General features: G+C 39.4%; 55 protein-coding genes (2 of these 55 running past the window's edge). 43 read left to right on the top strand and 12 right to left on the bottom strand.

Annotated features, from left to right (window positions below):
* The 3 genes from ACRD69_RS08225 to ACRD69_RS08215 all read right to left on the bottom strand — a co-directional run.
* Positions 1 to 329, bottom strand: partial view of an ammonium transporter gene (locus ACRD69_RS08225; RefSeq protein ID WP_430814588.1) — the 5' end (the start) only. The gene continues 862 nt to the left of window position 1, outside the view; the window shows 329 of its 1,191 coding nt (coding positions 1-329); it begins with the start codon at positions 327 to 329; its stop codon lies off the left edge, out of view.
* 36 nt (positions 330 to 365) lie between these two features.
* Positions 366 to 710, bottom strand: coding sequence for a P-II family nitrogen regulator (locus ACRD69_RS08220; RefSeq protein WP_430814587.1), 345 nt, complete (start codon positions 708 to 710; stop codon positions 366 to 368).
* A gap of 198 nt (positions 711 to 908) precedes the next feature.
* Entirely contained in the window at positions 909 to 1,601 is a 693-nt protein-coding gene (locus tag ACRD69_RS08215) for a TorF family putative porin (protein ID WP_430814586.1), read from the bottom strand.
* A 611-nt stretch (positions 1,602 to 2,212) separates the two neighbouring features.
* Between ACRD69_RS08215 and gltB the strand changes: the two genes are divergently transcribed.
* From gltB to ACRD69_RS08200, 3 genes are all read left to right on the top strand, one after another.
* Positions 2,213 to 6,730 (top strand): glutamate synthase large subunit, encoded by a 4,518-nt coding sequence (gene gltB / locus ACRD69_RS08210; RefSeq protein WP_430814585.1) that lies wholly within the window; start codon positions 2,213 to 2,215, stop codon positions 6,728 to 6,730.
* A 154-nt stretch (positions 6,731 to 6,884) separates the two neighbouring features.
* Entirely contained in the window at positions 6,885 to 8,309 is a 1,425-nt protein-coding gene (locus ACRD69_RS08205; protein ID WP_430814584.1) for a glutamate synthase subunit beta, read from the top strand.
* A 173-nt stretch (positions 8,310 to 8,482) separates the two neighbouring features.
* Positions 8,483 to 9,691, top strand: coding sequence for a hypothetical protein (locus ACRD69_RS08200; protein ID WP_430814583.1), 1,209 nt, complete (start codon positions 8,483 to 8,485; stop codon positions 9,689 to 9,691).
* Positions 9,692 to 9,766: 75 nt separating this feature from the next.
* Here the strand turns inward: ACRD69_RS08200 and ACRD69_RS08195 are convergent, their stop codons facing one another.
* Entirely contained in the window at positions 9,767 to 10,672 is a 906-nt protein-coding gene (locus ACRD69_RS08195) for an alpha/beta hydrolase (RefSeq protein WP_430814582.1), read from the bottom strand.
* A gap of 476 nt (positions 10,673 to 11,148) precedes the next feature.
* The gene (locus tag ACRD69_RS08190) at positions 11,149 to 11,448 is read right to left on the bottom strand and encodes a Dabb family protein (protein ID WP_430814581.1); all 300 of its coding nucleotides are present in this window, start codon (positions 11,446 to 11,448) and stop codon (positions 11,149 to 11,151) included.
* Between the two features lie 54 nt (positions 11,449 to 11,502).
* Here ACRD69_RS08190 and udk point away from each other — a divergent pair, with 54 nt between their 5' ends.
* On the top strand, positions 11,503 to 12,120 hold the full coding sequence (udk, locus tag ACRD69_RS08185; RefSeq protein ID WP_430814580.1) for a uridine kinase: 618 nt from the start codon (positions 11,503 to 11,505) through the stop codon (positions 12,118 to 12,120).
* A 7-nt stretch (positions 12,121 to 12,127) separates the two neighbouring features.
* Entirely contained in the window at positions 12,128 to 12,844 is a 717-nt protein-coding gene (locus ACRD69_RS08180; protein WP_430814579.1) for a 3'-5' exonuclease, read from the top strand.
* A gap of 116 nt (positions 12,845 to 12,960) precedes the next feature.
* Here ACRD69_RS08180 and ACRD69_RS08175 read toward each other — a convergent pair whose 3' ends face one another.
* Complete coding sequence (locus ACRD69_RS08175; protein ID WP_430814578.1) at positions 12,961 to 13,767, bottom strand: alpha/beta fold hydrolase; 807 nt, start codon at positions 13,765 to 13,767, stop codon at positions 12,961 to 12,963.
* Between the two features lie 6 nt (positions 13,768 to 13,773).
* Positions 13,774 to 14,490, bottom strand: a complete 717-nt coding sequence (locus tag ACRD69_RS08170; protein ID WP_430814577.1) for a pyridoxine 5'-phosphate synthase — start codon at positions 14,488 to 14,490, stop codon at positions 13,774 to 13,776.
* A gap of 169 nt (positions 14,491 to 14,659) precedes the next feature.
* Here ACRD69_RS08170 and ACRD69_RS08165 point away from each other — a divergent pair, with 169 nt between their 5' ends.
* From ACRD69_RS08165 to murI, 10 genes are all read left to right on the top strand, one after another.
* Positions 14,660 to 15,325, top strand: a complete 666-nt coding sequence (locus tag ACRD69_RS08165) for a CBS domain-containing protein (RefSeq protein ID WP_430814576.1) — start codon at positions 14,660 to 14,662, stop codon at positions 15,323 to 15,325.
* Between the two features lie 18 nt (positions 15,326 to 15,343).
* The gene (locus ACRD69_RS08160; RefSeq protein WP_430814575.1) at positions 15,344 to 16,777 is read left to right on the top strand and encodes a BamA/TamA family outer membrane protein; all 1,434 of its coding nucleotides are present in this window, start codon (positions 15,344 to 15,346) and stop codon (positions 16,775 to 16,777) included.
* Positions 16,778 to 16,800: 23 nt separating this feature from the next.
* On the top strand, positions 16,801 to 17,679 hold the full coding sequence (locus ACRD69_RS08155) for an NAD kinase (RefSeq protein WP_430814574.1): 879 nt from the start codon (positions 16,801 to 16,803) through the stop codon (positions 17,677 to 17,679).
* A 106-nt stretch (positions 17,680 to 17,785) separates the two neighbouring features.
* Complete coding sequence (gene porG, locus ACRD69_RS08150) at positions 17,786 to 18,550, top strand: type IX secretion system protein PorG (RefSeq protein WP_430814573.1); 765 nt, start codon at positions 17,786 to 17,788, stop codon at positions 18,548 to 18,550.
* Between the two features lie 15 nt (positions 18,551 to 18,565).
* Positions 18,566 to 19,309: an undecaprenyl pyrophosphate synthase gene (uppS, locus tag ACRD69_RS08145; RefSeq protein ID WP_430814572.1), complete on the top strand. Its 744-nt coding sequence runs from the start codon at positions 18,566 to 18,568 to the stop codon at positions 19,307 to 19,309.
* Positions 19,310 to 19,371: 62 nt separating this feature from the next.
* Positions 19,372 to 21,966 carry an outer membrane protein assembly factor BamA gene (gene bamA, locus ACRD69_RS08140; protein WP_430814571.1) on the top strand — a complete coding sequence of 865 codons (2,595 nt, stop codon included), beginning with the start codon at positions 19,372 to 19,374 and terminating at the stop codon, positions 21,964 to 21,966.
* A gap of 64 nt (positions 21,967 to 22,030) precedes the next feature.
* Positions 22,031 to 22,543, top strand: a complete 513-nt coding sequence (locus ACRD69_RS08135; RefSeq protein ID WP_430814570.1) for an OmpH/Skp family outer membrane protein — start codon at positions 22,031 to 22,033, stop codon at positions 22,541 to 22,543.
* A 14-nt stretch (positions 22,544 to 22,557) separates the two neighbouring features.
* The gene (locus ACRD69_RS08130; protein ID WP_430814569.1) at positions 22,558 to 23,070 is read left to right on the top strand and encodes an OmpH/Skp family outer membrane protein; all 513 of its coding nucleotides are present in this window, start codon (positions 22,558 to 22,560) and stop codon (positions 23,068 to 23,070) included.
* 23 nt (positions 23,071 to 23,093) lie between these two features.
* On the top strand, positions 23,094 to 23,606 hold the full coding sequence (locus ACRD69_RS08125) for an OmpH/Skp family outer membrane protein (RefSeq protein WP_430814568.1): 513 nt from the start codon (positions 23,094 to 23,096) through the stop codon (positions 23,604 to 23,606).
* A 79-nt stretch (positions 23,607 to 23,685) separates the two neighbouring features.
* The gene (gene murI / locus ACRD69_RS08120) at positions 23,686 to 24,510 is read left to right on the top strand and encodes a glutamate racemase (protein WP_430814567.1); all 825 of its coding nucleotides are present in this window, start codon (positions 23,686 to 23,688) and stop codon (positions 24,508 to 24,510) included.
* A 41-nt stretch (positions 24,511 to 24,551) separates the two neighbouring features.
* Here the strand turns inward: murI and ACRD69_RS08115 are convergent, their stop codons facing one another.
* A complete protein-coding gene (locus ACRD69_RS08115; protein ID WP_430814566.1) occupies positions 24,552 to 25,082 on the bottom strand; it encodes a gamma carbonic anhydrase family protein in 531 nt (176 codons plus the stop codon).
* A 375-nt stretch (positions 25,083 to 25,457) separates the two neighbouring features.
* Between ACRD69_RS08115 and ACRD69_RS08110 the strand changes: the two genes are divergently transcribed.
* Positions 25,458 to 27,305, top strand: coding sequence for a 2-oxoacid:acceptor oxidoreductase subunit alpha (locus ACRD69_RS08110; RefSeq protein WP_430814565.1), 1,848 nt, complete (start codon positions 25,458 to 25,460; stop codon positions 27,303 to 27,305).
* Positions 27,306 to 27,308: 3 nt separating this feature from the next.
* On the top strand, positions 27,309 to 28,325 hold the full coding sequence (locus ACRD69_RS08105; RefSeq protein ID WP_430814564.1) for a 2-oxoacid:ferredoxin oxidoreductase subunit beta: 1,017 nt from the start codon (positions 27,309 to 27,311) through the stop codon (positions 28,323 to 28,325).
* Positions 28,326 to 28,422: 97 nt separating this feature from the next.
* Here ACRD69_RS08105 and ACRD69_RS08100 read toward each other — a convergent pair whose 3' ends face one another.
* The gene (locus ACRD69_RS08100; RefSeq protein ID WP_430814563.1) at positions 28,423 to 29,103 is read right to left on the bottom strand and encodes a TetR/AcrR family transcriptional regulator; all 681 of its coding nucleotides are present in this window, start codon (positions 29,101 to 29,103) and stop codon (positions 28,423 to 28,425) included.
* A 207-nt stretch (positions 29,104 to 29,310) separates the two neighbouring features.
* Between ACRD69_RS08100 and ACRD69_RS08095 the strand changes: the two genes are divergently transcribed.
* The 16 genes from ACRD69_RS08095 to ACRD69_RS08020 all read left to right on the top strand — a co-directional run bounded on the left by ACRD69_RS08095 (position 29,311) and on the right by ACRD69_RS08020 (position 43,956).
* The gene (locus ACRD69_RS08095; RefSeq protein WP_430814562.1) at positions 29,311 to 30,906 is read left to right on the top strand and encodes a SulP family inorganic anion transporter; all 1,596 of its coding nucleotides are present in this window, start codon (positions 29,311 to 29,313) and stop codon (positions 30,904 to 30,906) included.
* A gap of 20 nt (positions 30,907 to 30,926) precedes the next feature.
* Positions 30,927 to 31,577 carry a carbonic anhydrase family protein gene (locus ACRD69_RS08090; RefSeq protein ID WP_430814561.1) on the top strand — a complete coding sequence of 217 codons (651 nt, stop codon included), beginning with the start codon at positions 30,927 to 30,929 and terminating at the stop codon, positions 31,575 to 31,577.
* An 819-nt stretch (positions 31,578 to 32,396) separates the two neighbouring features.
* Positions 32,397 to 33,812 carry an anthranilate synthase component I family protein gene (locus ACRD69_RS08085; protein WP_430814560.1) on the top strand — a complete coding sequence of 472 codons (1,416 nt, stop codon included), beginning with the start codon at positions 32,397 to 32,399 and terminating at the stop codon, positions 33,810 to 33,812.
* Between the two features lie 125 nt (positions 33,813 to 33,937).
* Positions 33,938 to 34,507, top strand: coding sequence for an anthranilate synthase component II (locus ACRD69_RS08080; protein WP_430814559.1), 570 nt, complete (start codon positions 33,938 to 33,940; stop codon positions 34,505 to 34,507).
* A gap of 104 nt (positions 34,508 to 34,611) precedes the next feature.
* Entirely contained in the window at positions 34,612 to 35,607 is a 996-nt protein-coding gene (gene trpD / locus ACRD69_RS08075) for an anthranilate phosphoribosyltransferase (RefSeq protein WP_430814558.1), read from the top strand.
* Between the two features lie 33 nt (positions 35,608 to 35,640).
* Complete coding sequence (gene trpC / locus ACRD69_RS08070) at positions 35,641 to 36,441, top strand: indole-3-glycerol phosphate synthase TrpC (protein ID WP_430814557.1); 801 nt, start codon at positions 35,641 to 35,643, stop codon at positions 36,439 to 36,441.
* A gap of 17 nt (positions 36,442 to 36,458) precedes the next feature.
* A complete protein-coding gene (locus ACRD69_RS08065; protein ID WP_430814556.1) occupies positions 36,459 to 37,091 on the top strand; it encodes a phosphoribosylanthranilate isomerase in 633 nt (210 codons plus the stop codon).
* Positions 37,091 to 38,284, top strand: a complete 1,194-nt coding sequence (trpB, locus tag ACRD69_RS08060; RefSeq protein ID WP_430814555.1) for a tryptophan synthase subunit beta — start codon at positions 37,091 to 37,093, stop codon at positions 38,282 to 38,284. Before ACRD69_RS08065 ends, trpB begins: the two co-directional genes overlap by 1 nt.
* 2 nt (positions 38,285 to 38,286) lie before the next feature.
* Positions 38,287 to 39,054: a tryptophan synthase subunit alpha gene (gene trpA, locus ACRD69_RS08055; protein ID WP_430814554.1), complete on the top strand. Its 768-nt coding sequence runs from the start codon at positions 38,287 to 38,289 to the stop codon at positions 39,052 to 39,054.
* 51 nt (positions 39,055 to 39,105) lie between these two features.
* Positions 39,106 to 39,963, top strand: coding sequence for a formyltetrahydrofolate deformylase (purU, locus tag ACRD69_RS08050; protein WP_430814553.1), 858 nt, complete (start codon positions 39,106 to 39,108; stop codon positions 39,961 to 39,963).
* Positions 39,964 to 39,992: 29 nt separating this feature from the next.
* Positions 39,993 to 40,514: a peroxiredoxin family protein gene (locus tag ACRD69_RS08045; RefSeq protein WP_430814552.1), complete on the top strand. Its 522-nt coding sequence runs from the start codon at positions 39,993 to 39,995 to the stop codon at positions 40,512 to 40,514.
* A gap of 180 nt (positions 40,515 to 40,694) precedes the next feature.
* Positions 40,695 to 41,294: an imidazole glycerol phosphate synthase subunit HisH gene (hisH, locus tag ACRD69_RS08040; protein WP_430814551.1), complete on the top strand. Its 600-nt coding sequence runs from the start codon at positions 40,695 to 40,697 to the stop codon at positions 41,292 to 41,294.
* A gap of 6 nt (positions 41,295 to 41,300) precedes the next feature.
* Entirely contained in the window at positions 41,301 to 42,026 is a 726-nt protein-coding gene (hisA, locus tag ACRD69_RS08035; protein WP_430814550.1) for a 1-(5-phosphoribosyl)-5-[(5-phosphoribosylamino)methylideneamino]imidazole-4-carboxamide isomerase, read from the top strand.
* 11 nt (positions 42,027 to 42,037) lie between these two features.
* Positions 42,038 to 42,796 carry an imidazole glycerol phosphate synthase subunit HisF gene (gene hisF / locus ACRD69_RS08030; protein WP_430814549.1) on the top strand — a complete coding sequence of 253 codons (759 nt, stop codon included), beginning with the start codon at positions 42,038 to 42,040 and terminating at the stop codon, positions 42,794 to 42,796.
* An 18-nt stretch (positions 42,797 to 42,814) separates the two neighbouring features.
* Complete coding sequence (hisIE, locus tag ACRD69_RS08025; RefSeq protein WP_430814548.1) at positions 42,815 to 43,414, top strand: bifunctional phosphoribosyl-AMP cyclohydrolase/phosphoribosyl-ATP diphosphatase HisIE; 600 nt, start codon at positions 42,815 to 42,817, stop codon at positions 43,412 to 43,414.
* A gap of 2 nt (positions 43,415 to 43,416) precedes the next feature.
* Complete coding sequence (locus tag ACRD69_RS08020; RefSeq protein ID WP_430814547.1) at positions 43,417 to 43,956, top strand: HD domain-containing protein; 540 nt, start codon at positions 43,417 to 43,419, stop codon at positions 43,954 to 43,956.
* 1 nt (position 43,957) lies between these two features.
* Here the strand turns inward: ACRD69_RS08020 and ACRD69_RS08015 are convergent, their stop codons facing one another.
* A complete protein-coding gene (locus ACRD69_RS08015; protein ID WP_430814546.1) occupies positions 43,958 to 44,290 on the bottom strand; it encodes a hypothetical protein in 333 nt (110 codons plus the stop codon).
* A 355-nt stretch (positions 44,291 to 44,645) separates the two neighbouring features.
* Between ACRD69_RS08015 and ACRD69_RS08010 the strand changes: the two genes are divergently transcribed.
* Both ACRD69_RS08010 and ACRD69_RS08005 read left to right on the top strand, forming a co-directional pair.
* Positions 44,646 to 46,082 (top strand): MATE family efflux transporter, encoded by a 1,437-nt coding sequence (locus ACRD69_RS08010; RefSeq protein ID WP_430814545.1) that lies wholly within the window; start codon positions 44,646 to 44,648, stop codon positions 46,080 to 46,082.
* Between the two features lie 864 nt (positions 46,083 to 46,946).
* Positions 46,947 to 49,001 (top strand): hypothetical protein, encoded by a 2,055-nt coding sequence (locus ACRD69_RS08005; protein WP_430814544.1) that lies wholly within the window; start codon positions 46,947 to 46,949, stop codon positions 48,999 to 49,001.
* A 69-nt stretch (positions 49,002 to 49,070) separates the two neighbouring features.
* Here the strand turns inward: ACRD69_RS08005 and ACRD69_RS08000 are convergent, their stop codons facing one another.
* On the bottom strand, positions 49,071 to 49,574 hold the full coding sequence (locus ACRD69_RS08000; RefSeq protein WP_430814543.1) for a sigma-70 family RNA polymerase sigma factor: 504 nt from the start codon (positions 49,572 to 49,574) through the stop codon (positions 49,071 to 49,073).
* Positions 49,575 to 50,040: 466 nt separating this feature from the next.
* Here ACRD69_RS08000 and ACRD69_RS07995 point away from each other — a divergent pair, with 466 nt between their 5' ends.
* Genes ACRD69_RS07995 through ACRD69_RS07980 form a run of 4 tightly spaced genes read left to right on the top strand, consistent with a single transcriptional unit; the run spans position 50,041 to position 53,142 of the window.
* Positions 50,041 to 50,253 (top strand): DUF4492 domain-containing protein, encoded by a 213-nt coding sequence (locus tag ACRD69_RS07995; RefSeq protein WP_430814542.1) that lies wholly within the window; start codon positions 50,041 to 50,043, stop codon positions 50,251 to 50,253.
* Between the two features lie 11 nt (positions 50,254 to 50,264).
* On the top strand, positions 50,265 to 51,860 hold the full coding sequence (locus tag ACRD69_RS07990; RefSeq protein ID WP_430814541.1) for a cytochrome ubiquinol oxidase subunit I: 1,596 nt from the start codon (positions 50,265 to 50,267) through the stop codon (positions 51,858 to 51,860).
* A gap of 20 nt (positions 51,861 to 51,880) precedes the next feature.
* Positions 51,881 to 52,996 carry a cytochrome d ubiquinol oxidase subunit II gene (locus tag ACRD69_RS07985; RefSeq protein ID WP_430814540.1) on the top strand — a complete coding sequence of 372 codons (1,116 nt, stop codon included), beginning with the start codon at positions 51,881 to 51,883 and terminating at the stop codon, positions 52,994 to 52,996.
* An 11-nt stretch (positions 52,997 to 53,007) separates the two neighbouring features.
* On the top strand, positions 53,008 to 53,142 hold the full coding sequence (locus ACRD69_RS07980) for a hypothetical protein (protein WP_430814539.1): 135 nt from the start codon (positions 53,008 to 53,010) through the stop codon (positions 53,140 to 53,142).
* 56 nt (positions 53,143 to 53,198) lie between these two features.
* Here the strand turns inward: ACRD69_RS07980 and ACRD69_RS07975 are convergent, their stop codons facing one another.
* Complete coding sequence (locus ACRD69_RS07975; RefSeq protein WP_430814538.1) at positions 53,199 to 53,927, bottom strand: CDP-alcohol phosphatidyltransferase family protein; 729 nt, start codon at positions 53,925 to 53,927, stop codon at positions 53,199 to 53,201.
* Positions 53,928 to 54,088: 161 nt separating this feature from the next.
* On the opposite strand from ACRD69_RS07975, the gene ACRD69_RS07970 reads away from it, so the two are divergent.
* The 4 genes from ACRD69_RS07970 to hisC all read left to right on the top strand — a co-directional run.
* Entirely contained in the window at positions 54,089 to 54,481 is a 393-nt protein-coding gene (locus ACRD69_RS07970) for a bacteriohemerythrin (protein ID WP_430814537.1), read from the top strand.
* Between the two features lie 386 nt (positions 54,482 to 54,867).
* Positions 54,868 to 55,728: an ATP phosphoribosyltransferase gene (gene hisG / locus ACRD69_RS07965; RefSeq protein ID WP_430814536.1), complete on the top strand. Its 861-nt coding sequence runs from the start codon at positions 54,868 to 54,870 to the stop codon at positions 55,726 to 55,728.
* A gap of 97 nt (positions 55,729 to 55,825) precedes the next feature.
* A complete protein-coding gene (gene hisD, locus ACRD69_RS07960; protein WP_430814535.1) occupies positions 55,826 to 57,112 on the top strand; it encodes a histidinol dehydrogenase in 1,287 nt (428 codons plus the stop codon).
* A 93-nt stretch (positions 57,113 to 57,205) separates the two neighbouring features.
* Positions 57,206 to 57,671, top strand: the beginning of a protein-coding gene (gene hisC / locus ACRD69_RS07955) for a histidinol-phosphate transaminase (protein ID WP_430814534.1). It continues 578 nt past the right edge of the window; only the first 466 of its 1,044 coding nucleotides appear in the window; the start codon lies at positions 57,206 to 57,208; its stop codon lies off the right edge, out of view.

Genomic DNA, 57,671 nt, shown 5'->3' with positions numbered 1-57,671 from the left:
CGTTCAGCCATGGCTCCCGAAACAATTGTTGCAGCTGTTGCTGCGAATACAGTCTGGAAAAATAAATTGTGCAGATCCGTACCATCGTTGTAAAAGAAGTCAAAGGCACCAAAGAAAGCTCCGTCACCTCCATACATGATACTATATCCGATAATCCAGAACATTAATGAACCAACGGAGAAGTCCATAAAGTTCTTCATGATAATGTTTCCAACATTTTTAGCCCTGGTAAAACCAGCTTCGACCATAGCAAAACCAGCTTGCATAAAGAAGACCAAAATCCCGGCCAGTAAGACCCATAATATATCTAATGCACTATTTGCGTCCATAATTCTAAATTTTTGTAAGGTTTTGTTTTAGTTCAATTATTTCTCATAGAGGGTTTCTGGCCCTGATTCACCGGTGCGTATGCGGAATGTATCTGCTACATCAGAAACAAAGATCCTTCCGTCGCCTATCTCGCCGGTTTTGGCCGCATTAATTATGGCCTCAACTGTCTTGTCCATATTCTCGTCGCGAACAATGATGGATAGAATTCGCCTTTCAATGATACTTGTGTCGTAAAGCGTACCTCTGTATAAATGGCCCTCACGTGCAACACCTGTTCCTCTAACATCCCAGTAGGAGAAAAATGTGATGTCTTGCTCTTCCAGTGCTTTTTTTACAGCTTCAAATCGAGATAATCGAATAATTGCTTCAATTTTCTTCATTTTGTTTGTTGTTAGTCGTTAATATTTTCTTTAAAAACCATGAGCAACCGAATTGTACAGGTTGTTCTGATGGTCTTGTATTTCAATTCTAAAAGAAAAATAAGAGCAGCTTTGGCGATAAAGGTTTAAATCAGTAGGACAATAATTGAAAAGTGTGACTGCTCTTATTTTCTATCATAGATTGGTTTGAGTTGTTTGTTAAAATGATATACCCACTACAATGTCGTATAGCTCACTATTGGGGTTGACGAACACCATACCGAACATTGGTATTGAGAATGTTTCTGTGATTTTTATCTCTTTTTCTGTGCCTATGCCGATGTTTACGATTTGGAAATCTCCTTTCTCGCCGCTGACAACGTGCCAGCCATCGCCACCTCCAACAAAAACATTGAAATCTTTAAAGACATATCCTGCCTCGAAATAAAGAACTCCATTTTCTTCACCTGCTCCGGCCCTTGAATCATTTAATGCAACATTTCCGGCCAGGCTAAAATTTCCAATGTCATATCCCAGGTTTAATTCAATGGCATGACTTGAAATCTCATCTTCAAGTTCAAACCAGCTGCTTCCCGGGTAATAATAGTCGGTTATACCAACGCTTAAGCCAAAGTCAAATCCATATGAAGCATATAAATCAGCTTCCTGGAAGGCATCTGCTCCTGCTGATGAACTTGCAAAGGCATAGCTACCCCATGCTCCAATTGAAAATCCACCTTTTGAGTATTCAATGGTTGGTTGAAATGCTGGTGAGTTTCCATAGTCTACACCCCTGAAAACATAACGAGACACCAAATCTGCTGAAACGCTAAATCCTCCTTTGTTGTCTTCCTGAGCCTTTAGTGTGGTTAATACAAGGCCTAGTCCCAAAATCAAAAAAATCTTTTTCATCGAATAACGGTTAATAGTTAATATTTGCTTTTACTACCTCGTTGATTGGGGGGGTGTCGGCCTAAAAAAATGCTTTTTCTCTGTTGGTACCCTCTGTTTTTTATAGGTTGACGATACAAACATATAAAAATATTTAATTCACCCCCTAAAAAATAGGGGTAAAAATTAAAATAATAGAAAAAATAACTAAATACCCCTTATTTGAAAGGGGGTGTTGTTGAAAAAATAGCAAATTGAAAGTTTAAGCCCCTTTTTTGTTTAAGCATCTTCTTGTTATTTATTGTATTCTATAATGATGGTCTTTTTACTAAAAGAAGATTTTAGGCGCTTGAGGAATGTTAAATGTCAAATAATCAATAAAGTGTGAATTAAATACTATGATTGTTTAAAATTTAACAATGCTAAAACATGTCAAATGTCATAAAAAAGACAAGCTTTTCTCATGATTAATTGGTAGATATCAATGAAAATTCTATTTTTGCTTTCGGATTATAATATAAAGTACATGAAAAGCTTTCTAATTGAAAGATAACTATAGTCCATCCGATCCGACAACGAGAACGAGAACCTTACGAGGGGTAACAGTAGATTTTTCTCTTAAAACAAACAGTATGACAAAACGATTTCCAAATCCTCAGGGGTTGTATGACCCTGCAAATGAACGAGATAATTGTGGGATTGGATTTGTTGCCAATATAAAAGGTACACAATCCAATGAAATAGTGGTGAGAGGCTTGGAGGTGCTTACAAATATGACACACCGAGGAGCCGAGAGTTCAGATAATAAGTCTGGTGATGGCGCAGGTATATTAATGCAAGTGCCTCATGAGTATTTCTCTACATTTGGATTTAATTTGCCAACTGCCGGACGTTATGGAACAGGATTGGTTTTTTTACCACAGGATGAAAAGGAGGCAGCTTTTTGTCAGGAGGTACTTGATAAGTACTTTATTGCCGAAGGTCTTGAGTTAATAGGTTACCGCGACGTGCCTGTCGACAGTGATGTGATTGGCGAAATCGCCAAAGGTACCGAGCCAACGATATACCAGGTGTTTGTAAAAGGTAATTATGAGCAGGATGCCCTTGAGCGTCGTTTATACCTGGCTCGTAAGCAGGCTGAAAATGCCATAAGAAAATCAGAACTAAAAGAGAAAGAGGCTTTTTATCTTCCTAGTTTATCTTCGAAGATATTTATATATAAAGGTATGTTAACGCCGGAGCAACTTGGCCTTTACTTTTTAGATCTGAAAGATCGAAGAGTTAAAAGTGCAATTTCTTTGGTTCACTCACGCTTCAGTACTAATACATTTCCTACCTGGGATTTGGCGCAGCCATTCCGCATCATGGCTCACAATGGTGAGATCAATACCATTAAAGGTAATCGCCTTTGGATGCAGGCGCGTGAAAGTTTGCTGGAGTCTGATCTGTTTGGTGACGACCTTAAAAAACTATTCCCGGTTATTACACCTGATATGAGTGATTCGGCCTCGCTCGACAATGTGTTGGAGTTTCTGTTCTTAACCGGTCGATCATTGCCGCATGCCCTAAGTATGCTGGTGCCTGAATCGTGGAATAGTAAAAATCCGATTCCTGACAGTTTAAAAGCCTATTATGAATACCATTCAACTATCATGGAGCCATGGGATGGACCTGCGTCCATTGTATTTTCAGATGGACGCTACGTTGGAGGTACTTTAGACAGGAATGGTTTACGCCCCTCGCGTTATGTCATTACTAAAGATGACATGATCGTAATGGGATCTGAAGTTGGTGTTCAGACTTTTGCAGCTGAGGATATAAAAGAAAAAGGACGATTGAAACCAGGGAAGTTACTACTTGTAGATACTCAACTGGGCGTTATTATCCCTGATGAAGAGATAAAGTCTCAATTGTCAAAACGTCACCCATATGGCAATTGGTTGAAAGAGAACAGAATTCGTATGCGTGAGATTGACGTGCAACAGCGTGTGCCTTCTGGTTTAGGTGAAAAATACGATTCATACTTAAAAGCATTTGGCTATAATCGTGAGGATTTTGAGCAAATCATTGCGCCAATGGCTAAAACCGCGGGTGAACCGATCGGTTCAATGGGTAATGATACGCCTATCGCCGTTTTGTCAGACAAGCCACAGCGCTTCTTCTCATATTTCCGTCAGCTGTTTGCGCAGGTTACTAACCCGCCTATCGATCCTATTCGTGAAGGCCTGGTAATGGCCCTGACTAATTATATTGGTTCGGTGTCAAAAAACCTGCTTCGTGAAGAGCCGTCGCAGTGCCGCTCAATTAAGTTTGAGAGCCCCTTGATGACCAATACTGACCTTGGTAAGATAAAGGATTATATGCGTGAGGAGTTTACCCATGCAAAAATACCAATGACTTTCCCGGTTGATAAAGGTGGTGACGGACTTGAAAAAGCACTTGAGGATATCTGCAAGGCTGCTGAAAAGGCTGTTGATGATGGTATGAATTACATCATCCTGAGTGACCGTGACATTGATGAGAAGCATGCTCCTGTACCTTCTTTACTGGCTGTTGCAGCTACGCATCACCATTTGATCAAAACCAAAAAGCGCATGCAGGTTGGTTTGGTCGTGGAAACCGGTGAAGCTCGTGAAGTAATGCATTTTGCCTTATTGCTTGGTTTTGGAGCCAGTGTAATTAACCCATATGTATGTTTTGCAACCATCAATGAGATGGTGAAAGAAGGCAAAATAGAAATGGATTACGCCACTGCACGTGAAAATTATATCAAAGCTGTTGATAAAGGCTTGTTGAAAGTACTTTCTAAAATGGGTATCAGTACGCTTCGTTCATACCATGGTGCGCAAATATTTGAAGCCATCGGTGTGTCTGAAAAGGTCATTAAAAAGTACTTTATAGGAACGCCAACGAAGATTGGAGGCGTTGGCCTGGAAGAGATTGCCAAAGAAAGTATTTTGGATCATCAAAAGGCATTTAAACCTGCTTTCCAAACCAATCCTTTTGATACAAAAGGTAGCTATGCCTACCGCAAGTATGGAGAAAAGCACGGATGGAACCCTGAAACCATTGGTTTATTACAATGGGCGACATCTGAAGGTGATTATAATAAGTATAAAGAATATAGTCGTCAGGTCGATCAGGATAACAAAACACCATTGTTTATCCGTGGACTGATGAAACTGAAAGAAAGGCAGTCAATTGATATCAGTGAGGTAGAGCCTGCTTCTGAAATCATGAAGCGTTTTGTTACAGGAGCCATGTCCTATGGTTCCATATCAAAAGAGGCCCATGAAGCCATGGCATTGGCCATGAATGAAATTGGCGGTCGCAGTAATACCGGTGAAGGGGGCGAGGATGCTCAGCGCTTTCAGAGTCCTGCACGCAGTTCAATCAAACAGATCGCCAGCGGTCGATTTGGTGTAACGAATAATTACCTGACCAACGCTGATGAGCTGCAGATTAAAATTGCTCAGGGAGCCAAGCCGGGTGAAGGGGGGCAGCTGCCAGGTTTTAAGGTTGATAAAATTATTGCCAGCCTGCGTAATTCGACGCCGGGTATTACCTTGATTTCACCTCCACCTCACCACGATATCTATTCAATTGAGGATTTGGCGCAGTTGATTTACGACTTAAAGAGTACCAATCCTTCTGCCCGCGTAAGTGTGAAGCTGGTGTCAGAAAATGGAGTGGGTACTGTTGCGGCCGGTGTAGCCAAGGCTCATGCCGATCTGATTGTGATCAGCGGAACAGAAGGCGGAACAGGTGCCAGCCCCACAAGTTCAATAAAACATGCCGGTCTTCCGGTGGAGATTGGCTTGTCCGAAACACAGCAGACATTGGTGATGAATAACCTGCGCGGACGTGTGAAAATACAGACGGATGGTCAGTTAAAAACAGGTCTTGATGTCATTAAAATGGCATTGCTGGGAGCTGAAGAATATGGTTTTGCAACTTCTGCATTGGTGACTTTAGGTTGTGTGATGATGCGTAAGTGTCACCTGAATACATGTCCGGCCGGTATTGCCACTCAGGATGAGGCGTTAAGAAAACGATTTATCGGCAAGTATAAATACGTTGTGAACTTCTTTAGTTTTATTGCGGAAGAGGTGCGTGAACATTTGGCTCAGCTTGGATTTAAATCTCTTGATGAGGTCATTGGTCGCACTGATTTGATGGAGCAAAACGCTGAAGTTGGTAACTGGAAGTCGCAGGGTGTTGACCTAAGTCGTTTATTGTATTTCCCTGAGGAAGGAAAACAATATCCGATAAGAAATACAAGCGAGCAGGATCATAAGCTTGATGAGGTGCTTGACCGTCGCTTGATAAAGCAGTCGCAATCGGCACTTATTAACAAGCAAAAAGTGTGGATGGCCAGCGATATTATCAATACCGATCGAACAGTTGGTGCGATGTTGTCGGGTGAGGTATCGAAGAAATATGGCGAAGAAGGACTTGCTAAAAACACCATAAACTGCACGTTCAATGGTTCGGCAGGACAAAGCTTTGGGGCATTCCTGGCTAAAGGTGTCAGCTTCCGTCTTGAAGGAGATGCCAATGATTACTTAGGAAAAGGATTATCCGGTGGTAAGGTGATCGTTGTGCCGCCGCAGGGTACCACTTTTAAGCCTGAGGATAATATCATTATTGGTAATACGGTTCTGTATGGTGCCACAAGTGGTAACTTGTATGTGAGGGGAGTAGCCGGTGAGCGTTTTGCTGTTCGTAACTCTGGTGCTTATGCGGTTGTTGAAGGTGTTGGTGATCACTGTTGTGAATACATGACCGGAGGTCGCGTTGTTGTAATCGGTCCTACAGGTAGAAATTTTGCAGCCGGTATGAGTGGTGGTATTGCTTATGTGCTGGATGAAGACGGTAACCTGGATTATTACTGTAACAAAGGCCTGGTTGATTTAACTCCTGTTGAAGACGCTGCAGATGTACAAGAGCTTCAGTTTATGCTTAACAAGCACTTGTTGCATACCAACAGTACCAAAGCCCAGGAGGTATTGGTCAACTGGACAACGTACTTGCCGAAGTTTGTAAAGGTTATTCCGTTTGAATATAAAAAGGTATTGCAAGAACAGAAGATCAAGGAATTGGAACGAAAGCTACGTGAAACGGAAGATGCTCCTTATATAAGAGAATAGTGAAGCTTCACTAATGCGGCAAGAGATACAGATTGATTTAAGAATTAAGTTATCGGTATTGCTGATAACAATAATATAAAAGAAAATCGGGGACATAGGAGAATGAGTGAAAAGGCTCAATGGAGCCGCCCCGATTTCTTTAAAACTTGAGATTATGGCAGATCCAAAAGGTTTTATAAAATATGCTCGTAAAGATGGTGGTTACAGACCCGTCAATGAGCGTGTCGATGATTACGGTGAGGTAGAGCAAACACTGAATGTTGCTGATCGCACCTTACAGGCATCGCGATGTATGGATTGTGGAATTCCTTTTTGTCACTGGGCTTGTCCTGTTGGCAGTAAAATTCCTGAATGGCAGGATGCAGTTTATAAAGGTGAGTGGAAGCTGGCTAGTGAAATATTGCATTCAACCAATAGTTTTCCTGAATTTACAGGACGTATTTGTCCAAACCCTTGCGAAAAATCGTGTGTGTTAGCTATTCATGAAGAGGCGGTGACTATTCGCGAAAACGAATGTTCTGTAGTGGAGCGTGCCTTTACTGAAGGTTATATCGAGCCTCGCGTCCCTGAAAAACGAACAGGTAAAAAAGTAGCAGTAGTAGGAGGAGGTCCTGCTGGTTTATCGGTTGCTGATCTGCTGAATCAGGCCGGACATACAGTTACGGTATTTGAAAAAGATGATGCCGTTGGTGGTCTTTTGCGTTACGGTATTCCTGATTTTAAACTGAACAAGAAAGTTATTGACAGGCGGATAGCAATTTTTGAGAAGGAAGGCATCATTTTTAAAACCAATACTTCGGTTGGTGAAGATGTTAAAGGAGAGCAGCTTATTAAGGATTATGATGCTGTTGTGCTTACCATTGGTGCAATGAAGCCTCGCGACCTGCCAATTGAGGGGCGCGACCTGGATGGTGTTCATTTCGCAATGGATTTTCTGAAGCAACAAAATAAAGTGAACCGGGGCGAAGTATTTACAAACGGGGATCGTATTCTGGCAACAGGTAAAAACGTGCTGGTTATCGGTGGTGGTGATACAGGAAGTGACTGTGTTGGAACATCTAATCGTCAGAAAGCAAAATCGGTGACTCAAATTGAGATTCTACCTAAGCCACCTGAAAAACGTGGGCCGGGTAATCCTTGGCCTTACTGGCCCAATACCCTTAAAACATCTACTTCGCATGCCGAGGGTTGTGAGCGTAAATGGAGCTTAAACACCAAGCGTTTTATAGGTGAAAATGGAAAGCTGAAGCAGGTGGAGCTGGTTGAAGTGGATTGGAACAAGGGTGAAAATGGACAGTGGCAAATGACCGAAAAGCCTGAAACGACTTTCACAATGGATGTGGAGCTGGTAACATTATCCATGGGATTTGTTAGTCCGGTGCATGAAGGTTTGGTTAATGAATTCAAGCTTGACCTTGACGCGCGTGGCAACATCAAAACAGATGAAACCTATCAAACCAGCAAAGCCAATGTTTTTGCTGCCGGCGATGCGGCTACAGGAGCAAGCCTTGTTGTAACAGCTATTGCCAAAGGTCGGGAAGCTGCAAAAAATGTACACGCTTATTTAATGAAGGCGTAACTAAATAAAAAGTTATTATCAATTAGGGTTGTTATTAAATGCGAGAAGGCTGCTTCATTTTATGAAGCAGCTTTTTTTTGTTTTTTTATAATACGTGTAACCTTATGTATCGTTGTCTCATATACATGAAAGAGTTATGGCGTAATGCCAACTAATTGTTAAGGAAAGCAGAAATGAGGCAATCAGTAGTAAAATGGATGATGTTGGTGGCAGTGGTCGTTAGTTCGTGTAGTAGCGATGAACTGATGAATGCTTATAGTGAGAGGGGAGCTGAAAATGATAAGGCTATTTTATTGGCCAGTTCTGATGGCCTGGATGATGAAATTGAGCAGCTTGGCAAAACTGATTTCGCCATGGTGAGTCATTCAATGCATACCCGGATAGAAGGTGCCGCACTTGAAGGAAACGGTCGTTTTGTTGAGGCTCTGATCGATCTTGGTCAGTTGATGTATGAAGCCGGGTCATCGGACTGTTACTTTGACGAGCTAATGGAGATGACCTTTGATAAGGAATATTACTGTAACGTGTTGTATGACGAAGGTTTTGGAGTTTGGGAATGGGATGATAGCCGGAAGAACTTCATAAAAATACAGGAACATGAATCAGAAGTGGTTTTTATGTTTCCTGCTACCGATGCTACCGATGGTGAAATCGCTGTTTTGACTGTTACCGAGTTGTCGGTTTATGATGGTATATTTCCCGGCAAAGGCGATGTTCTGGAAGACGGAACTGTTATGAGCAATGCGCTGGAAGCATTAAGGTTAAATGTAAAGGTGGGTGGAGAACTTATATTGGCAAGTAATGTGTTGAGTACTTTCAATGCCGAAGGGTATTACGACGATGTGGCCATGACATTCAATCCAAAGCCATATAACTTAACAGGAGAACTGGCCAGGGATGATAATAAAGGGTATTGGATGTTTTCATTCAGCAATGAGACCGAAATGATACTTAATCATGAGCTGGAACTAAGTATTGATGGCGAGAATGAAGAAATGCCCGTTAATCGAATTGAAAATTCGCTGCTCATCAAAGATGTGATTATTGAAACCAAAGCTCAGACAAGCTCTTTGTATAACGAGCTGGTAAAGATTGAGGACATTGAAGAAGGGAGCGAAACTTATGCTCAGTCATTGGCTTCGGCGTTCAATGAATACACACAAATGCATGTTACATATGTGCATGATAAGACAATCATAGCAAATGTAGCCGCTGTGGCAAAGAACAATACAGCTGAAAATACCTGGTGGGTTGATCTGGAGTTTGAATTAAGCGATGGAAGCTGGATAAGCGGGGAAGAATTCTTTGATGATTACCTGACTAATTTTAAGGTGGAGCTTGAGCAGATTGTGGATGAATTTGAATGCAAGTTTGGAGTTTGACTCTTGATGCCTGATTATATAAATCGATGAAGTAAGAAAGGTGCCGCTAATGAGCACCTTTTTTATGTATGTGGCTTACTCCTGTTGCTTCAGCATAAATTCCAAAGGAATGTTTACGCGCTTTCGCCAGGCGTTTTCTGAATGATCAGCTCCCTTGAATTTTCTTGAAATATAGTTCTGATCCAATTGGTATCCATTGGACAGAAACAATTTATCAACCTTTAATTGATAAGGTTGGTATAATGAATCTAATGCCGCTGTGCCATAATCGAAATAGAAGCGATGGCTTTTTGATTCAGGAATGTTGTCGCTTAGGTAATTGATGGTAATGCCATTAACAGCCGGCCAGTGTGTCGACATGCAAATGGCGCCTTCGAATATGCCGGGATATTCGCAAACAGCATAACAACTAATTAATCCTCCCATGCTCGAGCCCATTATAAAGGTGTTGGCTTTGTTACTTTTGGTACTGTAGGTTTTGTCAATAAAAGGTTTTAGTTCTCGAACAATAAACCTGAGATACCTGTCGGCTAACATGCCTTGTTCAAATGCATTGGGATTTATGTAAATATCCTCCATCTCTAAAAGCTCTGTTTGTTGTGCTTTTGTCAATTTTTTCCAGGCACGTTGAGGAAAATATTCGGCATGTCGCTTTTTGCCGTTATTCCAAATGCCTACAACTATGCAATCGCGGATGCGTCGGTTACTTATCAATGATGCCATTACTTCATCAATACCCCACTCCTGCTTGTTCAAGGTGTTTTGTGCGTCAAACAGCATTTGCCCATCGTGCATATAAACCACGGCATAACTTTTAGCTGAATTGTAACCATCGGGGAGCCAGACATCGATATGACGGTCATCAACAAATGAAGACTTAAATGATGGGTGTCTGACTATCTTTCCTGAGGATACTATTATCTCCTGGGCACATACCGAAAAGGTGAATATGCTAAGAAACGGCAGAAGAAAGAATTTCATGATAAAACCTTTTGCTATTCAATATGACTGTAATGGCACAATATCAAAAAGATCAATTCATACGTCAAGACTTATTGCTGTTAGAATGTTATTGATGACATGGAATCATCTAATTATAGAAGGGATTATTCATTAGGTTCGTTCAATGTTCGTTCAATGTTCGTTCAATGTTCGTTCGATGTTCGTTCGATGATCAGTGAATGAAGATTGACTCTAATATGATTAATTAATTCTTGAATTAAGAAGAAATATAGGACTAAGACGAATGAATACTTCCGCCCTTATCCTTGTATTTTTCATGTTACACAGACCAATTCTCTCCCGTATTCATCTTTAAGCGTTATCCAATGCATGTAAAGAGAGGAGCCTGCTATCTGCAATTCCATAATCGTTTTCGGGGGAATTAATATTCAAAAGGCTGTTCAAACACAGAGTTTCGAACAGCCTTGATCTTATTTTGTTATGGGTGTCGCAGGTTAGTACTCGAAATCAACACATGAACGGGCTTCAAGCACTTCGCGAATTATTTTTGCAACAGCTACATGGTCGGGATGTTTGGCATATATATCCAAATCTGCCATGTTGCTGAATGTTGTGGTTAGTGCAATGTCAAACTCTTCATTCTCATTGCAGTTTAAGCCCACCTCAATTGATTTTAACTCATCAATTCTACTGTCTAAAGCCAATAAACCATCTTTGATTTCATTGAGCTTCTGTGTCTTTAAAGCTTCGTTCTCAAAGCTTTTTAATTTAAATAGAACAATATGCTTAATCATAATCGAATTATTTACTTATTTTGTTTGAGATATAATTTAAGCAAAAATAAGAAAATGCTAATAATCGGAATAGCGGGAGGAACAGGATCAGGTAAAACGACAGTAGTGCGTAAAATTATGGAACAATTACCTGATGGAGAGGTGGCTGTTTTGCCACAAGACTCGTACTATAAAGACAGTAAGCACTTGCCTTTGGAAGAACGGCAAAAGATTAATTTTGATCATCCCAATTCAATTGAGTGGGACTTGTTAAGAAAGCACATAGAAGAGTTAAAGGCTGGTCGTTCGGTTGAGATGCCACAATATTCATACTTAACATGTACACGTTCTGATGAAACCGTAAAGGTAGAGCCTCGTGATGTTATTATCGTTGAAGGTATCCTGATTTTAGGAAGCAGGGAGTTGCGCGACTTAATGGATTTAAAAGTATTTGTGCATGCCGATGCCGATGACCGTTTGTCAAGGGTTATTCAGCGTGACATAATGGAGCGCGGGCGAACGGTTGAAAAAGTTTTGGAACGTTACGATGAAACAGTAAAGCCAAGCCACCTGCAGTTTATAGAACCAACCAAGCGCTATGCTGATCTGATCGTGCCACAGGGCGGGAAAAATCAGATAGCCATCAATATATTAACTCACTTTATTGAGAGAAATTTAAGTAGCCTAAACTAGTTGACCAATGCTGGATAATATCAAAGTTGAAGATATCATGTTTCTTGATATTGAAACGGTACCGCAAGAAGCCGGTTTTGAAAATGTAGCACCTGAAATGCAGGAGCTATGGGAAAAGAAATCGGCTTATTTCAGAAACGATGATGAATCACCTGCCGATGTATATGGGCGCGCAGGTATTTATGCCGAGTTTGGTAAGATCGTATGTATCTCGGTTGGTGTTATCTCTGCACGTGGTGGTAAACGCATCTTTCGTGTTAAATCATTTGCCGGTGACAATGAAAAGGTCTTGCTTACCGATTTTGCTCAAATGCTCAATCATTTTGCCCGCGATATTCATAAAAATATATGTGGACATAATGCGAAAGAGTTTGATTTCCCATTTATTGCCCGGCGCATGCTGATCAATGGTGTTCAACTGCCGGCGATGCTTGATGTCGCGGGCAAAAAACCATGGGAGGTCAAGTTTTTGGATACAATGGATATGTGGAAGTTTGGAGACTATAAGCATTATACTTCTCTTAATCTGCTTACCACGATCTTTGATATCCCGTCACCAAAGGATGATATAGATGGAAGCCAGGTTGCCGGTGTTTTTTACGAAGAAAATGATGTTGAGCGTATAGCCCGGTATTGTGAAAAAGACGTATTGGCAACGGCTCAATTGTTTTTACGTTTCAAAGGTGAGGACCTAATCGCCGAAGATGCTGTTGAGCACGCCTAGATGGTGTTATTGCTGATGTGTTTTTAAGAGGAGTTGATGTTCGTTTCTGTCAGGTTGTCGACAGTGTATGCAATCAGGTTAAGCAATGGTATCGAAGACGCATTTAAAATCAAAAATTAATCGAGCAGAAAGTAGGCCAGTGTTTTAATCAATAGGTCCGGTTGTTCGGCATGCAGCCAGTGGCCGGCTTTGGGGATGGTCACTAATTCGGCATCTTTGAAAAATTTGCGCATAATCAGGGTGTCTTCTTCCATGACATATCCTGATTGTTCGCCCCTGATAAATACAGATGGGATTTTTACACGCACTTCTTCAGGGTCCAGCATCGAAAAGCCATCCATAATTAATTCTAATGTTTCCTTAATGACCGGCAGATTCAATCGCCATTTAAAAGTCCCTTGTTTTGTTCTCTCAATATTTTTCAGCAGAAAATGTCTGAGTCCGGCATCAGGAAGTTTAGCTGCCAATTGTTCGTCAATGGCCTTTCGGCTTTTGACATTATCAAGCAAGGTTGAAGATAAGCTGTTGATGATCAGCTCGTGGTTATTGGTTATTTGAGCATAGTTGCTGAATGACGCATACGACTTTGGCGCAATATCAAGTATAACCAGTTTGTTTATCCGCCCGGGGTGAGCTAAAGCAAAGCGCATGGCTGTTTTACCACCCATTGAGTGGCCAATTACATGCGCTTTGTCTATTTCTTTGTCATCCAAAAATTCAAGCAGGTCACCTGCCATACTTTCATAATCGTGAATTGTACTGTGTGGAGATTGCCCGTGGTTACGCTGGTCAAGCAGGTACACATGGTAATCATTCTCCAGCTGGCGGGCAATTGAAACCCAGTTATCCGATGAGCCATATAAGCCATGCAGAATCACCAGCTTGGGACCCTTTAGTCCGTATTCACGATAAAAAAGTTTCATGAAAAACTATTTGATCAGTTGTTGCTTGTACAATTGAATGGTTTTCTCTAATCCAATATAAAGGGCATCACTAATCAAGGCATGGCCAATGGATACCTCTTTCAAATAAGGAATGCGCTCATTGAAATACTTCAGGTTATCCAGGTTTAAATCGTGGCCGGCATTGATTTTTAAACCAATCTTGTTGGCCAGTTCAGCTGCTTCAACAAATGGCGCAACGGCAGCCTCACGGTCCTTGGCAAAGTCAGTTGCATAAGGCTCGGTATATAACTCAATGCGGTCGGTGTTGGTTTTAACAGCGCCTTCAATATTTCTAAGGTCTGTATCGACGAAAATTGAGGTGCGGATACCTGCTTCGCTGAATTGTCCGATCACATCCTGAAGAAAGCTCATGTTGTTGACCGTATCCCATCCGGCATTCGATGTTAATGCTTCAGGCGGATCAGGAACCAATGTTACCTGGTGAGGTTTAACTGCCAGAACAAGGTCAATGAAATCCTTTGAAGGATAGCCTTCAATATTGAATTCTGTTTTAATGGCAGGACGAATGTCATATACGTCCTGATAGCGTATATGGCGCTCGTCAGGTCTTGGATGAACAGTTACTCCGTCTCCACCGAATTCTTGAACATCAACAGCTGCTTTTAATACATTAGGAGTATTTCCGCCCCGTGAATTTCTCAGGGTAGCAACCTTGTTTATGTTAACACTTAGTTTAGTCATTGCTGTTTAATTGATGAACGCCTTTTAATGAGTGATTAAATACAAAATAAACTATCACTTAATTTTGTTTGTTATAATGTTTGACAGTATTTTTAATACTCAAACAATTACACCCCAAAAGGGTTCTTTGTTGTCGCGCAAAATTATAAAGTATTTCCAAAAGTAATCTATGTTGGCAAGAGAATTAATATCAGAAGTGGTACCTTCTTTGAAAACTTCAGACACTGGGCTTGATGCTCTTAACTGGATGGAGGTATTCCGTGTATCCCATTTGCCAATTGTCAATAACAGGTCTTTTCTTGGTCTGATCAGTGATGTTGACATCTACGATCTGAACAAGGCCGAAGAGGCCTTAGGTAATCATTCTCTGTCATATACGCGACCATATGTTTTTGCACATCAACATATTTTCGATGTTATTGAGGTTGCTTCCCGGTTGAAGTTAACTGTGGTGCCAGTTCTGGATAAAGAAGAAGAATACCTTGGTTTGATTACTCAAAGTGATTTATTGCACACGTTTGCCGATTTAATTGCCGCACATGCTTCAGGTGGGATAATTGAGCTGGAATTGCTGCCCAATGATTATTCATTGTCGGAAATTTCGAGGATCGTTGAAGATGCAGATGCGAAAATTTTGAGTTTGTATGTGTCGCAGCCTAAAGATTCAGAGAAATTATGTATTGCCATCAAGTTGAACAGAGTGGATGTAAGACCGGTATTAAACGCATTTGACAGATACGATTATTCAGTTAAAACAACTTATGTTGGGGACGATTCCTATGACGATACTGTGAAAAAAAACTACGACGCACTAATGAGGTATCTTAATATGTAGGAGATAAAGGGATAATATATGGGTAAGGCTTGTTACAGTACCCTTAAAATAGTAGGCATAGTTATCGCAATGTTGCATTGTGCAGGTCAGCTTTATGCCATAAATCCCGATACTGACGAAGAAATGCAGGCCGGCGATGGATATGTTCAGGTTCAGCAAATCATTATCTCTGGAAATAAAATTACCAAGCCACGTGTTATCCTCAATGAACTTATTTTCAAGAAAGGTGATAAGATACTAGTCAATAAACTGGGACAAATCACTAAACGGTGTCGCCATAATCTGCTCAATACCTCATTATTTAATTTTGTAGCCATTCGGTACACGCTGCAGTCTGATGAAACCATTATTTTTCATGTCAGTGTTGATGAGAGATGGTATTGGTGGGTGTTTCCGATCTTTGAAGTGGCAGATCGTAATCTGAGTTCTTTTTTCAATAATGGTGACTGGTCAAGGGTCAACTATGGGGTGTATTTAAAACGAGATAACTTCAGGGGGCGCAATGAAAAAATACTGGCGCGCATCAGGCTTGGCTTTACCACGCAAATAATGTTTGGATACCTGTCTCCGGAATATAAAAAGAGAGGTGGTTGGGGTATTCAGTTTGATTTTCGAATGTATGATCAACTGCCCTATACCACTGAGGGCAATAAGCAGATATTTAAAGGTCTGGAGACAGAAATGGCCCAGATGACATACATGGGTACAGCATACTATTCTATCCGCTCAGGCTTGTATCAGCGACATAAAATGGAGTTAAAGTATAATAACTACAATGTTAGTGATTCAATCATTGATCTCAATGCTAATTATCTGACGCCAGGTGCCAATAAGTTACAATATCTGGAGCTGAGTTATGATTATGAATACGACAGGCGCGATTCAAAAATATACCCCTTAAAGGGAACGCGACTTAAGCTCAGGGCAACTCAAACGGGGTTTGGAATATGGCAGGATGAATTAAATAACCTTAAACTTAATGGTAGCTTAGACAAGCATATTTATCTGCATGAGAGATGGCACTGGGCAAGCTTGTTATACGGAGAATATAATACAAGTAATTTGTTGCCTTATGTTTTAAATGCCGGTAGTGGATATAAATCTTTTTTAAATGGCTATGAGCTATACGTAATCGATGGAACACGGCAGGCTACCATGAAAAATCAGATGGTATTTACCTTGCTTCATCCCCGTGTGCAGAATATTGGATTTATGCCAATTACTCAATTTGCTAAAATTAATTACGCCTTTTATTTAAAAGCTTTTTATGATTTCGGTTACGTATGGCAAGAGAATCCGCCAATATCTAATACATTTGTGAATGATTGGCAGTATGGCTATGGCTTCGGTCTTGATTTTGTAACATTTTACGATATGGTATGGAGCTTTAATTATTCGGTCAATAAATTTAAACAACATGGCTTCTTCGTTCATTTTAACCTGGCCATTTAAACGATTTCGTAAAACATTTAATAATGAGGATAGCTGTATTTGGAAAGCAATTTGGGGAGGTGTTTTTTAATGCCTGCAAAAGCTTATTTCAGATTCTGAAAGAGAATAACGTGGAGATAGTTATTCACAAGCCTTTTTATCAATTTTTGCTCACCAATGTAAAAATGAAACCCGAAGTAAGTGATTTTTTCATGGACCATGATGAAATTACTGATGTTGACCTTGTTTTTAGTATAGGTGGCGACGGTACCTTTCTTGAAGCGGTGACTTATGTGCGTGATAAGGGTATTCCTATTGTGGGGATCAATAGTGGTCGGCTGGGTTTTCTGGCAGATATCTCGCAGGGAGAAATGAAGGTAGCCATTGAGGAAGTTATTGAGGGGAATTATACCACCCGGCAGATTGACCTGCTCGAAATTGAGACGGGCGACAATCATTTTGGCGAATATAATTTCGCCTTGAATGAGCTGGCCATCTCCAAGCGTGACAGTTCTGCCATGATCATCGTTCATACCTATGTCAATGATGAGTTTCTCAATTCTTTTTGGTCCGATGGTTTAATCGTATCAACAACAACCGGATCTACGGCCTATTCATTAAGTGTTGGTGGGCCGATTCTGCACCCGAGCAGTAAAAGCTTTGTTATAACTCCTATCGCGCCTCATAATTTAAATGTACGTCCAATAGTGGTGCCCAATGATGTTGAGGTGACATTAAAAGTCGAAGGGCGTGACTCAAAATTTCTCGCATCCCTTGATTCACGCAGTAAAGTCCTTGAAAATACTGTTCATCTTAAGGTTAAAAAAGCTAAGTTCAGCATCAATGTGATCGAACTGAGGGGGCATTCATTTTTTACAACCTTGCGCAATAAATTAATGTGGGGCGTTGATAAGCGCAATTAATCTTTATTTTAGTGCAATAATTTTTAATAAAAGGTGTTTGAATGTTACTGCTCATTTAGCCGTGTGGTAATATGATCAGATACCAATGTTATGTATCGGAAACAAAATGCTCTATACGATTTTCGCAAATAATAGTTTTAAGCAGTTAAATAAATGGATGATGGCATCCGTGTTTTTATTGGTCTTTCTTGCTCCAAATAAAGAAGTGTTTGCACAAGACAGGCTGGAAATTGGTGGATTTGCCGGAGCTTCCTATTATTTTGGCGACTTAAGCACGGGTATGCCGTTTAATAATTCCCACCCGGCATTAGGAGGAATCGGACGTTATGTTTTCACTGATCGTATCGCATTAAAGGCAATGGCTTTATTTGGTACTATTAGTGGTGACTATAAGGGACAGGATCTGAAGTACCTCGAGACATCAGATGCGAATTATGCCTTTGACAGGAATATCGGGGATATATCGGCTCAGGTGGAGTTTAATTTCCGCTCATACGATCATAAATTTATCACGAATACTACATTCACACCATACATTTCTGTTGGTCTTGCCACAACTATTTATAACAGAATTAATACAGAGAGTGAAAATTCTGCGGGCAAACCAAGTTTTATATTATCTTTGCCGTTCGGTATAGGTGCAAAGTACAAGATTAACAAATATATTAGGGTAGGTGCCGAATGGACTTTCCGAAAAACATTTGTTGATGACTTGGACTATGTGGGGCCTGGAAGCATTGATCCTTCCGACCCTTATGGATTTGGAGAGAGCACTTTTACTCATAACAACGATTGGATATCGTTTGCAGGTGTTTACGTTACAATTAGTATGTTGAAGCGGAAAACCAAATGTAATGATGGTATAAAATAAAGACAGGTTGAAAATATGTCGTTAAAAGACGAACTGATTCAAGACAGACTGCCCAGTCATGTGGCGATAATAATGGATGGGAATGGACGCTGGGCTAAAAAACGAGGCAATGCCAGAGTGTTTGGCCATAAGCACGGTGTTACAGCCGTACGTGAGGCAACCGAAACAGCGGCAGAGCTTGGTATAAAGTATCTGACGCTTTACGCATTCAGTACCGAAAACTGGAATCGTCCGAAAACAGAAGTCGACGCATTGATGAGCCTTCTTGTTTCTACCATTAGTGCCGAAACATCAACATTAATGAAAAACAACGTGAAGCTGAATACTATTGGCTGTAAGGAAGAGCTGCCAAAGAGTGTTCAGGCGAAGTTGAATACCTGCATTGAAAAAACATCAGAAAATACCGGTCTGACACTTACATTGGCACTTAGCTACAGCTCCCGATGGGAAATTATTGAAGCTGTTAAAAGAGTAGCTGCCGATGTTAAAGCTGATAAGCTTAATGTTGAAGATATTAACGCTGATGTGATATCCGATAAAATGGCCACGGCTGGCATTCCTGATCCTGAATTAATGATCAGAACCAGTGGTGAACATCGAATAAGTAATTTTTTACTTTGGCAGTTAGCTTATTCTGAGCTATATTTCTGCGACATTTTATGGCCCGACTTTAGGAGAGATGATTTTTATCGGGCTCTGCTTGATTTTCAGGGACGCGAAAGGCGCTTTGGAAAAACAGGAGATCAAATAAAAAAATAAGGCTAAAGCATTGTGAAGTTGAATATTGTGGTGGGTTTTGCTGGCCGAAAACGAACAAACTAATGAATTGCATGGAAGGTAATATGCGTTATAAAGTATTATTTGTTTTTCTATTTATATTATCCTTTATAAATATAAACGGACAAACGTCTGATATTCCGAATATATCTTACTCAGGTACCCCGCGAAAATATACTATTGCTGATATTGAAGTAACAGGGGTGCAGAATTTGGATCCGAAAATATTGGTGAATATCAGTGGGCTGAAGGTGGGACAACAAATTACCGTTCCTGGTGATGAGGTTTCAGAAGCTATTAGAAGATATTGGCAGCACGGACTGTTTTCTGATGCTAAAATTAAAGCTAAGAAAATTGAAGGCAGAGAGATCTACCTTGAGATCTATTTGAAAGAGCGTCCTCGATTGTCTGAGATGTATTTCAATGGTCTTAAAAAGAACGAAATTGAAACTGTTGAGGAAAAAGTGGCAATGATGAGAGGCTCGCAGGTAACGCCATTTATGGTTGATCGTGCAGAGAAATATATTACACGCCACTTTGTTGATAAAGGGTTTTACAACACAGAAGTTAACATTGTTCAAAAGGATGACCCTTCGAAACCAAATCACGTTACACTTGAAATCAACGTTGATAAGAAAGATAAAGTAAAAGTTAACTCCTTAACGTTCGAGGGTAACACTGTATTAAGTGACGGTAAGCTTAATCGCACAATGAAGAAAACCAATGAAAAAGGTAAAGTTCTTAATTTCTTCAGAAGTAAAAAGTTTGTTGTTGAGAAGTACGAAGAGGATTTAGCTGCTGTTATTGGCAAATACAATGAGATGGGATATCGTGATGCCCGTATTGTTGTGGAAGAAGTTTCAAAAAACATAGAAGATAATACGGTCGATGTAAAACTGGTACTTGATGAAGGTACAAAGTATTATTTTGGAGACATCAGCTGGGTTGGTAACACTATTTATCCCTCTGAATTATTAGACTATAATTTAAGAATTAAGAAGGGCGATGTGTTTAATCAAACATATCTGGACGAACGTCTGATCAGTGATGAAGACGCGGTTCATAACCTATATATGGATCAAGGTTATCTTTTCTCTAATATTTCACCCGTTGAAACAGGTGTGCGTGGAGATACGATTGATATTGAAATGCGTATTTACGAAGGACAACAGGCTACCATTAATAAAGTAATTATACGTGGTAATACTAAAACACACGAACATGTAGTGCGTCGTGAGGTAAGAACAAAGCCTGGACAGTTATTCAGTAAATCAGAATTAATTCGTACTGTTCGTGAGTTGGCTCAGCTTGGACATTTCGATCCTGAGAATATTTCTCCTGATGTTCAGCCAAATCCTGATAACGGTACTGTTGATCTGGTGTATCAGCTTGAGGAAAAAGCCAATGACCAGATTGAGTTATCAGGTGGTTGGGGTGCCGGAATGTTTGTAGGTTCATTAGGTTTGAAGTTTACAAACTTCTCTATGCGTAACTTCTTCAATAAAGAAGCATGGAGACCTCTTCCAACAGGGGATGGACAAACCCTGTCTTTAAGAGCTCAGACAAACGGTAAATTTTACCAGTCTTATAGCTTATCATTTACCGAGCCCTGGTTAGGTGGTAAGAAACCAAACTCATTAAGTTTCTCTATTTACCATTCGATACAAACCGGAGTAAGCTCGAGTTACTACGATCCTCGCTACAGTCTGGGTGGTGGTTATGGCTACGGTGGCGGTTATGGTTATGGTGGTGGTTTCGGTTATCAGGATCCTGATCAGATTGACCAGCACATGAAAATCACAGGTATGTCGCTTGGATTTGGTAAGCGTCTTCGTTGGCCTGACGATTACTTCTCATTATATACTGAAGTAAGTTATCAAAGGTATGACCTGCTTGACTGGAACTACTTTATTATGCAGAACGGTATTTCCAATAACCTGAATTTTAAGGTGATGTTAAGCCGTCGCTCCATTGATAACCCGATATATACACGTGAAGGATCTGACTTTTCCGTTGGATTGGAATTTACTCCACCATGGTCAATGTTTGAAGAAGACCGCGACTGGAGTAATGCCACTGACGAAGAAAAATATCAGAAAATAGAATATCACAAGTGGACATTCAAAGGTGCGGTTTACAAACCAATTGATGCTGCCCGTAAATTGGTAGTTATGGGTAAAATGGAAATGGGATTCCTGGGTTACTATAACAAGGATCTTCAATCACCTTTTGAGAAGTTTGTTCTTGGGGGTGACGGAATGGCCGGATTTAGTATGTATGGTAGTGAAACAATTGGCTTGCGTGGTTATGAAAATTCATCATTGACACCATATAACACAAGAGGTTCATATGATGGTAACATATATAATAAGCTAACCATGGAACTTCGTTATCCATTAGCACTTCAACCATCAGCTACAGTTTTTGCCCTTGCTTTTCTTGAAGCCGGTAATGCCTGGAGTGAATATGAAGACTATAACCCATTTGAGTTGAAACGTTCGGCGGGTATAGGTTTACGTATCTTCCTTCCGATATTCGGACTGATGGGTATTGATTGGGGATATGGATTCGACGATAGTATCTACCGTAGTAACGCCGGAGGCAGTCAATTCCACTTTGTTATTGGTCAAAGCTTCTAATAATGAGTTAGATATTAGTTTGGTTTGATTTTTGTTTAGATTTGGCGTACAAATTTATTGAGCTATGAGAAATATCGTATTATTATCATTGTTATTTATTGGGCAATTGACGTTTGCTCAAAAGTATGCATTTGTCGATTCAGAGTATATTTTACGTAATGTACCGGCCTATGAAGCTGCCAATGAGCAATTAACACAATTATCAACCAAATGGCAGGCTGAAGTAGAACAACGTTTTGACGAAATAGCGCAGCTATACAAAAACTACCAGGCAGAAAATGTTTTTCTATCGAATGAGATGAAAACCAAACGTGAGAATGAAATCATCGAAAAAGAGAAGCTTGCCAAGCAACTACAGCAAAACTATTTTGGACAGGAGGGTGAATTGTTTAAGCGGCGAGAAGCTCTTATAAAGCCTATACAGGATGAAATTTACAATGCTATTCTTGATATTTCGCAAGAAAACAACATTGCAGCTGTATTTGATAAAGCCTCAGGAATGGGCATTATGTATGTTGATACTAAGTATGACATAAGTGATGATGTGCTTATTGAACTTGGATATAAAAGTGAATAACTAAAAATTAAGATATGAGAATTTACTACACACTGGTTGTATTGTTTTTAATGGCTGCAGGAGCTGTTAATGCACAGCAACCTATGAAGTTTGGACATATTAATAGTGCAGAGATATTACAGGCAATGCCTGAATTGAAAGCTGTTGAAACTCAAATGGAAGCTGAGTTTAAAGAAAAAGAATCGCAGCTATTAACCATGCAGGAGGATTTAACAGCAAAGCAACAGGCCTATCAAACTGACGCTCCAAACTTATCTTCAACAGACAGAGCCGCGAGAGAACAGGAGTTAATAGAATTAAATCAAAAGGTTCAGAATTACTATCTCTTATCGCAGCAGCAAATTCAGGCCAAACAAAATGAATTGCAGGCTCCGATAATTCAAAAACTACAGACTGCCATTCAGGAAGTTGGTGACGAAGAGGGTTTTTTATATATCTTTGAGATGACCAGTAGAGTTCCGGTATTCGCTTCAGATAAAAGCATTGACGTAGCACCTCTTGTTAAAGCTAAGCTAGGTATTCAGTAATCACGAAATTAAAGAAATAAAATATGAAGTTATTAAAAGTATTAGTAGTTATCGCTGCAGTTGCATTTGCAGGTAAAGTACAGGCTCAGGATTTAAAATTCGGTCACATTAATATTCAGCAGATGGTTTCTGAATTACCTGATAAAATTGCAGCTGATCAGGAATTGCAGTCTGAAGCAACTAAATTGCAAGAGCAATTACAAGTAATGCAGCAGGATTTACAAGGTAAATACAATGACTATATGGCTCAACGTGATTCTTTACCTGATTTGATTCGTGCTACAAAAGAGAAAGAGATCCAGGATTATGAGCAGCGTATGCAACAATATAGTCAAATGGCTCAGCAGACATTAGGTCAGAAAGAGCAGCAATTACTACAGCCAATTATTGTAAGAGTACAGAAAGCAATCGAAGAAGTGGGCCAGGAACAAGGCTTAGTTTATATCTTTGATATCAGTACTCAGGTTGTCGTTTATCATTCAGATAAAAGTGTTGACTGTGCACCTTTAGTAAAAGCTAAGTTAGGCGTTCAGTAAACGAACCTTATATTTTTTTAAAGCGGGTGACTATGTATAGTCACCCGCTTTTGTATCTTTAATACTTTATTAATTTGTTATGAAGCAAGCTGGTCCGATTGCAGTTTTTGACTCTGGTTATGGCGGGTTAACGGTATTAGATAAAATCCGGCATCATTTACCACAGTACGATTATATATATCTTGGCGACAATGCCCGTACCCCTTATGGTACCCGGTCGTTTGAAGTAGTTTATGAATACACCTTAGAGGCTGTAAAGAAGCTGTTTGATATGGGCGCGCATCTCGTTATTCTGGCCTGTAACACCGCCTCAGCGAAAGCATTGCGCAATATTCAGCAAAAGGACCTGCCTCTTATTGACCCTGAAAGACGTGTTCTGGGAGTTATCAGACCAAGCATAGAAATGGTTGATCAATTAAGCAAGTCTAAACATGTCGGGGTTTTGGGGACTGTTGGAACTGTTCAATCTGAGTCCTATCCTATTGAGATAAATAAATTGTTTCCTGAAGTAGTTGTTACACAGGAAGCCTGCCCCATGTGGGTGCCATTGGTTGAAAATAATGAATTTAAAAAGGAGGGGGCTGATTACTTCGTTGATCAGCATATTAAAAGGATACTTACCAAAGACAGCCTGATCGATACGCTTATTCTTGGCTGTACACACTATCCATTATTGATGGATAAAATCAGAAAGCATCTGCCTGATGCCATTAATGTAGTCGAACAGGGGGATATTGTAGGTGAGAGCCTCAAAGACTATTTAATGCGTCATCCTGAAATGGAAAAAAAATGTAGTAAGGGTGGAACGGTCCATTTTTATACTACAGAACAGACGAAGAAGTTTAAACAAACTGCCGGGATATTTTTTGAAGGAGAGCTAAATGTAGAGCATGTTGTTTTGTAGGCAAAGCTATCAGCCGATAGAAACCAGCTGATAGCATGTGATTACTTTTCTTCAGCATCTTCTTTAAACCAACCGGCATACATTAAATAGTTATTAGCTATTTTTTGCACCATCTCCCGTGATTGCTCCGGTTCGATATCTTTTACTTTTTTGGCAGGCACTCCGGCATAAACACTGTTTGGCTCTACTATTGTACCGGTCAGCACCAGCGAATTAGCTGCAATAATGGAGTTAGAACCAATAACAGCATGGTCAAGAACCGTTGCTCCAATCCCTATTAATACATTATCTTCAATCTTAGCGCCGTGAATGGTAACATTGTGCCCGATAGAAACATTGTCGCCAATTTCCACTACTGATTTTTGATAAAGCGTATGCAAAACTGAACCATCCTGAATATTTACCTTATTACCAATTCGTATTGAATTTACATCTCCACGCAAAACTGCATTGAACCATATACTGCAATCATCACCCATTTCAACATCGCCTATAATGGTTGCGTTTTCTGCCAGATAAGCGTTCTTGCCAATTTTTGGCGTAAAGCCCCTTACTGTTTTAATTAATGCCATATGTTATTTCTTTTACTATTATTACCCGGTAAACAAACATTGGAAAATTATTTTAGTTTGTTTATTGAAGAATAATTTGCGCAAAAATACAATGCAATTTTATAACATTTAATTAATCTTTCATATAAAGTTATAGATTGTTGAAATACGTCGAACTCTCGTGTTAGTTATTTAAAATGTGTTGTATAACACAAGGTATTGAGAGGTTAAACATGACAAATGTCAATATGTTGGCATACCCATATCTCTACCTTTACTCCCGTATTCAAGAGGAAATTAATGTTGATGAGAAATTGCTTTTTAACATTGATTTCCTTTTTATTGATTGCTTAACTTTGTTTTAATATATAGATACAAATCAGAACCTTGTCAATCATGGGTAAAAGGTCAAAAGTAATTGAAAGAGATGAAGTAGTAGTAAGGTTTTCTGGCGACTCCGGCGACGGTATGCAGCTAACAGGAACTTTGTTTTCTTACACCTCTGCAATTTTCGGAAATGATATATCAACATTTCCAGATTATCCATCTGAAATTCGCGCCCCTCAGGGAACCATTAGTGGTGTGTCGGGTTTTCAGGTGCATTTCGGACATACCGAAGTTTATACTCCGGGCGACTATTGTGACGTGCTGGTGGCGATGAATCCTGCAGCTTTAAAGGCTAATGCTAAATGGATGAAGCCGGGTGGTACGGTTGTGTTAGATGTGGACAGTTGCGATGAAAAGAACCTTCGTAAAGCGGGTTACGAAACCAACGATCCGATTACAGAAAGTAAACTGGGTGATTTCAATATTGTAAAGGCACCAATAACAACTCTGACGAAAGAGAGTTTGAAAGATATGGGTCTTGACAATAAGAGTATTCTTAGAAGTAAGAATATGTATGCGCTTGGTTTGGTTTACTGGTTGTTTGATCGTCCCTTAGACCATACGAAAGACTATATAAAGAAGAAGTTTGCTAAAAATCAATTGGTTGTTGATGCAAACATTAAAGTGCTTGAAGATGGATATAACTATGGTAATATCATCCAGGCATTAACTCCTTCTTATCATATTCACCCTGCAGACATTAAAAAAGGTAAATACAGAAACCTTAGTGGAAATGTCGCTGTTGCATGGGGATTTTTAGCAGCTGCAGAGAAAAGTGGTTTAGAGCTGTTCTTAGGTTCATACCCTATTACTCCGGCAACTGAGATCCTGCAGGAATTAAGCGCGAGAAAAGATCTTGGTGTTAAAGTATTTCAGGCCGAGGATGAAATCGCTGGTATCTGTACTTCAATTGGTGCCAGTTTTGCCGGTGATTTGGCGGTAACAACTACTTCTGGTCCTGGTTTAGCACTTAAAGGCGAAGCTATTGGTTTAGCCATTATTGCAGAATTACCACTGGTAATTGTTAATGTACAGCGTGGAGGTCCGTCTACCGGGCTGCCAACAAAAACCGAGCAATCGGATTTAATGCAGGCGCTTTACGGTCGTAACGGTGAGAGTCCTGCTGTAGTTATTGCAGCCAGCTCTCCAACTAACTGTTTCGATTACGCATTCTATGCTGCGAAAATAGCTGTTGAACATATGACCCCGGTTATTTTATTAACTGATGGTTTCCTTGCCAATGGTACACAGCCTTGGTTGCTTCCTAACCTGGAAGAATGGCCATCAATTAATGTACCTAAGGCAGATGTTAATGATAAAGACTGGCATCCATATAAGCGGGATATTGAAAAATTATCACGTTTCTGGGCAGTTCCTGGAACACCAGGTCTGGAGCACCGTATTGGTGGTTTGGAGAAAGATGAGCATTCAGGTGCTGTTTCACACGATGCGTTGAACCACCAGCGAATGGTTGAAATTCGTGAGGAAAAGGTACAGAAAATAGCCAATGTTGTTCCTGAACTGGAATTATTGGGAGATGTGGATGCTGATACTCTGGTTGTTGGCTGGGGTGGTACATTCGGTCATTTATTTACTGCTGTTGACGAACTTCAAAATGAGGGTCATAAGTTAGCTTTGGCACATTTCAACTATATCAAGCCTTTACCACGTAATACTCACGAAGTATTAAAACGCTACAAAAAGATCGTTGTATGTGAGTTAAACCTTGGTCAATTTGCTGACTACCTGACAATGAATTTTCCTGATATTCAAACTTTGCGTTATAATAAAGTACAGGGGCAGCCATTTACGGTTGTAGAATTAAAAGAACATTTTAAAACATTGCTGGAGGAGTAAAAAATGGCTGAAAATTGTCAAGTAAAATTCACAGAATTTAAAAGCGACCAAAGTGTAAAATGGTGCCCGGGATGTGGTGACCATGCCATTCTTAATTCTGTTCAGAAAGCAATGGCCTCTTTAGGATATAAAAAAGAAGAAGTAGCAGTAATATCAGGTATTGGTTGTTCATCTCGTTTCCCATATTACATGGAAACCTATGGATTCCATACAATTCACGGACGTGGATCTGCTATCGCATCAGGTGTTAAAGTGGCAAATCCTGAGTTGAAAGTGTGGCAAATCACCGGTGATGGTGATGCACTGGCGATCGGTGGTAACCATTTCATTCATACCATTCGTCGTAATATTGATATTAATGTTATCCTTTTCAATAACCAGATTTATGGTCTGACAAAAGGACAATATTCGCCGACTTCCAAGCGTGGTTTTATTTCTAAAACATCACCTTTTGGAACAGTTGAAGCACCTTTCCGACCAGGTGAGTTGTGTATTGGAGCACGTGGACAGTTCTTTGCCCGCTGTATCGACAAAGATCTTAAGCACTCCGTTGTGATGCTGGAAGAGGCTGCCAAGCATGAAGGGACTTCAATTGTAGAGGTATTACAAAATTGTGTGATCTATAATGATAAAACCCACAATGCCATTACTGATAAAGCCTTTTCAGCAGATCGTACCATCAAACTTGAGCATGGTAAACCAATGATTTTCGGTAAAGAAAATAATAAGGGCTTGATGCTTGAAGGGTTGAACCTTAAGGTAGTGACCATTGGTGAAGATGGAATTACAGAAGATGATATCCTGGTGCACGATGCTCATTGTGACGACATTACCCTTCATTTGAAATTAGCTGATATGGAGTACCCTGAATATCCTGTTGCTTTGGGTGTTATTCGCTCGGTTAAAGCACCTGTGTATGATCAGTGTGTGGAACAACAGCTGGAAGAAGTTCAGGAAAGGTCTAAAGTAAAATCATTCAATGACCTGATTCACTCTGGTGATGTATGGGATGTTGAATAATTATTTTTTATTGAGTTAGCAAAAAAGCCGCTCGGGTTAATCCCTGAGCGGCTTTTCTTTATTATTTATGTTGCTTTATCAGTATGGTAAAACAAATCTATTTGATTGATAGCAATGAATTGGCAAAATGCTCCAACATGTCTTTTACCTCTTCATAGTTCTCATCTTTTACTTTCACATCTGTTAAACGTGGCAAATGAATGGCAAAATAACTGTGGCTATTGGCCATTTCAAACATATTACTTGCCAAAGCTCGTGGGTATGGGAATTCAGGATTAACCTCAGATATTACACTGGCTACTTTCTCGCATAACATTTTATAGTTGGAGAAAAAGCCTACTGTGTTTTCTTTATCAACCTCCTTAGTATAATAGGCCTTTGTTCCTTCGGCAATAATTACCCGATGAAGAACACTTTCATTGACATAGTCGATAGCCGGGTTTTCTTTATAAGCAAAAACAAGTGTACTGATTATTATCCTCAATTTATCAACCGGCGAATTGATATTCATGGTATTAATATCGATAAGGTAGCTTACCCACTCCCAATACCACGATACTAAATAAAGCAGCAGCAAATGCTTATTTTCAAAGTATCGGTATACCGATGCTTCGGTTGAGTTCATTTTAATGGCCAGCTTTTTAAATGTAAAAGCCTCAAAACCTATTTCATCAATTAGTAAGATGCTGTGTTTAATAATGTTCTGACCTAGCGATGTTTCTTGAGGATCGCGCAGGTACAGCTTGTCGTTCAGGCTTATTTTAATTCCAATAGACATAATTGCAAAAAGATTTACAACAAAAGTAAACTTTTTTTTGAACAAGTTTAGGAGTTTTGTTGTTATAGTAAGATAAATTTAAAAGATAGTATTGCTATTATAACAAAAAGTAATAGCTTTGTGGTCGAATTTGTTGCTATGTTTAATTTTTAAAGGCACTGTTGACCGGGAAACAGTTAATTGGAATTAATTAAAAGAATTGAAAGAATGAGTGTCACACAAAAGAAAGGTTTACTGGGCAACTTAAAGCATGATATTCCTGCTTCAATAGTTGTGTTTTTAGTCGCGGTTCCACTTTGTCTTGGAATCGCTTTAGCATCTGGAGCACCGTTATTCTCAGGTGTAATAGCAGGTATAGTTGGAGGTATTGTTGTTGGAGCCTTGAGTGGTTCCCAACTTGGAGTAAGTGGTCCTGCAGCAGGATTAGCTGTAATTGTATTATCGGCCATTAGCGAACTGGGTTCGTTTGAGATTTTTTTAGCTGCTGTTGTAATTAGCGGTGTAATACAATTAATTCTTGGTTATGCCAAAGCGGGAATTATCGGGTACTACTTTCCCTCATCGGTAATTAAAGGAATGCTTTCAGGTATCGGTATTATTATTATCCTAAAGCAAATACCGCACAGTTTAGGCTATGATAAAGATTATCAAGGTAGTTTGGCTTTTACTCAGCCTGATGGACACAATACACTCTCAGAATTGTACTATATGTTTGAGGCGATCAGTCCGGGAGCTGCTATAATAACAATTTTATCCATGATCGTATTAATACTATGGGAGCGCCCATTTATGAAAAAGATAAAATTGTTTAATGTAATTCAGGGACCATTGGTTGTTGTTGCATTGGGAATTATCTTAAATATGGTATTTCAATCTATGCCATCTTTCGCCTTAAAAACCGATCAGGTTGTTGCTATACCTGTAGCAAGCAGTATATCTGGTTTCTTCGGCCAGTTTACCACTCCTGATTTTAGTCAGATATTCAATCCTTCTGTATGGTTAATTGCTGCAACCATTGCGATTGTTGCTAGTTTAGAAACACTACTCTGCCTGGAAGCTACAGATAAGTTAGATCCACAGAAGCGTGTTACTCCTACCAATCGTGAATTAAAAGCTCAGGGAATTGGAAACATTATTTCCGGACTAATAGGAGGTTTACCTATTACACAGGTGATTGTTCGCAGTTCAACTAATATTCAGTCAGGAGGAAAAACTAAGATGGCAGCTATTTTACATGGTGTGATAATGCTCTTGACTGCATTGGCTATACCAAAGCTTTTGAATCTGATTCCTTTGGCCAGTCTGGCGGCAATTTTATTTGTAGTTGGATATAAACTCGCCAAGCCAGTATTGTTTAAGCAGATGTATGCCCTGGGTAAAGAACACTTTATTCCGTTTATGGTAACCATTCTTGGGATCGTTTTTACAGATCTGCTGATAGGTATTGTAATGGGATTGGTTGTTGCTGTTATGTATATCTTGTATAATAACTACAAAAAGCCGTTCTTATTCGAAGAAGGTAAGCATTTGAAAGATCGTGTCTTGCACCTGGAGCTGGCAGAAGATGTTACCTTCATTAACAAAGCAAGTATCTTAAATACACTTGGTCAGGTGCCAAATGGGTCAAAAATCATTATTGATGCAAGTCGTTCTATTAATATTTGTCATGATGTGATTGAGATAATAGAGGAGTTTAAGACAAGTGCCAGATACCGTGATATTGAAGTTGAGATAAAGAGCAGGGAGAAGAAGGGCGTTCAGAATCAACGCAGAGCAGTCGAGTTTGCTTTAAATGAGACATAAGCATTGTATTTGTAAAGTTAGTGAAAACCAGAAAAATCAAGAATATGAGTACAATAACACAAACAGCACAATCGCAGGGATTGATAAGCCCGGAACAAGCCGTCGAATTATTAAAAGAGGGTAATGAGCGCTTTGTTCAGAAGAAGCAATTGAATCGGGATCTGCTTCAACAAGTAGAAGAAACAGCTGGTGGTCAATATCCTTTTGCTGCTGTAGTTAGCTGTATTGATTCACGTATTCCAACTGAGGTAGTTTTTGACCAGGGAATTGGAGATATATTCAATGCACGCGTAGCAGGAAATATCGTGAATGAGGATATTTTAGGTAGTCTTGAATTTGCCTGTAAACTGGCAGGAGCAAAAGCAATTATTGTAATGGGACATACCTCATGTGGTGCCGTGAAAGGAGCTTGTGATGACGCTAAGTTGGGTAACCTTACACAAATGCTTGGCAAAATCAAACCTGCTGTTGAACAAACAACAACTGCTGAGGGAGAAGATCGTAATTCGGGCAATATCGAATTTGTTAATAATGTAGCCAGCAAAAATGTTGAGCTTACAATAGAAAATATAACATCACAAAGTGCAGTCTTGAAAGAAATGGCCGATAATGGAGAGATCACCATTGTTGGTGCTATGTACGATGTGAAAACAGGCTTAATTACCTTTTAGTTAGTTATGTTCCCCGGGTTGAATGTTTCTGTTTCCTGAGTTAGATATACATTCAACCCTTTAATTTTACCTGAGTGATGGTGATTTGATTTCAAAAGTGATTTCAGATCACCATTTTTAATAATCCTTCAGAAATAAACTAACTATAGATTCGAATACTATTACACTACAAATCAAAAGTATTGTTCTCATCAAAAAAAGACCACTAAATGATTTTATAGCCGAGTGGTCTGGGTAGTGAGTGTTATACACTATTTGAACATCTTCAAAGTTGCTAATATATAGATCAGAAGCCTCGATGGTAAATTCTTTTTCATCTACCTGGTATCCATAAATGTAAGTTTGATAACTGCCGTAGCTGACGCCAGTGCCAACTGAAGTGGCACTATTGCTCTTATTACCAATGAATTCACCCTTTGAGGTCTGCCCGCCAAAGAGTAAATAAAATTGGGGTATTATAAATATTGCGAATAATAGTATTCGACCGGTTTTTATTACGTTTTTTTTAAAGCGGTAGGGAGTCATGCTATTAACTTGATATAGGTTAGTATGTTATATTGTAAAAATAACAGAAAAATTACGTGTATTCAGTAAAAATGTAATTTGATGTTTGGTTTTTAAAAATTTTATTCCAAATATTTGTGACATACAATTGCAAAAGCAAGACATGAATTTGATTTTAACACATAAAGGCTGGTGGCATTATACTTTTCTTTCAACCGAGAGTTAAGGGCAACCGTCGTATATGTAAAAGATATGAACAAAAGGCTTACCGAGACTCTCGGTAAGCCTTTTTTTATTACGTAAATTTAGCATACCATGGATTCAATACACATAAAAACCATAGCAACACCAATACCGGCCAATGTGGCTGATGTGACTACCCCTGTTAGTTTATACTTGAAGCTTCGTGATGACTACCCGAATACGATTCTTCTTGAGAGTAGTGATTATCATGGGAGTAGTAATTCTTTATCGTTCATATGTTTTAATCCGCTTTATGAGTTTGTAGCTGATAAAGGACAAGTTAAACAGGGAGAGGCACATAAGGATCTGGAGCCCGTTGAAGTGACAAGTGAGAATAATGTTCCTCAGCTTTTAAATTCGTTTATTCAGCGTTTTAAGGTTGAAAATGGCAAATGCCCCATAAAAGTCAATGGCCTGTTTGGCTACTCTACTTTTGATGCAGTTCAGTATTTTGATACGCTTAAGTTTAATGCAGAAAAGAAAGGAGAGCATTCAATTCCAGAACTAAGATATACGTTCTATAAGTACATAGTGGCTTTTAATCACTTCACTAATCAACTATACCTGATAGAAAATCTTCAGGATGGAGAGTCTTCAGCTGCATCCTCAATTATTGAGGAGTTCTACAATCGAACTATTCCTAGCTTTCAATTCAAACCATCAAATGATGAAAAGTCAAACCTGACAGATGATGAATTTATGCAGATGGTGACGAAAGGGAAAGAACATTGTTTCCGTGGAGATGTTTTTCAGATTGTGTTGTCGCGTCAGTTCAGGCAGCAATTTGCAGGTGATGAATTTAATGTATACAGAGCATTACGAAATATAAACCCGTCCCCATACTTGTTTTATTTTGATTACGGTGCATACAAAATATTTGGTTCTTCGCCTGAAGCGCAATTGATCATTGATAACAATGTGGCTACCATCAATCCAATTGCCGGAACATTTAAACGTACAGGTGACGATGCTAAAGATCAGGAGTTAGCCATTCAGCTGAGCCAGGATGCAAAAGAGAATGCAGAACATGTTATGCTGGTCGATCTGGCAAGGAATGATCTAAGTCGAAATTGTGAAAACGTAAAAGTCAATACCTATAAGGAGGTGCAATATTATTCGCATGTATTGCACCTGGTATCTGATGTAAGTGGTGAACTTCAAAAAGGTTCCATTGCATCAAGAGTCATGGCTGACACCTTTCCGGCAGGTACTTTATCAGGAGCTCCTAAATATAAAGCAATGCAATTGATTGATTCTATTGAAAACCAAAATCGTGGTTATTATGGAGGATGTATTGGCAACATAGGATTAGATGGCAGCTTTAATCAGGCCATTATGATACGCTCTTTCTTAAGTAAAAGCAATACACTTTTTTACCAGGCAGGTGCCGGTGTTGTCAGCGAATCTAAAGAAGAAAATGAATTACAGGAGGTTAATAACAAACTGGGGGCTCTTAAAAAAGCAATTCAGTTGGCTGAGGAGTTTTAAAACAGGTAAGGATAGAAGCTGAAGCTACAAGGTTTTCCTTGAATGTCAGTTTCTCAACTTAGGATAATAATTTTAAAGCTGCAGATCGCTATAAGTTAACAGCCGGCAGCCAGAAACTAAATATTATGAAAATACTAGTCTTAGATAATTACGATTCATTCACTTATAACCTGGTTCATTATATTGAAGAAATTATTGACCAGAAGGTGGATGTGTTTCGAAACGATGAAATAAGCGTTGCAGACGTTGACAAATATGATAAGATATTATTATCACCAGGTCCCGGTATACCCGATGAAGCCGGGATATTAAAGGAAGTGATAAAGACCTATGCCCCATCAAAAAGTATTTTAGGAGTATGCCTGGGATGTCAGGCAATAGCTGAGGTTTTTGGCGGCAGTATACGCAACCTGAATAAAGTTTACCATGGAGTAGCAACACCTGTAACGATCACTAACAATGCTGAATATATTTTTAAAGGATTACCGGAAACCTTTAGCGCTGGTCGCTATCATAGCTGGGTGGTGAATGAAGAAGATCTGCCTGCCGAACTGTTGATAACATCCAAAGAGGCCGAGGGGCAAATAATGGGCCTCATGCATAAAGACTACGATCTGCATGGTGTGCAGTTTCATCCTGAATCAGTGCTTACTGAGTATGGTAAAGAAATGATCCGAAACTGGATTGAAAGATAAGAGACGGTTGAATAAAAGGAGATCGTAGTGCACTGTCAATTCTGAATATAAGGGAATATTAACAATTTAACCGGCGCAACTGGCTGGTCACAAGTCCTTAAAATATGAATATCAAACAAACCATAAAACAACTTCTTAACCACAAGACGCTCACCAGAGATGAAGCGCGTCAGGTTTTGATAAACATAGCTAAAGAATCTTACAATAAATCTGAAGTAGTGGCATTTCTTACCGTGTTTATGATGAGGCCGGTAACTGTTGAAGAATTGTCAGGTTTTAGAGATGCCTTATTGGATTTGTGTCTGCGAATTGATTTATCTGATTTCAGAACCATAGATATGTGCGGAACCGGTGGTGACGGTCAAAATACTTTTAATGTGTCAACTCTGGCCTCACTCGTGGTAGCGGGTGCTGGTGCCAAAGTATCTAAACATGGCAACTATGGTGTGTCATCATCATGTGGATCGTCTAATGTAATGGAATACCTGGGGTATCGCTTTACCAATGATGAAGAAACCTTAAAGATGCAGTTGGATAAGGCCAATATCTGTTTTCTGCATGCACCCCTTTTTCACCCTGCAATGAAAGCAGTGGCACCAATTCGAAAAGAACTGGGCTTGAAAACCTTCTTCAACATGCTGGGTCCTATGGTCAATCCTTCATTCCCGGAACATCAGCTGGTAGGAGTCTTTAGCCTTGAACTGGCACGTGTGTATCAATACATTTATCAGCAAACAAGTAAACAATATGTTATTGTGCATGCATTAGATGGGTACGATGAAGTGTCCCTGACTGGCGACTTTAAGGCTATCACCAATGCAGGGGAGCAGATCTATTCTCCGGCTGATTTTAATATGAATCAAATTAAACCAGATGAAATATTTGGAGGAGACACCGTGCCTGACGCGGCTGAGATATTTATTAGGGTACTTGAAGGCAAAGGTACTGATGCACAAAATAATGTGGTAATTGCAAATGCCGGACTAGCATTGAATTGTTACAATCCTGAGAAAGGATTAGAAAGCAATATAGAAGAAGCACGAAAGTCTTTACTGGAAGGAAAGGCTGCTAATGTTATGTCGACATTGTTGAGCATGTAATAGATATGGTAATGTACTTTAAGAAATAAAGAAATGAATATTCTTGATAAGATAGTAGCTCAAAAAATAATTGAGGTTGAAAATGCCATAAAGTTAGTTTCGGTAGAAGAGTTGATGGACAAACCAATGTTTAATGAAGCTGTTCCTTCATTGAAAAACTCAATAACCAGCCCGGAAAAGTCAGGAGTTATAACCGAATTTAAGCGACAGTCGCCATCAAAAGGTGTTATTAATGATAAAGCCGGAATCGAAGATGTTGTTTCAGGGTATGAAAAGGCGGGATCATCAGCTTTGTCTGTCCTTACCGACCAACAGTTTTTTGGTGGATGTAATAATGACCTGACGGCTGCTCGCCAAATAACGAGCATTCCAATATTGCGAAAAGACTTTATAATTGATCCCTATCAGGTATATGAAGCCAAAGCTATTGGCGCAAGTGCGATCTTATTAATCGCTTCAATTCTGGATGTAAATAAGGCGAAAGAATTAGGTGCCCTGGCTAATTACTTGGGAATGGAGGTGTTGATGGAACTTCATGCCCCGGAAGAAACAGAATGCTTAAATCCGTTTGTTGATGTGGTTGGAATAAATAATCGCAATTTAAAGACCTTCAAAGTGGACCTGGAGCAATCTGTTCAATTGGCTGCTTCACTGCCCGATGATAAACTAAAAATATCGGAAAGTGGAATACATTCACCTGAAGATGTTTTCTTCCTGAGAAAGAAAGGGTTTGGAGGTTTCCTTATCGGAGAGAATTTTATGAAAACTGACGATCCTGCAAAGTCTTTTGAGGAATTTGCAAAAGCTATTCGAATTAAAGCTGAAACTGTATAAGCACAGATCACTAGACCATGAACCGAATTCCCGAAATAAAAGTATGTGGCATGCGCGATAGCTCAAATATCAATGAGCTTTTGGAGTTGAAACCTGATTATGTTGGTTTTATCTTCTATAAGAAGTCGCCACGCTATGTTGAACAGAAACCTGAAGTTGAATTTAGTGCTAACACTAAGAAAGTCGGAGTTTTTGTAAATGCCAGTGAGAGAGTCATCAATGAAAAACGCATTCATTTTGGACTGGATATTATTCAATTGCACGGGGATGAATCACCTGAGCTTTGTTTTTTACTTAAACAAAGCGGTGCAAGAGTGATGAAAGTATTTCGTGTTGATGAAGATTTTGACTTTCAACAGACACGTCGTTACCAGGATTATTGCGATTACTTTTTATTTGACACACAGACGAAAGCTTTTGGAGGGAGCGGGAAGAAATTCGACTGGAGCTTGCTTGAAAATTACAACAATGCTCGACCTGTGTTCTTAAGTGGTGGCATTGGACCTGAAGATGTTAATGATATTTTAGAGATAAAAAATTTGAACCTGAAGGCGATAGATGTCAATAGCAAATTTGAGATAAGACCAGCAGTGAAAGATATCAGCTTACTATCTGATTTTATCGATGAACTAAGAAAAACAGAAGCATAATGAGTGATAAAAATAAATATCAGGTAAATGATAAAGGCATGTATGGTCAGTTTGGAGGAGCCTTTATTCCTGAGATGCTGTATCCTAATATTGAGAATCTTAAGAATGTATATAAAGAGATAATTGCTTCGGAAGCCTTTCAAAAAGAGTACAGGACTTTGCTGAAAGATTATGTTGGGCGTCCTTCACCACTGTATTATGCAGCTCGCTTATCGGAAAAATACCAAACAAACATTTATCTGAAACGCGAAGATCTGAACCATACCGGTGCACATAAAATAAATAATACGGTGGGACAGATTTTGATAGCTAAGCACATGGGAAAGGACCGCATCATTGCAGAAACCGGGGCCGGACAGCATGGGGTAGCCACAGCTACCGCTTGTGCTCTTATGGGATTAAAGTGTGTTGTATACATGGGAGAAGTTGATATTAAGCGACAGGCACCTAATGTGGCACGAATGAAAATGTTAGGAGCTGAAGTTGTTGCGGCTACATCAGGAAGCAGAACATTAAAAGACGCAACTAATGAAGCTTTAAGAGATTGGATCTGTAATCCTGAAGATACTTTCTATCTTATTGGCTCCGTTGTTGGGCCGCACCCATACCCTGACATGGTGGCCCGTTTGCAGGCGGTTATCAGCGAGGAAATTAAACAACAAATTGCGGAAAAGACAGATAAGGATTATCCGGATTATGTGATTGCCTGTGTGGGTGGTGGCAGCAATGCAGCAGGTTCTTTTTATCACTTTTTAGATGATGAACGTGTGAAACTGGTGGCTGTTGAAGCTTCAGGAATGGGTGTTGATTCCGGAGAAACTGCTGCTACAATTGCATTGGGAGATAAAGGCATTATTCATGGAAGCAAGACATACTTAATGCAAAGTGACGATGGACAGATCACAGAACCCTATTCTATCTCGGCTGGATTGGATTATCCCGGTATTGGCCCTCAACATGCCCACTTGTTTGATACCGGACGAGCCAGTTTCTTGTCAGCTACCGATAAAGAATCATTGGATGCGGCCTTACAGTTAACAAAGCTCGAAGGCATTATTCCAGCATTAGAGTCGGCACATGCCCTGGCTGCTTTGGAGAAAATGCGCTTCAAGCCGGATGATTCGGTAGTGATAACCGTATCGGGACGAGGAGATAAGGATATGGCAACATATATGGAACGCTTTGACTTTTAACTATGAATAGATTACAAGAACTCTTTCAGAATAAAAAAGATATTTGCTCGGTGTATTATACTGCCGGGTATCCTGATCTGGATGATACTATGCCTGTGTTGCAGGCGCTTGAAAATGGCGGGGCTGACCTGGTTGAACTTGGGATGCCTTTTTCTGATCCATTGGCCGATGGGCCTACCATACAGGGTAGTAGTGAACAGGCCTTGCAAAATGGGATGAGTATTAATAAGCTGTTTGAGCAGATCAAAGACATGCGTCAGACAATTTCAATGCCGGTGGTGTTGATGGGTTATTTCAATCCTGTTTATAAATATGGCGTTAAGGAATTTATAGCCAAGTGTAAAGGAATAGGTGTTGATGGCCTGATATTACCTGACCTGCCATTTGATGAATACCACGAGAAATATCAGCAATTGTTTGAAGAAGCTGGCATCGCCAATATCTTTTTGATCACTCCCCAAACTTCAAATGAACGTATAAAGCTTATTGATGCCAACAGCAAAAGCTTTATTTATGTGGTTTCATCCGCATCTGTTACTGGCGTTAAAAAAGATGTTGAGCAGAAACAGATCGACTATTTCAACAGGGTGAATAATCTTGGATTGAAAGCTCCACGATTGATTGGCTTCGGAATCAGCGATCGCTCAACTTTTGAAACGGCTTGCCACCATGCCTCGGGCGCAATCATAGGTAGTGCCTTTGTTAAACTTCTGGGAGAACATGGCGCTGATGCCGGCAAGATAGGTGCGTTTATTAAAGATATTAAATAGACGCCTGAAGACAACCTGAATTATTAACCAACATCACACAAACATTAGCACATGCAAAACACCGCCATAATACGAATTCACTGTCCCGATCAGCCGGGTATAGTTTCCAGGGTTACTAATTTCATCAGCACACATAATGGAAATATTCTTTTCCTCGATCAACACACCGATAAGGCGGAGAAACGTTTCTTTATGCGGGTTGAATGGGACTTAAATGGCTTTGCCATAGATGCTGATTCCATTGAAGAAGTGTTTACACGTGCCATAGCCGAACCTATGCAAATGGTGTGGACGCTCAATTTTTCATCGCAGGTACCACGTATGGCCATCTTTGTATCGCGGGCATCACATTGTTTATATGATTTGCTGGCGCGATATAGCGCCAAAGAGTTGAATGTTGAAATACCCCTTATTATAAGTAATCACAAGGAGCTGGAAATTGTAGCCCGGCAGTTTGAAATTCCCTATTATCACCTCCCGCTTACTAAAGAGAATAAGCAGGAGGTTGAGGCTGAACAATTGCGACTTTGTGCAGATTATAAGGCCGACTTCATAGTGTTGGCGCGTTATATGCAGATTTTATCCCCCGAGTTTAATGCGCAATATCCTGATAAGATCATTAATATTCATCACTCTTTTTTGCCTGCTTTTGCAGGAGCTAAACCCTACCATGCTGCTCATTCGAGAGGTGTGAAGTTAATTGGAGCGACCGGACATTATGTAACATCAGATTTGGACGCGGGACCTATTATTGAGCAGGATGTTATAAAGATATCGCATCACGATACAGTTCAGAGTCTGGTACAGAAAGGAAAGGATGTGGAGAAAATGGTTCTTTCACGTGCGGTTCAGGCGCATATTGAGCGAAAGACATTGGTATATAAAAATAAAACCATCATATTCGCCTAATTAAAAAATACAAAATAAAATTTCAACCCATGAAACAGTTATTAATAGCTTTAGCAATTACACTAATGTCAGTATCAATCTTTGCACAAACACCCGATGAACGAGGATATATCGTAAAAGTTGGAGATATGGCTCCTGATTTTGAAATGCCATTAACAGATGGTTCAACAGTGAAACTATCCGATTTACGAGGTAGTGTTGTGATGCTTCAGTTTACAGCCAGTTGGTGTGGCGTATGCCGAAAAGAAATGCCCCATATCGAAAAGGAGATATGGCAGGCCTATAAGGATAAAGGTTTAAAAGTATTTGGTGTTGACCGCGACGAACCGATAGAAAAGGCCCTTGAAATGGTTGAGGCAACAGGTATCACCTATCCTATGGGCTTGGATGATAACGCTGATATTTTTGGTTTGTATGCCGATAAAAAATCAGGTGTTACGCGCAATGTTTTAATCGATAAAGAAGGTAAGATCATTTTTCTAACCCGATTATTTAACAAAGACGAATTTGCAGCTCTTGTTAAGCGAATAGGAGAGGAAGTAAATAAATAGTGTCCTGTGCCTGGTGCTCTGTGCAAGGAGTAAAACCTACTAACCAAATTATAATGAAGACATATACAAATAGATAAGGAACTTGATGAGATTGTTATGCTGATTAATGCTCTTATTAAAAGTTTAAAATCAAAAGTTAACTAGCACATGCACCTGGCACTGTGCACTAAGCACTACTTAATGAAAATTATCATCATCAAATACAACGCTGGCAATATTCGCTCGGTTACGAATGCCCTGGCTCGCCTTGGTTATGAGGCTGAAATAACAGCTGATCCTCGTAAGATAAAAGAAGCGGATAAAGTTATTTTTCCCGGAGTAGGAGAGGCCAGTACCACAATGGCTTACCTGCGTGAAACAGGGCTCGACGAGGTAATTACTAATCTGAAGCAACCTGTTCTGGGTATTTGCCTTGGCATGCAACTAATGTGCAAACATTCAGAAGAAGGAGATGTTGATTGTCTTGGCATTTTTGACGAACAGGTTAAGAAATTTCAGTTACCCGGGCCCAACGTGGGGAATATAAAAATTCCTCATATGGGGTGGAATAAAATCACTAATGTGAACTTACCCCTGTTTGATAAGTCATTAGAAGGGGAGTATGTCTATTTTGTGCATAGTTTCTATGTGGCTATGGGAGATGATACTGCAGCCACAACAGAATATATCCATCCGTACAGTTCTGCACTTCATAAAGGTAATTTTTACGCAACTCAGTTTCACCCTGAGAAGAGCGGATCCGTAGGTGAGCGAATATTATCTAATTTTTTAATGTTATAAGGACGAATGAATAAGATTGACATCATACCGGCCATTGATCTGATTGACGCCAAATGTGTTCGCCTGAGCCAGGGTGATTATAATAGTAAAAAGGTTTACAACGAAGATCCCCTTGAGGTGGCTAAAGAATTTGAAGATCATGGCATAACACGTTTACACCTGGTTGATCTGGATGGGGCGAAGGCCGGGCGAATTATTAATTATAAGGTGCTGGAGCGAATTGCTGGTAAAACGAACCTGGTGGTTGATTTTGGTGGTGGGCTGAAAACATCAGAGGATCTTCACATCGCTTTTGATTCGGGTGCGCAAATGGTAACAGGAGGTTCTATTGCAGTAAAGAATCCGCAGGAATTTGAGAGCTGGATCAAGACCTATGGTTCTGAAAAAATAATTCTTGGGGCTGATGCGAAGGATAACAAAATTGCTGTTACCGGTTGGCTCGAAGAAACTGATCAGGAGCTCATCCCTTTCATTAAGGATTATACAGATAAAGGTATTAAAAAGGTCATTTGTACAGATATCAGTAAGGATGGGATGTTGCAAGGACCGGCTATTGATCTGTACAAAGAGATAATGGACCAGTTACCGGACTTATATCTGGTAGCTAGTGGAGGAGTTAGTATGCTTGCTGATATTGAATCATTAGCAGAAGCTAATATTCCCGCAGTTATATTTGGGAAAGCCATATATGAAGGAAAGATTAACCTGAAAGAACTTGAAAAGTTTGTTTAATAACGAATCACATGCTAGCAAAACGAATTATACCATGCCTTGATATTAAGAATGGACAAACCGTAAAGGGTGTCAAGTTTGTGGAAATTAAAGAAGTAGGGGATCCGGTTGAATTGGGGGCTTTATACGCTGAGCAAGGTGCTGATGAGCTGGTGTTTCTTGATATTACAGCTAGTCACGAAGGACGCAAAACATTTGTTGACCTGGTAAAACGAATAGCACGAAATATTAACATCCCTTTTACTGTGGGTGGAGGAATTAGTGAGTTGAGTGACGCTGATGCCTTACTAAACGCAGGAGCAGATAAGATTTCTGTCAATTCTTCAGCCGTTCGCAATCCTCAATTAATAAGTGATTTGGCTCAGAATTTTGGCAGCCAGTTTGTTGTGGCGGCCATTGATGCCAAGCACCAGCAGGGAGATGATTGGACTGTTACAGTTAACGGAGGACGAATTCCGACTGATAAACAACTCTTTACATGGGCCCGGGAGTGTGAAGAACGGGGTGCAGGTGAAATACTTTTCACCAGTATGGATCATGATGGGGTAAAGCAGGGATTCGCCAATGAGGCTTTAGCAAAACTAAGCGATGAGTTGAATATACCGATCATTGCATCAGGAGGTGCAGGAGCCATGGAGCATTTTAAAGATGTTTTCACCGTAGGTAAAGCTGATGCAGGACTGGCAGCCAGTATTTTTCATTTTAAAGAAATACCAATTCCCGACTTAAAAGCTTACCTGAATAAAGAGGGTATTCCAATTCGATTATAGAACTATAAATACGATATAATGACGATTAACTACGATAAACTAGAGAACGGTCTTGTTCCTGCCATTATTCAAGATGCCGCCACCAGCAAAGTACTGATGCTGGGATTTATGAATGAGGAAGCCTACGAAAAGACGAAAGAAGAGCGAAAAGTAACTTTTTATTCACGCACGAAAGAACGTTTGTGGACAAAAGGAGAAGAATCAGGTAATTTTCTGAATGTTGTTTCTATGTCAGTCGATTGTGATGATGATACTTTGCTAATTAAGGTAAAACCTGTTGGTCCTGTTTGTCATAAGGGAACTGATACCTGCTGGGGTGAAGAAAATTCAGTTGATGATATCCTGTTCTTAAAAACGCTTCAGGACTTTATTGACAGGCGCAAAGAGGAGATGCCGGAAGGTTCATATACAACCAAATTGTTTACCAAAGGAGTAAGAACGATAACTCAAAAAGTTGGTGAAGAGGCTATTGAAACGGTTATTGGTGCTATGGCGAATGATGATGAGAACTTCCTTTATGAGGGGGCAGATTTGTTATACCACCTGATTGTTTTATTAACTCATAAAGGCTATCGAATTGAAGATCTGGCCCGCGAATTAAAAAGTCGACATAAATAAAGGTGAATCCATTAGAGATTATTAATAAATACTATGCTGAAGGTAGCCCGCTCTGGGTTACCTTAACCGAGCATAGCTATGCCGTCCGTAGTAAGGCTCTGGATATTGTGTCCAATCATCCCGAGCTGGAGGCGGATGCGCAATTTGTATCTGAAGCTTCCATGCTACATGATATTGGCATCTATATGACTAACGCGCCCGATTTACATTGTCAGGGCATTTACCCCTATATCTGTCATGGTTATTTAGGCCGTGAGTTATTGGAAAAGGAAGGTTACCCCAAACATGCACTGGTATGTGAGCGTCATACAGGTACAGGATTATCAATGATTGATATTCAGAAACAGCAGTTACCGGTGCCCCAACGAAATATGCTGCCACTTTCAATTGAAGAACAGATCATTTGTTTTGCTGATAAATTTTATAGCAAAAGTCGAGCATTGACCAAAGCTAAAAGCATTGATAAAATAAGGAAATCGATGCTAAAGCATGGAGTGCATCAGGTGAAGCGATTTGACGAATGGTGTGAAATGTTCTTATGATTTACCCAATAAACCGCATATTGTCCTGTATCCAGTCACCGATAAAAGGGACTTTGGAAAATCGCCCCTGAATGGCACCAATCAATCCGATCAGCCAAAGGGCAAAAACACAGATCCAGATAACTTTTCCAATTAGACCTAGTGAGATACCAGCCAGTATAACCTGAGCTATGGAGGCTGCAAAGGAAAGTACCATCAATCCAAAGGATTGTCTGATATGAAAAAGGCTTAATTCACTTTTAGGGTTTTCATTCTGACGAAGAATTAGTGCTATAATCCAGCCAACAATGGTGATATAGCTTACTGTAGAGATCAGACGGCTTTGGTCTTGCATAGTATTAGTTTTTGATGTCGGTTAAAGCAAAGTAAATAAAAATTAAGTGTTTTTTTCTCAAGTACTTGTGTTTCTTATGAATTAAACACAACTTTGTGTCATTATGATGACAATGAGCAATACATATTCATATCCGACCAATAGCGTCTGCTATATCTTCTAAGAAGGTCGTCTCATTGTATCAATTCATTTCATTTTTTATTTAACAAATTAATTAAGGAGGATTCTACCATGATGACACTAGCTGTTTATCCTGTAATCGTGTGCAATTGCACCCCATTGTTTTATGCATCAGATGCATTCTTTAAAACAATAATTCATTCAAAATTCATGTTACGACAAAAATTAAAACACGATGACTAAGCAAAATAGCAGTATATTATTGCGAAAACTAAATAAGAATAAATTGAGTAATATCTGGAACGATTTTAAAGACGCTTTAGCCGGAACTTCTCATGATTATACCCGGATTCCATTAAGTAGAGCCGTATTTTTACTGGCTATACCAATGGTGTTAGAGATGATCATGGAATCGGTATTTGCAGTGGTTGATATTTACTTTGTAGGTAAATTGGGAGCCGATGCCGTAGCTACAGTTGGTATTACCGAATCTGTTCTGACAGTTATTTATGCCATTGCTTTTGGTCTGAGCATGGCAACAACAGCCCTGGTTTCGAGGCGTATTGGAGAAAAAAATGAACAGGAAGCTTCGAAAGAAGCGCTTCAGGCCATCATAACAGGAATCGCTATTTCTTTGATAATTGCCATTCCGGGAATTGTGTTCGCCAAAGATCTCTTGCGTTTGATGGGTGCTTCAGCCATCATAGTTGATGAATTATCCACCTATACATCGATCATGTTTGGAGGTAATTTGGTGATCATGCTTCTGTTTATTAATAATGCGATTTTCAGAGGCGCAGGAGATGCGGCGATAGCCATGCGTGTTTTGTGGATTGCCAACGGGCTGAATATGATCTTGGATCCTATACTGATCTTTGGCATCGGACCATTTCCTGAACTGGGTATAGCTGGTGCTGCCGTGGCAACAAATATCGGACGAGGAATTGCGGTTGCTTATCAACTATATATCCTTTGGAAAGGTAAAGGACGAATCCGTTTGTCAGGTTTAAAGCTTGCCATAGAGTCACAACGCATTAAGCATCTTCTCAAAATTTCATTGGGTGGCATCGCTCAATCATTGATCGCGACTTCAAGCTGGATTTTTCTGGTTCGAATTATTTCAAATTTTGGAAGTGAGGTAGTGGCAGGTTATACCATTGGCATACGGATAATTTTATTTTCGTTGTTGCCATCGTGGGGGCTTAGCAATGCAGCAGCGACTTTGGTAGGTCAAAACCTGGGGGCTCGTGAGCCTGAACGGGCTGAAAAAGCGGTTTGGGGTGTAGCACGTATTAATTTAGTTTTCCTGGGGTCATTAAGTATTTTATTCATCGTCTTTCCCGAATGGTTTGTACGTTTATTTACCGATGATCTTGCGGTCATTCACTCCGGTAAACAGTGTTTACGAATTGTCGCCTATGGATTTGGTTTTTATGGAATAGGCATGGTGATGACACAGGCTTTCAATGGAGCAGGCGATACCAGGACTCCGACCCGTATAAATATAATTGCCTTTTGGATGATTGAAATTCCACTGGCTTACGTGTTAGCCTTGCAAATAGGCTGGCAGGAAGAGGGAGCTTTTTACGCGATAATTATTGCCGAAGCCGCGATGACATTGTTGGCAGCATACCTGTTTAAAAAAGGACGGTGGAAAAAGGAGGCTGTATAATAGGTTTAGAACGAGCACTAATTGCATTATAACAGAGCCTGGCGATAGTTGGTCATTCAGAATCACCTACTGATGTTGACTCCTGCCATAGAGTTCAGGTCATCAACTACTGTTGAGTGAGTCCTGTAATTGAAGTTGTGGTTGAAAACAGGCAGGCCCTATATAACCTAGTGTATGGATGTGCACTAATATACCAGTCAGGATTCAATATCCTGACAGGTATATACGTAGTAATTATTAAAAGACTATTCAATAATTCTACCCACCATACAAGTACCTGAATCAACTTGTAACTATTCCCGGAAAATTGATCATATCCATTCAAATGAGCAATTTAACGACAAATAATCCAAATAGGTTGTTGCTAGTTGTGTTTAACAATAATTCAACTTGCTGAATAATAAACAGGAAGAAAGTAAGAAATATTTGCCTTCAAGTATCTTCGGAAACATTTGGGGTTTCTTCGGTAATTCCTGAAGTCTTCTTCGGTAATCCTTCGACACCTCTTCGGTAATTCTTCGGTACTGCTTCGGATCAACCTCGCTCCTGGCGAGGTTGATCCCGAAGAAGGCCCCTAAATGGTATGGATCGGAGCCCTTTCCACTAAGAGGTGGCCAGCTATGTTATTTTATGTTATTTTGATAAATATGAGATGCGTTTTTTGAGCCATCCTGTACCAATTGTCCAAGAGTTTTACCATGCTCTTACATTTAATGTAGTCACCTTTATAGAGACTATTCATTGGTTTTAGTAAGCATCATTTTTAAGGTTGTTATCCGCAATTCCTGTCAAATGTCTTGTTATTATACGTCTGATTTGTATAGCTTTGATGAATAACAATCTGTTTTATTCAAATCATATCTCATGAAAAAATACCTATTATTGATGGTGATGACGGCATTTTTCATTTCTTGTCAACAACCTTGTACGAATGAAAATAAACAAGCTGAGATCGCCAATATTACGAATGCGCGTATTGATGCCACCGTTTCAAGCCTGTCTGAAAAGCATCCTGATGCCAATGTTGAAATGATTAAACGAGGTGTTAAGCATGCAGCATCTCTTTGGCGAACTGTTGATGGAGATGAGGCTGATTTTCAGGCTTTCTGTGAAAAGCAATTTGTAGCTGATGCAGCACAAAAGGAAATAATGTTTGACAAAGTTAGTCGCAATCTGGAAATCTTATATGGTCATTTCAATAAGATCAGCCTTGACTTGCAGCGTCCTTTGCATGAGCCAATGGGAGATATCATTGATATTGATAAGGCCTTTGGTGGCTTTAGTGCTGGCTCACACCTTACATCTGATCTGTATAGAAATAAACTGGCTTTTACCATTGCTTTAAATTTTCCATATTACAGTTTAACTGAAAAAGAAGCGAATGCATCAAGCTGGTCTCGTCAGGAATGGGCCTATGCTCGTATGGGCGATGTTTTTACGGCAAGGATTCCAGCCGAGATCCTTCAAAATGTGTCTGAAGTTAGTTCTGCCTCAGAAATGTATATTGCCAACTACAATATTTACATGGGCCAACTGGTAGATGAGCAAATGAAGACTCATTTTCCTGAAGATATGGTGTTGTTGTCACACTGGAATTTGCGTGATGAAATAAAATCTCATTATAGCAAAGGAACTGAGGGGCTTGAGCTGCAGGCAATGGTTTACGAAGTAATGAAACGTATCATCAATCAAACCATACCTAAAGATATTATCAATAGTGGCGAATATCAATGGAATCCATATACGAATGCCGTTTATAAAGACGGACAAACTGTTGAATTGGAAAGCGAACCATTTGCACGATACCAGCAAATTATCAATAACTTTCATGCTATGCGTGAAATGGACGCCTACTCACCTTTAAATACGGCCATAAAACGTGCGTTTGCGGGCGGTATGGAAATTACACAAGCTGACGCAGAGAAGTTATTTGTGGAATTTATGTCTGCAGAAGAGTTAAAGCTGGTTGGCGAGTTAATAAAAAAACGTTTAGGTCGTGATTTAAAACCCTGGGATATATGGTATGATGGATTTAAAGCCCGTAGTTCCATTGATGAAGATGCGCTAAATAAAATTACTCGTACACGCTATCCAGATGCCAAAGCTTTGGACGATGATTTGGCGAATTTGTTATTGAAGCTGGGTTTTACAAAGGAGAAAGCTGTTTTCTTAGCTGATCGCATTGATGTTGATCCGGCTCGTGGTTCAGGTCATGCATGGGGCGCATCAATGAAGGGAGAAACAGCTCATCTTCGAACACGTATTCCTGATACAGGTATGGATTATAAAGGTTATAATATCGCGATCCATGAATTTGGTCACAATGTTGAACAAACAATATCGTTATACGATGTTGATTATTATATGCTGAATGGGGTGCCAAATACTGCTTTTACAGAAGCATTAGCTTTTATTTTCCAAAAGCGTGATTTGGAGTTGCTTGATATGAAAAACGATAATCCGGAGAAAGAAGCCTTGCAAACACTGGATAATTTTTGGTCGACCTATGAAATTATGGGTGTTTCTTTATTGGATCAACGTATGTGGAAATGGTTATATGCTAATCCTGATGCTACTGCTGAGCAATTAAAAGTTGCTGTTGAAGATATTGCTATTGATATTTGGAATGAATTCTATGCACCTGTATTTGGGGTAAAAGATCAGCCAATATTGGCTATATATTCTCATATGGTCAACAGTCCGATATATCTATCCAATTATGCATTTGGTCATTTGATCCAGTTTCAGGTTGAGCAGTACCTGAAAACAGCTGATTTTGCACCTGAAGTAGAGCGATTATTTAAGATTGGTTCTATTACACCTAATGCCTGGATGCAAGAAGGATTGAAGGAAGATATTTCAATAGTTTCAATCATTGATGAAGCAGGTAAAGCAGCTCATAAGATTGGAAAAAATTAATGAGGTTGATGGAAATAAAAAAAAGGTAAGCCACTGGCTTACCTTTTTTTGTGTTTTATATTTTAACAGTTAGTCAATGGCTAACTCGATCATCTTTTGTAGTTTCTTACGGCCAAAGAAAATACGGCTTTTCACTGTACCAATTGGCATGTCAAGTTGTTCTGCAATTTCTTTATACTTGTAGCCTTCCATATGCATTGTTAACGGTTGTTTAAATTCTCCTTCCAATTTACCCATCTGTGTTCTGATTTCACCAGTATAATGGATAACATCAGGAGTATCATCCGTATAGTATTTGTTTGAAAGGTAGTTAACCTCGTCGACCAACATTGGTGCCTGGCGCATCTTGTACTTTCTGCGGTAGTTGTTGATAAACGAGTTACGCATAATTGTATGCATCCATGCCGAGAAATTGGTGTTCATTACAAATTTTTCTCTTGATGAGAGGGCTCTAAAATTTGTCTCTTGAACTAAATCATTGGCATCTTCTTCGTTAGCCGTTAATGTAAGGGCATAGCTAAACATTTTTTGTTGGAGCCCCAATAATCGATGGTTGAATTGTTCTGCGGTCATCTTGTTGGGTTTTTTGTTTAACAATTTTGATTTACTTCAACACAACGGTTTGGGTGTTTAACAGTTGGATATTCGTAAATCATTATTAAATTAGTTATTATAATTCGTTAATGCAACTGATACTCTGTATTTGAATATTAAAAGGTAAAGAGGTAATCAAATACTCAAATACGAAGTAAAGATGAACAAAATCGTTTTAACTTCCAAATTTGTTTAATGAATATCAAGTAGAATTAATCACATTTAACCTTTAATTAATACGAAGAGTGTAGTTGTAACGTATTAATAATCAATATTAAGCTTGTATTAATTCTTAATTTTAATTTTTTTTCACATTTCTTGAAAAGAATTAATTGACTTCATTGGTTGTATATTAAGTTTGACTGAAAGCGACATTTGTCGTGTTTCGTTTCAATTAAAGTAACTATTTTGCTGTGGAATTGTGAAGAATGGAGATTAGAGGAAAATGCATGTTATAAAAAAGATTTACCAGTTCTACCTGGATGGGTTTAAAAATTTATCACCGTGGGCCCGAACTTTATGGGTGATCATTTTGATCAAGTTATTTATCATGTTTGCAGTATTGAGGTTATTCTTTTTCAGAGATACACTCAAAAACAGGTACAATACTGATGAAGAGCGGGCTAATCATGTTATAGAGGAGTTAATAAGTCATTAATTAAATACAAGATGTTAGAAAATATCGATTTGTCACTCGTCAATTGGTCGAGGGCACAATTTGCGCTTACAGCTATGTTTCACTGGCTGTTTGTCCCCTTAACCCTGGGACTCAGTTTTATCATTGCGTTCATGGAAACCATTTATGTGAAAACAGGTAATCCTGAATGGAAACGCATTACAAAGTTCTGGATGAAACTGTTTGGAATTAATTTCGCCATCGGAGTGGCTACAGGAATAATCCTGGAGTTTGAGTTTGGTACGAACTGGTCAAACTACTCCTGGTTTGTTGGTGATATATTTGGTGCCCCTCTGGCCATTGAAGGTATCATGGCTTTCTTTATGGAAAGTACATTTATCGCTGTTATGTTTTTTGGCTGGGGTAAAGTCAGTAAGAAGTTCCACCTGACGGCTACCTGGTTAACAGCTGCCGGGGCTAATTTGTCGGCCTTATGGATATTAGTTGCCAATGGTTGGATGCAGAATCCGGTGGGGATGAAATTCAATCCGGAAACGGCTCGTAATGAGATGGAAAGCTTTTGGGATGTCTTCTTATCACCAACGGCCGTTACCAAGTTTTTACATACGACAACATCCGGTTATGTATTAGCAGCTTTATTTGTGGTTGGAATCAGCAGCTGGTTTTTACTGAAAAAGCGTCATGTTTTATTTGCTAAACGCAGTATAGTTGTTGCCGCTATTTTTGGATTGGTTTCTTCAGTTATGCTGATTGCATCGGGGGATGGATCAGCGCGAGATGTAGCTAAAACCCAGCCAATGAAATTTGCAGCAATGGAATCCCTATATGAAGGACAAAGACAAGCTCCTTTAATTGCAATTGGCTTATTTGGAAAAGAACATGATGATCCGATGAATCGGGATTCCGATCAGGAATTTTTAGTGAAAATTGAAATTCCGAACATGTTATCTTACCTGGCCTTTTTAGAGGTCGATGCGTTTGTGCCGGGTATTAAAGATCTGGTGTTAGGTAATGAGCAACATAACATCATTTCATATAAAGAGAAGATTTTACGTGGCTATGAAGCCCAGCAAACATTAAAAGCTTTTAAGGAAGCTAAAGGAGAAAACGAGCTTAAGTACAACGAGCTAAAAGCGAAGTTTGATGATAAAGAATGGATTGAAAACTACTTCAGGTATTTTGGATATGGTAATTATTACGACCCTGATCCTGAACAGTTGGAGTTAAATGCCTTTAAAATCGTTCCGCCAATCTCACTTTCTTTCTATGCGTTCCACATCATGGTAATTCTGGGCGGGCATTTTATGTTATTGTTTATGGTGGTGCTTTGGTTGATTTACCGTAAAAAGCTTGAGACAAACAAAGTAGTGCTATATACGGCATTATGGACCATTCCCCTGGCCTATATTGCAAGCCAGGCCGGCTGGATTGTTGCTGAGGTAGGTCGTCAGCCCTGGGTTATTCAGGATCTTATGCCTACCATGACAGCTGTTTCAAAAATTGATACAAGCTCAGTAATGATAACATTCTGGTTATTCACTATCACCTTTGTGGCTCTTGCAATTGCTGAAGTGAAAATTATGGTAAAACAAATTAAAAACGGACCAAAAGAAGGAGGACATAACTAATGTTTGGAGAATTATCACACTTGGCATTACAGCAATATTGGTGGATTATCGTATCACTTTTGGGCGCTTTATTGGTGTTTCTGATGTTTGTACAAGGTGGACAAACCTTGATCTACACCATTGGTAAAAATGATATGCAACGTACAATGTTAGTCAATACATTGGGTCGCAAATGGGAATTTACTTTTACAACTCTTGTAACATTTGGAGGGGCATTTTTTGCTTCTTTTCCATTGTTTTACAGTACCAGTTTTGGCGGTGCCTACTGGGTTTGGATGGCTATTTTATTTGCTTTTGTTTTACAGGCTATCGCATACGAATTTCGTTCTAGACCCAATAATGTATTTGGAGCCCGCACCTATGAAACTTTCTTATTGATCAACGGCTTATTTGGAACAGTATTGATAGGAACAGCTGTGGCGACCTTCTTTACCGGTTCGGCTTTTTCAGTTAATGAAATGAACCAATCACAATGGGAGTTAAAATCACATGGATTGGAGGCTGCCTTAAACCTGCATAATTTATCACTGGGATTAGCGGTATTCTTTCTGGCGCGTGTATTAGGGCTTCTTTACTTTATGAACAGTATTAAAGAGGAGGAGATTTTTACACGTTCAAAAAAACACCTGATCTATAATGCCATTCCTTTCCTGGTTTTCTTTCTGACCTTTGTTATTTGGTTGATGCTTCGTGATGGTTTTGCAGTTGATCCTGAAACACAGGTGGTATACATGGAATCATTTAAATATTTCAACAATCTTATCGCTATGCCTGTTGTTCTGATCTTATTTCTGATAGGAGTGGTGGGTGTATTGTTTGGACTTGGAGCAAGTATTATTAAGCCTGATTTTACCAAGGGTATCTGGGCTGCAGGTGCCGGAACAGTCTTAGCTGTCTTCAGCTTATTGCTGGTGGCAGGATTTAATAATACCTCCTTTTATCCATCTACATTTGATTTACAGAGTTCACTGACTATTCAAAACTCTTCATCAAGTCATTTTACTTTAACAGCAATGAGCTATGTGTCATTATTGGTGCCATTTGTTTTTGCTTATATCTGGTATGTGTGGAAGGCTATGAACAATAAACCAATTGACGAGGATGAAATGCAATCAGATGATGTTCACGTTTATTAAAATAAGAAGAGATGAAATATTTACATGAGATATTATGGTATTTGTCTTTACCATTAACAATAGTTATTAGTTACTATGCTGTTTTATTCGGGCTTAAAAAGTTTAATAAAATGAATGAGGCAGAGGAGCAGAAGAATAATGAATAAACAACAAACCCGGTATCGCACGATACCGGGTTTGTTGTTTATATGGCTAATGAATATTATTTAATCCCCAATACCCACTTGGCTGTAGATATAACTATATAATACAAAATAACAGCTGCAATTCCCCCAACGCCTAGCAAGGCTATAAACACGATAGCTAAAAACAACAATACAAATCGCTCTTTGTTTTCAACCCATTTCATGTTTTTAAACTTAAGTGAGAACATTGGTACTTCACTAATTAGCATGACAGAGAAAAAGCCGATAACAATTAATATAACTATGGGTGACAACCAGTTAAACCACTCAGGATTTTCTAGGAATTTGTATGCAAAAGCAGCAGTGAAGATACCGGTTGCTGTTGTTGTTAAACCCAGAAAGTTTTCTGTCTGGCGTGTGTCAACATTAAATTTAGCCAATCGTAATGCTGCAAAAGCAACCATCACAAAAGGTAAAAGAATAAATACTTGCTGTATGGTAGATAGTTGGAAAAAGTTAATAGCATAGCTGCCTGTTAACTGGTATTTAATTATTGTTGACCAAATAGCTGCCGGTGCTGCTCCAAAACTTATTAAGTCGGCTAATGAATCCAACTCTTTTCCAATATCGCTGTATGCCTTTAATGCCCGTGCTGCAAAACCATCGCTAAAATCAAAAAGGGCACCGGCGAATATTAGCCAAATGGCAATGTCAATGCGGGCATTAAGTGCGAAAAAGATGGCAATTACCCCGCATAGTACATTCAGGCTTGTTAAAAAATTAGGAATATGTTGTTTGAGATTCATAATGATGTATTTTTTCTCGAAAGTAAAGGAATCAGTGTGAGTTTCAAAATTTACGGGTTCAATTGGGGTAATTTATTAAAATGTAAATTTGAATAAAATATATGCGAAAAAGTAAAACAAGATTCTGTTTTGAACGTTGAAAGATGATAAAATTTCAGACTATGTGGACAAACGACTTATCAGTAGACAATGTAATGATTGATAATGAGCATAAACAACTATTTATGCTGATCGATAATTTTTATAAAGGAATAAAAGAGAACTCACCAAAAGAGCGACTGGAAGAATTGATATTGGGTTTATTCAATTATACTAAAACACATTTCAGGAATGAAGAAATTCATATGCGTAATATGAACTATCCTGATTTGGAGAATCATCAATCATTACACGCAAAATTTGTTGATCAGGTGAACAACTATTACGATCGATTGAAAGGAGGAAAACTGATATTATCAATCGAAGTGACAAACTTTTTGAAAGAATGGTTGGTCAATCATATAAAAGGCTCAGATCAACAGTATGCGGCATTTGAGCGTACTCAAAAAGCATGATGAATATCAATTAACTTTTAATTAATACAAATAAAAGCGAAAAATATTTGCATTTGTAAATATTGACATTACATTTGTATCGGATTAAAAAATACCAAATGGACAATTTTACACATCATCATCATCATTTATTCCTGCAAAGCTGGTAGGCGGTGCTTGATGTGTATGTAACAAAATATCAGGAAAAGGCTTATCAGAAATGGTAAGCCTTTTTTTATTTTATGCGAAACAAACAATGAGAACAATACAATTTCATATTCATCACCATCATTTCTTATTCCTCCGGATGAGCTAGGTTGTGGTGTCTGAAACTGAATCATATAAAGGCTTATCCGAATGAGGGTAAGCCTTTTTTATTTGCTAATATTTTAAATACAAAACATAACATGGAAACTAAATTAAGAATTGCGCTGCAAAAGAAAGGTCGATTAAACGAAGATTCAATGAAACTGCTTAAAGAAGCAGGAATTAAATTCAATGTTGGTAGTGGTAAACTGGTAGCTTCTTCGCCCAACTTCCCAATTGAAGTATTGTTTTTAAGAGATGACGATATCCCTCAAACTGTTGCTGATGATGTAGCCGATATAGGTATTGTTGGTGAAAATGAAATGGCTGAGAAGGGCTTTGAACTGAAAATTGCCAAGCGTTTAGGTTTTAGTAAATGCCGCTTGTCCCTTGCTATCCCAAAAGCTGAAGAATACACAGGCTTGTCATTTTTTGAAGGTAAAAAAGTAGCAACATCCTACCCTGTAATTCTTGAAAAATACTTTAAGGAGCAAGGTATTAATTCTGAAATACACGAGATCGCCGGTTCGGTTGAGATTGCCCCTGGCATTGGATTGGCCGATGGTATTTTCGATATTGTTAGTTCGGGAAGTACGCTGGTTGCTAATCGACTAAAGGAAGTGGAAGTGGTAATGAAATCGGAAGCTTTATTGGTAGCGGGAGCTAATTTATCTCCTGAAAAACAAGCTTTATTAGATGAGATGCTTTTCAGGATTGAATCGGTAATGGCGGCTAACTCAAACAAATACATTTTGATGAATGTGCCGAACGATAAGATTGATGAGATTGTTAAAATATTGCCCGGTATGAAGAGCCCTACTGTTTTGCCATTGGCTGAAGAGGGATGGAGCTCGGTGCATTCAGTGATTCAGGAAAAGAAATTCTGGGAAATAATAGGTCAACTAAGGGCAATTGGGGCAGAAGGGTTGTTAGTAGTGCCAATTGAAAAGATGATTTTATAGGTAGTGCCGTAGTTTGGTGAATGAATTAAATCAATAATGATCCCAATAAAGGGAGTAGCGATTAGCCATTGGCTGGTAGCTATAAGCTAATATTAAGATGCAAAAAGTTCTATATCCGCAAAGAGAAGCATGGGAAAAGCTATTGGAGCGACCAGATAATGGTTTGGAGGATGTTTATGATACTGCCAGGGGTATTCTTGATGATGTGAAACGAAATGGTGACGCCGCATTGTTAAAGTATACCCGTATGTTTGACGGCGCTGAATTAAAAGCTCTTGAGGTAACTGAAGAAGAAGTTGACGAAGCCTGCAAGCAGGTCAACAGCGAGCTAAAAGATGCTATTTTAGTAGCTAAACAAAATATTGAGACCTTCCACCAGTCTCAGAAAACTCAAAAAGAAGTAATTGAGACAATGCCCGGTGTTCAGTGCTGGCAAAAGAGCGTTGCGATTGACAGTGTCGGACTCTATATCCCGGGGGGTACCGCACCTTTATTTTCCACAGTATTGATGTTGGGTATACCTGCTAAAATCGCCGGATGTAAAAAGATCGTTCTTTGTACACCGGCCAATAATGATGGGAAGGTGAATCCTGCTATTTTATATGCTGCATCATTAGTGGGGATCGATAAGGTTTTTAAGCTTGGTGGAATTCAGGCCATTGGAGCTATGGCATATGGTTCAGAGACGGTTCCTTCGGTGGCTAAAATATTTGGACCGGGTAACCGATTTGTTACTGCAGCCAAGCAGTTGGTCAGTTTAAAAGATGTGGCCATTGATATGCCGGCAGGCCCTTCTGAAGTGATGGTACTTGCAGATGATAGTGCTGATGCAACTTTTGTAGCTTCTGACCTGCTATCTCAGGCTGAACACGGAGCTGATAGCCAGGTGATTTTTGTGACTAACAGCGAAAACTTGCTGTATGAAGTAGAACAAGAGGTAGAGATGCAATTGAAACAACTTCCAAGGAAAGATATTGCTGAGAAAGCCTTGGCTAATAGTCGCCTGATTGTGCTGGAAACTACTGAAGAAATGTTGGATATATGCAATCAATATGCTCCTGAACACCTTATTATTTCTATGCGTGAAGATGAGTTGATTGGTAATCAGGTATTAAATGCAGGATCGGTTTTCCTGGGTAATTATTCTCCAGAAAGCGCAGGTGATTATGCATCAGGTACCAACCACACTTTACCTACGCACGGATATGCCAATGCGTTTAGCGGCGTTAATCTTGATAGTTATATGAAAAAGATAACCTTCCAGAAAATAAGTGCCTTTGGCCTGGCTAAATTGGGACCATCCATTGAAGTGATGGCCGAAGCAGAACAATTAATGGCGCACAAAAATGCCGTTACAGTTCGATTAAAGAAAATGGAGAATTAATTAGATCCAGAGAACAGTATGCATCGTGCATGGTACATATTGCGCGATGCATAAGTATTATTGGATATAAGATTTTACTACTTAATACCAACTATGAAAGCACTTAATCAGTTGTTAAGAACAAACATACAAAACCTTAAACCATACTCATCGGCACGCGACGAGTTTACAGGGGAGGCCGCAGTTTTTCTTGATGCCAACGAAAATCCTTTTAATCAGCCCTACAACCGCTATCCTGATCCATATCAACGAATGGTTAAGGATAAAATTGCAGAGCTTAAAGCTGTTCATGCTGCTAACATCTTCCTTGGGAATGGAAGTGATGAACCAATTGATTTATTATTCAGGGCTTTTTGTGAGCCCGGTATCGATAATGTTGTTTCGATCGATCCGACTTATGGAATGTACCAGGTGGCTGCAGATATTAATAACGTGGAAGTTAAGAAAGTACTTCTGACCCGCGATTTTAAACTGGATGTGGAAGAGCTATTGGTGCAATGTGATGATAACACCAAGCTGATGTTTATTTGTTCGCCAAACAATCCAACTGGTAATTGCT

The sequence above is a fragment of the Carboxylicivirga agarovorans genome (genome assembly GCF_050589845.1).
Lineage (GTDB): Bacteria > Bacteroidota > Bacteroidia > Bacteroidales > Marinilabiliaceae > Carboxylicivirga > Carboxylicivirga agarovorans.
The sequence above is the reverse complement of the archived record's forward strand: the minus strand, read 5'-3'. Positions and strand labels throughout refer to the sequence as shown.

What these genes read in the sequence shown, in the direction of transcription:
- ACRD69_RS08220 (WP_430814587.1), bottom strand. Translation starts at nt 710, where the DNA reads ATGAAGAAAATTGAAGCAATTATTCGATTATCTCGATTTGAAGCTGTA.
- purU (WP_430814553.1), top strand. Translation starts at nt 39,106, where the DNA reads ATGCAAAACACCGCCATAATACGAATTCACTGTCCCGATCAGCCGGGT.
- porG (WP_430814573.1), top strand. Translation starts at nt 17,786, where the DNA reads ATGCTCTATACGATTTTCGCAAATAATAGTTTTAAGCAGTTAAATAAA.
- ACRD69_RS08085 (WP_430814560.1), top strand. Translation starts at nt 32,397, where the DNA reads ATGGATTCAATACACATAAAAACCATAGCAACACCAATACCGGCCAAT.
- ACRD69_RS07975 (WP_430814538.1), bottom strand. Translation starts at nt 53,927, where the DNA reads ATGAATCTCAAACAACATATTCCTAATTTTTTAACAAGCCTGAATGTA.
- ACRD69_RS08045 (WP_430814552.1), top strand. Translation starts at nt 39,993, where the DNA reads ATGAAACAGTTATTAATAGCTTTAGCAATTACACTAATGTCAGTATCA.
- bamA (WP_430814571.1), top strand. Translation starts at nt 19,372, where the DNA reads ATGAATTGCATGGAAGGTAATATGCGTTATAAAGTATTATTTGTTTTT.
- ACRD69_RS08215 (WP_430814586.1), bottom strand. Translation starts at nt 1,601, where the DNA reads ATGAAAAAGATTTTTTTGATTTTGGGACTAGGCCTTGTATTAACCACA.
- ACRD69_RS08105 (WP_430814564.1), top strand. Translation starts at nt 27,309, where the DNA reads ATGGCTGAAAATTGTCAAGTAAAATTCACAGAATTTAAAAGCGACCAA.
- trpC (WP_430814557.1), top strand. Translation starts at nt 35,641, where the DNA reads ATGAATATTCTTGATAAGATAGTAGCTCAAAAAATAATTGAGGTTGAA.
- ACRD69_RS08115 (WP_430814566.1), bottom strand. Translation starts at nt 25,082, where the DNA reads ATGGCATTAATTAAAACAGTAAGGGGCTTTACGCCAAAAATTGGCAAG.
- ACRD69_RS07970 (WP_430814537.1), top strand. Translation starts at nt 54,089, where the DNA reads ATGTGGACAAACGACTTATCAGTAGACAATGTAATGATTGATAATGAG.
- trpD (WP_430814558.1), top strand. Translation starts at nt 34,612, where the DNA reads ATGAATATCAAACAAACCATAAAACAACTTCTTAACCACAAGACGCTC.
- hisA (WP_430814550.1), top strand. Translation starts at nt 41,301, where the DNA reads ATGAATAAGATTGACATCATACCGGCCATTGATCTGATTGACGCCAAA.
- ACRD69_RS08200 (WP_430814583.1), top strand. Translation starts at nt 8,483, where the DNA reads ATGAGGCAATCAGTAGTAAAATGGATGATGTTGGTGGCAGTGGTCGTT.
- ACRD69_RS07995 (WP_430814542.1), top strand. Translation starts at nt 50,041, where the DNA reads ATGCATGTTATAAAAAAGATTTACCAGTTCTACCTGGATGGGTTTAAA.
- ACRD69_RS08170 (WP_430814577.1), bottom strand. Translation starts at nt 14,490, where the DNA reads ATGACTAAACTAAGTGTTAACATAAACAAGGTTGCTACCCTGAGAAAT.
- ACRD69_RS08015 (WP_430814546.1), bottom strand. Translation starts at nt 44,290, where the DNA reads ATGCAAGACCAAAGCCGTCTGATCTCTACAGTAAGCTATATCACCATT.
- ACRD69_RS08125 (WP_430814568.1), top strand. Translation starts at nt 23,094, where the DNA reads ATGAAGTTATTAAAAGTATTAGTAGTTATCGCTGCAGTTGCATTTGCA.
- hisF (WP_430814549.1), top strand. Translation starts at nt 42,038, where the DNA reads ATGCTAGCAAAACGAATTATACCATGCCTTGATATTAAGAATGGACAA.
- uppS (WP_430814572.1), top strand. Translation starts at nt 18,566, where the DNA reads ATGTCGTTAAAAGACGAACTGATTCAAGACAGACTGCCCAGTCATGTG.
- ACRD69_RS08100 (WP_430814563.1), bottom strand. Translation starts at nt 29,103, where the DNA reads ATGTCTATTGGAATTAAAATAAGCCTGAACGACAAGCTGTACCTGCGC.
- ACRD69_RS08175 (WP_430814578.1), bottom strand. Translation starts at nt 13,767, where the DNA reads ATGAAACTTTTTTATCGTGAATACGGACTAAAGGGTCCCAAGCTGGTG.
- ACRD69_RS08110 (WP_430814565.1), top strand. Translation starts at nt 25,458, where the DNA reads ATGGGTAAAAGGTCAAAAGTAATTGAAAGAGATGAAGTAGTAGTAAGG.
- trpB (WP_430814555.1), top strand. Translation starts at nt 37,091, where the DNA reads ATGAGTGATAAAAATAAATATCAGGTAAATGATAAAGGCATGTATGGT.
- ACRD69_RS08205 (WP_430814584.1), top strand. Translation starts at nt 6,885, where the DNA reads ATGGCAGATCCAAAAGGTTTTATAAAATATGCTCGTAAAGATGGTGGT.
- ACRD69_RS08010 (WP_430814545.1), top strand. Translation starts at nt 44,646, where the DNA reads ATGACTAAGCAAAATAGCAGTATATTATTGCGAAAACTAAATAAGAAT.
- hisIE (WP_430814548.1), top strand. Translation starts at nt 42,815, where the DNA reads ATGACGATTAACTACGATAAACTAGAGAACGGTCTTGTTCCTGCCATT.
- ACRD69_RS08155 (WP_430814574.1), top strand. Translation starts at nt 16,801, where the DNA reads ATGAGGATAGCTGTATTTGGAAAGCAATTTGGGGAGGTGTTTTTTAAT.
- ACRD69_RS08195 (WP_430814582.1), bottom strand. Translation starts at nt 10,672, where the DNA reads ATGAAATTCTTTCTTCTGCCGTTTCTTAGCATATTCACCTTTTCGGTA.
- gltB (WP_430814585.1), top strand. Translation starts at nt 2,213, where the DNA reads ATGACAAAACGATTTCCAAATCCTCAGGGGTTGTATGACCCTGCAAAT.
- ACRD69_RS08065 (WP_430814556.1), top strand. Translation starts at nt 36,459, where the DNA reads ATGAACCGAATTCCCGAAATAAAAGTATGTGGCATGCGCGATAGCTCA.
- ACRD69_RS08190 (WP_430814581.1), bottom strand. Translation starts at nt 11,448, where the DNA reads ATGATTAAGCATATTGTTCTATTTAAATTAAAAAGCTTTGAGAACGAA.
- ACRD69_RS08135 (WP_430814570.1), top strand. Translation starts at nt 22,031, where the DNA reads ATGAGAAATATCGTATTATTATCATTGTTATTTATTGGGCAATTGACG.
- murI (WP_430814567.1), top strand. Translation starts at nt 23,686, where the DNA reads ATGAAGCAAGCTGGTCCGATTGCAGTTTTTGACTCTGGTTATGGCGGG.
- ACRD69_RS08000 (WP_430814543.1), bottom strand. Translation starts at nt 49,574, where the DNA reads ATGACCGCAGAACAATTCAACCATCGATTATTGGGGCTCCAACAAAAA.
- ACRD69_RS08165 (WP_430814576.1), top strand. Translation starts at nt 14,660, where the DNA reads ATGTTGGCAAGAGAATTAATATCAGAAGTGGTACCTTCTTTGAAAACT.
- ACRD69_RS08095 (WP_430814562.1), top strand. Translation starts at nt 29,311, where the DNA reads ATGAGTGTCACACAAAAGAAAGGTTTACTGGGCAACTTAAAGCATGAT.
- ACRD69_RS07980 (WP_430814539.1), top strand. Translation starts at nt 53,008, where the DNA reads ATGAAATATTTACATGAGATATTATGGTATTTGTCTTTACCATTAACA.
- ACRD69_RS07990 (WP_430814541.1), top strand. Translation starts at nt 50,265, where the DNA reads ATGTTAGAAAATATCGATTTGTCACTCGTCAATTGGTCGAGGGCACAA.
- hisG (WP_430814536.1), top strand. Translation starts at nt 54,868, where the DNA reads ATGGAAACTAAATTAAGAATTGCGCTGCAAAAGAAAGGTCGATTAAAC.
- ACRD69_RS08005 (WP_430814544.1), top strand. Translation starts at nt 46,947, where the DNA reads ATGAAAAAATACCTATTATTGATGGTGATGACGGCATTTTTCATTTCT.
- hisH (WP_430814551.1), top strand. Translation starts at nt 40,695, where the DNA reads ATGAAAATTATCATCATCAAATACAACGCTGGCAATATTCGCTCGGTT.
- ACRD69_RS08180 (WP_430814579.1), top strand. Translation starts at nt 12,128, where the DNA reads ATGCTGGATAATATCAAAGTTGAAGATATCATGTTTCTTGATATTGAA.
- ACRD69_RS08080 (WP_430814559.1), top strand. Translation starts at nt 33,938, where the DNA reads ATGAAAATACTAGTCTTAGATAATTACGATTCATTCACTTATAACCTG.
- ACRD69_RS08160 (WP_430814575.1), top strand. Translation starts at nt 15,344, where the DNA reads ATGGGTAAGGCTTGTTACAGTACCCTTAAAATAGTAGGCATAGTTATC.
- ACRD69_RS08130 (WP_430814569.1), top strand. Translation starts at nt 22,558, where the DNA reads ATGAGAATTTACTACACACTGGTTGTATTGTTTTTAATGGCTGCAGGA.
- trpA (WP_430814554.1), top strand. Translation starts at nt 38,287, where the DNA reads ATGAATAGATTACAAGAACTCTTTCAGAATAAAAAAGATATTTGCTCG.
- udk (WP_430814580.1), top strand. Translation starts at nt 11,503, where the DNA reads ATGCTAATAATCGGAATAGCGGGAGGAACAGGATCAGGTAAAACGACA.
- hisD (WP_430814535.1), top strand. Translation starts at nt 55,826, where the DNA reads ATGCAAAAAGTTCTATATCCGCAAAGAGAAGCATGGGAAAAGCTATTG.